Source organism: Vibrio rotiferianus CAIM 577 = LMG 21460 (assembly GCF_002741985.1).
GTDB classification, from domain to species: domain Bacteria; phylum Pseudomonadota; class Gammaproteobacteria; order Enterobacterales; family Vibrionaceae; genus Vibrio; species Vibrio rotiferianus.
The window spans coordinates 115,343-173,013 of the sequence record NZ_APHW01000010.1; the positions used below are offsets into that span (position 1 = coordinate 115,343).

Sequence of the window (57,671 nt, forward strand, 5' to 3'; positions counted from 1 at the left end):
GGATCACGCCAATCAGGGCAGGGACAGTTGCCCCTGCGGCTTCTGCAATAATTTTGGTTTTCAGCTTGTCATCAACCAGTGGATATTTGGAACGATCATTGTAGCGACCAATGTAACTATGGTTGCGTTTGTTCATCCCCATAATACCTTTATGGCGAAGCTTGGCTGGCGAAGTAAAACGTTCAAACATCGTTTAGTCCTCCGCTAGTGGTTTAAAGCGACGTAACTCAGTTAGACGGTAACCTGTGTATGTACCTAGTAGTAGAATGCCAGCCAGAACAATAAGCTGTAGGCCGATAAAGTTAAACGTTAGGTGCTGGATGTAGGTGTTAGTCATTGCCAAGTAAACCAGTACCGCAGTTAGGAGTGAACCGCCACCTTGAAGGGCAACTTCTTTCGCGCCTTCCTCTTCCCATAGAATCGACATACGTTCGATAGTCCATGACAAAATGATCATTGGGAAGAAGGTAATGGTTAAGCCTTCTGTCAGACCAATCTTAAAGGCCACAACCGTGAACACAGAGATAATCATGATTACGGTGATGATTACTGCGGATATCCGGGCTACCAGAAGTAAGTTTAGCCTCGAGAGGTAGCTTCGGATTATGAGACCTGTACCAACAATCAATAGGAAGCCAACAATACCAGTCACAAGCTGCGTTTGTACAAACGCTACTGCGATAAGGACGGGCATGAAGGTACCGGATGTTTTAAGGCCGATAATCACACGTAGGAACACAACGATAAGCGCACCAATTGGAATCAGCATGATGGTCTTAAACATCGCTTGTTCTTCAAGAGGTAAGCTATGAATCGATAGGTTGAGTAGACCGTCCGCTTCGACTTTGTTGTTAGTTGCTTGTTGTGCAGTCACTTCTTGTTTGATCATCGAGAAGTGGACTTGGCTATTTTGACCACCAATGAGATCAAGCAGCGAGACGTTAGATTCATCCCAAACTAGAAGGTTAGGCTGTGCTGCCGCTTGCTCGGAGTTTGGTGAGAACAGAACCCACTCCTCTCCAGACCACACTTGAACCATTTGTTGAATAGCTTGGCGACGGCGCCCATCTTCTAGCTCAATAACGCCAACAATTTTACTCTGCACTCCAGCGCTGAGTAACATTTTGTGTAGAGCATCAGTTCGGTCAAAATCATTGAGGATTAACGCAGCGTTTTGACTGTCAGGATCGTTTAATGTTTTGATCAGTTCACGAGCGAACGTAACATTGTCTGCGGAACGGCTCATTGCTCTTTCGATCAGTGCGTTGGCCGCTGCCTGCTGTGGTGCCGATAACGTAGGAGGGACAATATCACCTGTTGGTGGAATAGGAGTCACTTTCGCTTGTGGGTCAACAAGAAACTGTGCTTTATAGTAGATAGTTTGTGGCCCCGTCGCTTGACGAATCGACCACTCAGCTCGACGACCAGAATCTGTATTAACGTATGATACGCCGTAGCCTGGAGATGAGGCGGATTCACCAATAAGTGTATAGCCGTTTTGAGTATGAGGTGCAGCTAACGAAGCTTTAACTTCATTACCATTGGCATTGAACTCGATTCGAGCCTCGACATCCCAAATTTGGCGTGTTTCTCCTGGAGTCCAAGGAACGCCGTAATTTTGGTGTCTGAAAACACTCAAAGCGATACCCGCTGCCACCAATAAGATGACAGACAGATAAAACGGTATTTTTGACGTCATAATCTACCTTATTATTTTTTATCTTCTTGTGTTTGGATGTATTTACGGCTCACATCAACAAGTGCGATGTCACGCATAAACTCTCTACCTAGTAACACAGGATGGTTCATTTGAGAGCGATCTGCCAACGTAAATTGCGCTTTTTCATGAATTTTTCCAACGCGCACCCAAAGTTCTACAACTGCGCGTCGTTCTAATTCTTCAGTGGTCGCTTGACGGATTTTTACGTAACGGATGATAGGTGCTTCAATCCAAGCTTGCTGCTCGTCTTTTGACTTAGTGCTGTCTTCTAGGTGGAAACGAACCCAGTTTTTTCCGTTTCTTTCGAACTCTTCGATATCAACGGCATTTAGTGAAGACGTGGCTGCACCAGTGTCAACACGCGCATCGAAGGTTTGTTTAATGGAATCAATCGTAACGCGTTCAATAGAACCAAGGACGATGTCATGAGTTGGTGTAGCTTGAATTGGAGCTGGTGCTTGGACGATGATCGGATCTTTTGGCTTTCTTACTTCATCCATCGCTTCTTTGCGAAAGTTGGAAAGTTCACCTTCTAACTTGTCAACTTGACCCTCTAGGCTTTCTATATAGTCAGACTGGTTACTAAGTTGAAGCTCTAAATTACTAATTTTGTTGTTAAAGTTGGTCTCTGAGGCTTGGATGGCCGCTAATGTTTCTTGGTGGTACTGTTCACCTTTGGTAAGCGTACATCCGGATAGTAGCGCGACTACAACAATCGGAGTCAATCGTATAAACATTGAAAACCTTGGGGCTGGATTAAGTTGTTTGTTTTTTAAGAGTTTAGCGTATATCGCTAAAGGCTCACAAGTAAGAATCTTTTCGATTGTCTTATATAGTGAGGAATAGCGACAAATAGCAAAAAATTAAGGATGCGATATGCATCCTTAACTGGAATTGAAAAGAGGTTAATGTCTTAACGGAGGGAGTGAGTTAAGACAATGTCAGAAATCTCAGTTAATTATGGCTTAGTTGCCACAAGTACCGCACGGCGAGGGGCAGGGTAACCTTCAACTGTTTTGCTAGGGTCGTTTGGATCAAGGTAATCCGGTAGAGAGTTATGCGTCATCCAGTCTGTTGTGCGCTGCTCGCCAACAGAAGTCACGTTTTCATCTACGATACGAACATCTTTAAAGCCAACCAACTCTAACCACACTTTCAGTGCTTTCGCTGACGGGAAGAAGTACACGTTACGCATTTGCGCGTAGCGAGACGTCGGAACCAATACCGCGTTCTCATCGCCTTCGATAACGAGTGTTTCCAGAACAAGCTCACCACCTGATACCAACTGGTCTTTTAGCTGTACCAAGTGATCCAGTGGCGAACGACGGTGGTAAAGCACGCCCATGCTAAATACGGTGTCGAACGCTTCTAGCTTAGGCAGCTGCTCAATACCCAGTGGCAATAGGTGCGCACGTTGATCATCACCCATTAGCTTGCGAATGGCTTCGAATTGAATAAGGAACAGATGAGAAGGGTCGATACCGACCGTTAAGCGTGCACCTTCACCCAGCATGCGCCACATGTGGTAACCGTTACCACAACCCACATCGAGTACGCTGCGGTTTTTCAGTGGCGAGATGTGCGGAAGAACGCGATCCCATTTCCAGTCACTGCGCCACTCGGTATCAATATGAATACCGTGCACTGTGTACGGACCTTTGCGCCAAGGGTGGAACGTACGCAGTAGGCTCTCAAGCTTTTTAAGCTCACCTTCATGGAAAGGCGTATCGTTGCTGATGGTCACTGAATTTTTGATGTCCACTTGGTTTGGTGCACCTTGTGGGATCTTGTTCAGTGCTTTCAGCCAGCGACCAAAGTCACCATGCTCAGCATTTTGCCAATCTGTTAACTGTTGAGGTAATACGTTTAGCCACGGCTGAAGACGAGTGTCTTGAGCGATTAACTGATAAAAATTAGCAAAATTAAACATAGTTTTTCACTGAGTTTATGGAGTCAGCAGACCCTGGGTAAAAGTTAAATGTGTCATTCCCTACAGTGAGGGACGAAAGTGATAGGGAATCTCGGTTTTTATCGTTTTTGATAAGGGAACCCAACTCACTCGTTCCTCGCTCTTGAGGATGACGTCCTAATGAGAGCGAACTGTGTTGCGAAGCTTATTTAATCGCAAACATCGAACCGAAGTTAAAGCATTGGAACCAAACGTCGTAGCTTGAGAAACCAATTTCTGCGAAACGCTCTTTGTGGTCTTTCTTTGAATCAGGACGCATCACGTTTTCAATCGCGCTGCGTTTTTGGCTGATTTCTAGTTCGCTGTAGCCATTCGCACGTTTAAAGTCGTGGTGAAGGTCAATCAACAGCTCGTTGGATACTTCATCTTCAAATACGAACTTTTCCGACAGAATCAAAATACCGCCTGGGCGCAGGCCCGCGTAGATTTTTTCTAGTAGCGCATAGCGATCTTCTGGAGAAAGGAACTGCAGCGTGAAGTTCAGCACCACAACGGACGCATTTTCGATTTCGATATTACGAATGTCTGCCTCTACCACGTCAACTGGCGTATCACTGCGGTACGCGTTGACGTGAAGCTTACAGCGCTCAACCATCGCAGGAGAGTTGTCCACTGCAATGATTTGGCAACCTTCTTGTTTGATATGACGGCGCATCGAAAGCGTAGCAGCACCCAAAGAACAACCGAGGTCATAGATGTTTGAGTGAGGCTTAACAAAACGCTCTGCCAACATACCAATTGCAGAAATGATGTTGCTGTAACCCGGCACCGATCGTTGAATCATGTCAGGGAAAACTTCCGCTACGCGTTCATCGAACGTGAAATCCCCAATTTTATCGATTGGAGCCGAAAAAATAGTATCTGGATTGCTCTTAGGGTTCATAACCAAATCTCTGCATACAAGCTGCCTGAAACGTCAGGCATCAAAAAAGGCGCGTATTTTATGGGAAATTCGCGCCTCTGTCATTTTCTTAATTATACGGATACCTAAAACATCTGTATTTGCGAGTTGCCATCGTTGGCAGGAAACGAAGACAAATCTGGCAGGGAGAGCTTAAGTTGTAGCTGTTTATAGAGCTTTTCAGCCAGTTCTGGCGCTAAGACGTTATCTGGCGTGTGAATCATCAAGTACGGTTGAATACCTTGTTCAATCCACATCGGCAGCTTCTTCAACCAAGGTTCGAAAAAGCGTAAGTTGTCGTCCATGTCTGGATGACCGATAAAACGAATCATTGGGTGCTTGGCCGTTGCTATAGCATGCACCGGGACGCGCGGCTTTTTCTGATGGGCGTCAATCACCGCTTCGGTCGTCGGCTGCGCGGCAAACACTGGGCGACTATCCATAATAATGCGGTCAATGCCACTTTCTAATAGCCACTGGTTTAGCGCACGCTCTTCTTCACCTTTGGAGAAAAACGCCATATGGCGAACTTCCACCCCAAGTGGGAAATTCGGTGGAAAGCAGGCACAGAACTTCTTTAGGCGATCAAGGTGCTCGGGACCAAAAGCGGCGGGGAGCTGAATCGTCCATTGCCCGACACGCTCATGAAGCGGTTCCATGACTTTCATAAAGTCACGCAACTGTTCGTCACAACCTCGGAGCATCTGCTCATGAGTAATGGCTTTTGGCAACTTAAAGGTGAATTTGAATTTGTCGTGAGTCGCGGCTTTCCAGTTTTGCACCGTGTTGAGCGTTGGTGTGGCATAAAAAGTGGTGTTGCCTTCTACGGTATGGAACACCTGCGCGTATTTTTCGAGTCGCTCTGCAGGCTTGGTTCCACTGCCATAAAAGCTCTGTTGCCATTGGTTGTGCGACCACATGGTTAATCCAAGTCGAAGGGGTAAATTATCCATATCTTTGCTTTACGTTTTTTCCTGAGCCCACTTTACGAGAGTTTTGCTGAAATAGGTAATTTCACGCTATAATCCCCATCAATTTTTTCGCTTTGGTGCGCTTTTGAACATTTGTTGTACTAAAAACCACCAATGAATGATAAAACACACTTAATTGTATGTTGAGTAGTCGATTTTCATAGGCTTTCAGCGTATAAATGGATCTTTACTCTGCTCGGCAATGAGGCTGACAGAGCGTAGTTAACAATATTTGAGAGATTGGGAATTTCATTATGCGTACCCATTACTGTGGTCACCTGAACAAGTCCCTTGCAGGACAAACTGTAGAACTTTGCGGCTGGGTTAACCGTCGTCGTGATTTAGGCGGTCTTATTTTTATCGATATGCGAGATCGTGAAGGTATCGTTCAGGTAGTTGTTGATCCAGATATGGCAGATGCGTATGAAGTGGCGAACACACTTCGTAATGAATTCTGTATCAAGCTAACTGGTGAAGTTCGCGTTCGTCCAGAAAGCCAAGTAAACAAAGACATGGCAACAGGTGAAGTTGAGATCCTTGCGAAAGGTCTTGAAATCATCAACCGCAGCGACGTTCTGCCTCTAGACTTCAACCAAAAGAACTCTGAAGAGCAACGTCTAAAATACCGTTACCTAGACCTACGTCGTCCAGAAATGAGCGACCGTATCAAGCTACGTGCTAAAGCGTCTAGCTTTGTTCGTCGTTTCCTAGATGACAACGGCTTCCTAGACATCGAAACTCCTGTACTGACTAAAGCGACACCAGAAGGCGCTCGTGACTACCTAGTACCTAGCCGTGTTCACAAAGGCAGCTTCTACGCGCTTCCTCAGTCTCCACAGCTATTTAAACAGCTTCTGATGATGTCTGGTTTTGACCGTTACTACCAAATCGTTAAGTGTTTCCGTGATGAAGACTTGCGTGCTGACCGTCAACCAGAATTCACTCAGATCGATATCGAAACGTCATTCATGACGGCTGACCAAGTTCGTGCAACGACTGAGAAAATGGTTCGTGAAATGTGGCAAGAGCTGCTGAACGTTGACCTAGGTGAATTCCCAGTAATGCCATTCAGCGAAGCGATTCGTCGTTTCGGTTCTGACAAGCCTGATCTACGTAACCCACTAGAGCTAGTAGACGTTGCTGACCTAGTGAAAGACGTTGAGTTCAAAGTATTCTCTGGCCCAGCAAACGACGAGAAAGGTCGCGTTGCAGTTATCCGTGTTCCTGGTGGTGCAGAGCTTACTCGTAAGCAAATCGATGGCTACGCAGAATTCGTAGGTATCTACGGTGCGAAAGGTCTTGCATGGATGAAGGTTAACGACCGTGCAGCTGGCATGGAAGGTATCCAATCTCCAGTAGCTAAATTCCTAAGCGAAGACGTGATCAACGGTATTCTAGATCGCACTCAAGCGGAATCTGGCGACATCATCCTATTCGGCGCAGATAAAGCAAACATCGTTGCTGAAGCACTAGGCGCACTTCGTCTTAAACTTGGTAAAGACCTAGAGCTAACGAAAGAAGGCACTTGGGCTCCTCTATGGGTTGTTGACTTCCCAATGTTCGAAGAAGACGACGAAGGCAACCTGCACGCTATGCACCACCCATTTACATCGCCTCTAGGTGTGACAGCGGAAGAGCTAAAAGCGAACCCAGCAGCTGCGAACTCAAACGCATACGACATGGTTCTAAACGGCTACGAAGTAGGCGGTGGTTCTGTACGTATTCACAACGCAGAAATGCAAGCTGCAGTATTTGATATCCTAGGTATCAATGCTGAAGAGCAACAACTGAAATTCGGCTTCCTACTGGACGCTTTGAAATTCGGTACGCCTCCGCATGCTGGTCTTGCATTCGGTCTAGACCGTCTAGTAATGCTGCTATGTGGTACAGAGAACATCCGTGATGTTATCGCGTTCCCTAAAACAACTGCAGCGGCGTGTCTACTAACAGACGCACCAAGCCTTGCAAACCCAGCGGCTCTAGAAGAGCTAGCGATTGCAGTGACAGTTGCGAAAGAAAAAGACGCAGAATAAGCGCACAACAATTAAAGAAAAAACTCCCGCACCTGCGGGAGTTTTTGTTTTAATGGCATATATACCCAAGTAACCTCGAGATGCTAGGTTCAGCGAGAATGACTTGGTTTGTAGACGCGGCGGCGATTTAAAGGTTTGGTGGGTCCAAATCAAGAATCGACAACAAAGTATACAAGCCAAGTCCCTTACTATTTGTAAAGAGTGCCCTTCGGGAGCGTGTCATTGACTCGATTTTTATTAAACCAATGGTTGCGTCAAACAACTTGGAAAGAGCTGGCTATTCCGCTGCGTTGTTTTCCTTGACCTCGAATCAATGACAATGCTCTGAATCCTGCATCTTGAAGTCACTTGGGTATAATTCTCATAAATTTAGTGAGTTATTGATTAGGACTCTTCATGTCAATTATTTTGGGCATTGACCCAGGCTCTCGCATTACTGGTTATGGCGTGATTCGCCAACAAGGTCGTCATCTGCAATATCTAGGCAGTGGCTGTATCCGTACTTCTGAAAAAGAGTTGCCAGGTCGACTCAAGCAAATCTACGCAGGTGTAACGGAAATCATTACCCAGTTTCAACCAGATGTGTTTGCGATTGAGCAAGTCTTTATGTCAAAGAACGCAGATTCTGCACTAAAGCTAGGTCAGGCTCGTGGCAGTGCAATTGTAGCGGCGGTAAATGCCGATCTTCCGGTGTATGAATATGCTGCGCGTCTGATCAAGCAGGCGGTAGTAGGTACGGGTGGTGCGGACAAAGTGCAGGTACAGCATATGGTTCAACACATGCTTAAGTTGCCAGCCAAGCCTCAAGCCGATGCTGCCGATGCGCTAGGCGTCGCCATTTGTCATGCCAATACCAATAAGACGCTGGTGGCGCTCGCTGGTAAAGCGACCAGTGCAAGAAAAGGTCGTTACCGTTAATTGTATTATTAAAAATGAGACATCTCAGACAGATTTAAGGATTAGATTTGTTGATAAAATGTTACAAAACTATAGTGGTCAGAGGTCTAATAAGAAATCAATCAAGGAAGATTGAACATGAATCCAGCCACGCTGTGGCGCAGTGCATTTATGCCGCGCCAAACTCAATGGACAAGAACACAACAACGTCAAGCTGACATCCTTTCTCTATTCACTTTCATCGCTTTTCTCGTCGGGATCTACAGCCTGATCAAATGGTCCAAACATGGACATGAAAGCTTAATCTTCACCTCAGTACTCTTAATTGCACTCGAACTGGTATCCGCTTTCAGCCTGAAGTGGTTCAAGCAACCGGCATTGTCGCTCAATCTTGGCTTTGTCGGCATGTCGGTACACGCGCTCAATATCATTTACCAAAGTGGTGGTGTGGTTGATTCTACGCAAACCTATTGGGTTCCTCTGTTAGTTGTCGCTTTCTTCTTATCTGGCACTCGCATCATAGCGATCTCTTGGAGCGCGTTAGTGATAGCGGTTTCTGCGTTCATGACATTCCAGCATGTGTCTGGTGTTAGTTTCCCTCAACTCGTGTTGTCTGAATCTGCGCAGCGTGTAGAGATATGGTCGGGTACTGTGCTACCACTGGTGGTGATTTGTATTGCACAAGCCTTTACTGCCAAGCAGCGAGATATTGCGATTGAAAGTGCTGAGAAAGCCAAAGCAGAGAGTGAGTTGGTGGCGCAAAAGGCAACAGAAGGGGAGTTGCGTTTGGCCGAGGTACTAGAGCAAGCAAACCAGAATTCGACTGAGCTCAAGCAAGTTTCCCAAGTGCTCGATAAACAATCTTCTCAGTTAGATGTTCAAGTGAATGCACTTAATGTAAACAGTGAATCCCAAGCCAGCGCGGCAGAGCAGATGAGCCAGCAAGTGCATCATATGGCGACAGGGATTGAAGAGTCGGGCAAGTTCGTTGAAGAGTTGCGTGAGAAAAGTGAAGAGGTTCACCAACAAGCGGAGAAAAGTTCTGAGTTGCTCGAAGACTCCACCCAAGCTATCAGCCAAATAATCAGCAGCCATGAAGACATCATGAAAGTGGCAGACTTAATTACGTCGGTCGCGGAACAAACCAATCTATTGGCACTCAATGCGGCAATTGAAGCGGCAAGAGCGGGCGAGCAAGGTAGGGGCTTTGCTGTAGTTGCCGACCAAGTACGCGATCTTTCTGCCAAGAGCAGTGAGTCCGCGGTGGAAATTCGCAACTTACTTGATCGCAGTGAGCAAGAAGTAAAGCATGGTCAAAGTGTTGTGACGTCAAGTACCGAGCGGATGAACACCATTATTCAGCAAGTGACCACTATTTCTCATGATGTACAGAGCCTGTCCAGTATCATGGCAACACAAATGACGGCACTCAAAGAGTTGGATGAAGCGAGCAGTGAGGTCGCCAATGGCGTAGTTAACACCAAAACCATCGCTGAGACGGTAGCGCAATACGGCGCTGAGCTGAACGGCCAAGTAGTCGCAGTGCGTAACCTCACTCAACAGCTTGATCAAGTTGTCTCAAAAATCTAAACCCACTGCATAAAGAACTGGATGTCTATCCAGTTCTTTATTATCCTGTCGCAAATTCATTTCCAAAGAGTATTTATAGTGATTGGACGTCTTCGCGGCACTCTGCTTGAAAAGCAACCACCTGAAGTTTTAATTGAAGTTAATGGCATTGGTTATGAAGTTCAGATGCCAATGAGCTGCTTCTACGAACTGCCAAATGTCGGCGAAGAAGCCATTATTTATACTCACTTTGTTGTGCGTGAAGACGCGCAATTGCTTTACGGTTTCAACACAGTAAAAGAGCGTGCACTTTTCCGTGAAGTGATTAAAGCGAACGGTGTTGGTCCTAAGCTAGGTCTGGGTATCCTTTCTGGCATGACGGCAAGCCAATTCGTTTCTTGCGTAGAGCGTGAAGACATTTCAACGCTTGTAAAACTTCCGGGTGTTGGTAAGAAGACGGCTGAACGCCTCGTCGTTGAAATGAAAGACCGCCTGAAAGGTTGGGGCGCTGGTGATTTGTTCACTCCGTTTACCGATGCTGCACCTGCGGACGCTGGTTCTGCGGCTTCTAACAACGCAGAAGAAGAAGCAATCAGTGCGCTTCTTGCTCTAGGCTACAAGCCGACTCAAGCGTCGAAAGTGGTTTCTCAGATCGCTAAACCGGATATGACCAGTGAGCAACTGATCCGTGAAGCACTAAAATCGATGGTGTAACGGAAAGTCCAAGGGAACAATATGATTGAAGCCGATCGTTTAATCGCGCCAGAAAATCCTTCGTTTCGTGAAGAAGACGTCATCGACCGCGCGATTCGTCCTAAGAAGCTGGCGGATTACCAAGGTCAGGATCACGTGCGTGATCAGATGGAGATTTTCATCAAAGCCGCTCAACTGCGAAATGAAGCGCTTGACCACCTTTTGATTTTTGGTCCTCCAGGTTTGGGTAAAACCACGCTTGCGAACATCGTTGCCAATGAGATGGAAGTGAACATTCGCACCACTTCTGGCCCTGTGCTTGAGAAAGCTGGGGACTTAGCAGCGCTGTTGACCAACTTAGAAGAAAACGACGTGCTGTTCATTGACGAGATCCACCGCTTAAGCCCAATGGTTGAAGAGGTGTTGTATCCAGCAATGGAAGACTACCAGTTAGACATCATGATTGGTGAAGGTCCAGCTGCTCGTTCTATCAAAATTGATCTGCCTCCTTTTACTCTGATCGGTGCAACGACGCGCGCAGGATCTTTAACTTCGCCACTTCGTGATCGTTTCGGTATTACGCAACGCCTTGAGTATTATAAAGTGAAAGACTTGCAAGATATCGTTCAGCGTAGTGCGGATTGTTTAGGGCTGTCGATGGAATCGGAAGGGGCGTTGGAAGTTGCTCGCCGTGCTCGTGGTACACCTCGTATCGCTAACCGCCTGTTACGCCGCGTTCGTGACTATGCCGAAGTTAAAGGCAATGGGCATATTTGTGTAGAAACGGCAGACAAAGCCTTGAACATGCTCGATGTGGATGCTGAAGGTTTCGATTATATGGACCGTAAGCTGCTATTAGCGATCATGGAGAAATTTGGCGGTGGTCCTGTCGGTTTGGACAACATGGCGGCGGCGATCGGTGAAGAGAAAGACACTATCGAAGACGTTCTTGAACCATATCTAATCCAACAAGGCTATTTACAACGCACCCCGCGTGGGAGAATTGCCACCGATCGTGCTTATCTGCATTTTGGAATTGAAAAGTAAGATTCCATATTTGACAAATGCGTGCTTGATATTTCACCAAGAGTGATGAGAGTCTCATTTATCAAATCCCAACTAATACTTTTTAGGTAAGAGCATTTTATAGATTGTTAATACTATGTTCTTACCTAACTCTGACAAAACTCTCCTGATTACCTCCCATTAACATACTCATCGAATATCGGTTGATCTGGATCAATGTGATGGATTTTTGTGCAAATTCACAGATGAAATATTGATATACATCAAAGCGGAATCCCGCCATAAACCTTTTGAAACAATCTGTTTTTAGAAGTAATATTAGCCCTAGCTATATTAGCTGATGCTTAACAATTAACTAACCAATGAAGCACATTTTTGCAACAAGATGCTGTGATAATTCAACATCTTTCAAGTGTAAATAACACTTGTGTATGGAATGCAATATGTAGAGAGTGTCATTCAGCCGACACATAGGAGTTACCATGATTGACGTAGTTGATCTGTCGCGGTTGCAGTTTGCACTGACAGCGATGTATCACTTCCTATTCGTACCATTGACTCTTGGTATGGCCTTCCTTTTGGCCATTATGGAATCAATGTACGTAATGACGAACAAGCAAATCTATAAGGACATGACCAAGTTCTGGGGTAAGCTATTCGGTATTAACTTTGCACTTGGTGTGGCTACCGGCCTAACCATGGAGTTCCAGTTTGGTACGAACTGGTCTTACTACTCGCACTACGTGGGTGACATTTTCGGTGCGCCACTGGCGATCGAAGCACTGGTTGCGTTCTTCCTGGAGTCAACTTTTGTTGGTCTATTCTTCTTCGGGTGGGATCGTCTATCAAAACGTCAACACTTAGCGGTAACCTGGCTGGTTGCGCTTGGTTCTAACTTCTCTGCACTTTGGATTCTTATCGCAAACGGCTGGATGCAAAACCCAGTTGGTGCAGAATTCAACTTCGAAACCATGCGTATGGAAATGGTGAGCTTTGCAGAAGTTGTACTAAACCCTGTAGCGCAAGTTAAGTTTGTACACACAGTAGCATCTGGCTACACGTGTGGTGCAATGTTCGTGTTGGGTATCAGCTCATACTACCTAATCAAAGGTCGTGACATCGCATTTGCTCGTCGTTCATTCGCGATTGCAGCTTCATTCGGTATGGCAGCAATCCTGTCTACTATCGTGCTAGGTGATGAATCTGGTTACGAGCTTGGTGAAGTACAAAAAGTGAAACTGGCAGCAGTTGAAGCAGAATGGCACACAGAGCCAGCGCCTGCGGCATTTACGCTGTTTGGTCTTCCAAACCAAGAAACGATGAACACTGATTACGCAATCAAGATCCCTTACGTTATGGGTATCATCGCGACTCGTTCATTTGACGAGCAAGTAACAGGCCTACATGATCTGCGTGAGGAGCACGTTGACCGCATCCGCACGGGTATGTATGCGTACGAATTGCTTGAAAAACTGCGTGCAGGTGACAAATCTGAAGCAAACATGACTGCGTTTGACGAAGTGAAAGGTGACCTAGGTTACGGCCTACTTCTGAAGCGCTATACCGACAACGTCGTTGATGCGACAGAAGACCAAATCCAAGCTGCTGCGGATGACTCTATCCCAACAGTGTGGCCGCTATTCTGGTCGTTCCGTATCATGGTTGCGTGTGGCTTCATTATGCTATTCGTCTTTGGTGCTGCATTCGTTCAGACATGTCGTCAGAAAATTGAGCAGAAACAATGGATTCTTAAAGCTGCGCTATTCAGCATCCCTCTACCTTGGATTGCGATTGAAGCTGGTTGGTTTGTTGCAGAATACGGTCGTCAACCGTGGGCTGTTGGTGAAATCCTACCAGTACACGTAGCAGCGTCAGCATTAACCGCTGGTGAAATCTGGACTTCACTATTTGCAATCCTAGCGCTATACACTGCGTTCTTAATTGCAGAAGTATACCTAATGGTGAAATTCGCTCGTAAAGGTCCAAGCAGCCTGAAAACTGGTCGCTACCACTTCGAGCAGAATGCTGACTCTGTTGAAGACAAAGTTAGCCGCCAAGTAGAAGCGTAAGGCAAGGAGACAACAAGATGTTTGATTACGAAATCTTGCGATTCATCTGGTGGGTACTGATCGGTGTTCTACTAGTTGGTTTTGCAATTACTGATGGTTTCGATATGGGTGTAGGCGCGCTTGTACCTATTATCGGTAAAAACGACACTCAACGTCGTGTAATGATTAACTCAATCGCTCCGCACTGGGATGGTAACCAAGTTTGGCTTATCACCGCTGGTGGTGCATTGTTCGCAGCTTGGCCTTTGGTTTACGCAACATCGTTCTCTGGTTTCTACCTAGCGATGATCGTTACCCTAGCGGCACTTTGGCTACGTCCAATCGGTCTCGATTACCGTTCAAAGATTGAAGATAAAAAGTGGCGCAACACTTGGGATATCTGTATCTCAATCAGTGGCTTCGTTCCACCAATCATCTTCGGTGTTGCGTTTGGTAACCTTCTACAAGGTGTACCATTCCAATTGAACGATTTCCTAATGCCAACGTACCATGGTTCATTCTTTGGTCTACTAAACCCATTTGCTCTGCTTTGTGGTCTAGTGAGCTTGTTTATGATCCTAATGCAAGGTGCAACTTGGCTTCAAATGAAGACAACTGGTGAAGTACATACTCGTGCTCGTAACGTAGCTCAGCTAACTGGTCTACTAACAGTGGTTGCATTTGTAGTAGCAGGTTTCTGGATCCAAAGCATCGAAGGTTACGTAATCGTAGGTGGTATCGACACAGCAGCCGCTTCTAACCCTTTAAACAAAGAGGTTATCCGTGAAGCTGGTGCTTGGATGAACAACTTCGAAGCTTACCCACTGCTATGGGCTGCACCTGTACTGGGTGTTGCAATGCCACTTCTAGCGGTATTGGCATCTCGCCTAGAGAAGTGTGGTATTGCATTCCTAACGTCAAGCCTTGGTAATGCTGGTGTTATCTTCACTGCTGGTTTTGCAATGTTCCCATTCGTAATGCCTTCAGACCTAATGCCAAACCAAAGTCTGACAATGTGGGATGCAACTTCATCTGAGCTGACGTTGAACCTAATGACAGGCGTTGCGTTTGTTATGGTTCCAATCATCCTGGCTTACACGTCTTGGACTTACTACAAGATGTTCGGTCGCTTGGATGACAAGTTTATTGAAGAAAACAAAAACTCACTTTACTAAGGAGCGATCACTATGTGGTATTTCGCATGGATTCTAGGTGTACTACTTGCTTGTGCATTCGGTATCATCAATGCTCTTTGGTTAGAGCATACTGAAATGATGGATAAAGACAGTGAGTAATCTCGCTGACAAGGTAGCAAAACTTCACGAACCAATGGACAAGACTCTGTTGAGAGTCTTGGCCTTAATCCTCGGCTTTATGCATGTTGGATTGGTGATGTGGGACCCAAATGCGTATCATCGAGAGATTGGTGGCTTTAACGCATTTATTGCACCAGCGCTGATTTGGGCATTATGCTCCAGCATGGTATATGGGGTAGGTTTCAAACCAAGAAACTGGTACTGGCAAGTGTTGTTCAGTCCTTATTTCTCACTTGCTATCTTAAGTTATCTAACTGCACTGTATTTCATGTAAGCGTTACGTTCTGAAATAAAGTCGGTTATTAAATCATCGAAATAAAAGCCAGACTTATTGTCTGGCTTTTATTTTTTCTACAAAATTCAAAAATATTCCCTTCGCTCAGTACCAATTACTGCCGCTTCAGTTATAGTAATTGCTTTAAAGAATTGAAATTACTGGTACTCCCTTGCAAGGCACATCAAATCCCTTCCGCTGGCCGATCACCGTGTATTACGAAGATACCGATGCGGGTGGCGTTGTATATCACTCTAATTATTTAAAATTCTTTGAACGTGCACGCACTGAGATGTTGCGTGCAAAAGGCATTTCTCAGCATGTGTTATTGGAACAAAACATTGGCTTTGTTGTCCGACACATGGATATCGATTTCAACCAAGGGGCGAGACTGGACGAGCATTTGACCGTTCTTACCCGAGTGTCAGAAATAAAACGTGCATCTCTGCAATTCTGTCAAGAATTAGTCAATGATGAAGGCAAAACATTGTGCAAGACAATTGTTAAGGTAGCATGTATCGATAATAAGAAAATGAAACCAATAGCTATCCCATCTTTTATCAATTCGGAGCTAACAAATAGTGACTGCTGATATTTCCATTTTAGATCTCTTTCTTCAGGCCAGTCTGTTGGTAAAGCTTGTGATGTTGACCCTGTTAGGCATGTCAATTGCGTCATGGGCGATGATCATTAAGCGCAGCAAAGTATTATCTCAAGCATCAAAAGACGCTGAGTCGTTTGAAGACAAATTTTGGTCTGGTACCGATCTTTCACAGCTATACCAGAAAGTAAAAGCTCGTAAAGACGAGATTGGCGGTACAGAAGAAATCTTCTACGCAGGTTTCACTGAGTTTGCTCGACTACGTAAGAGCAACGCTAACTCTCCTGCTTACATAATGGAAGGCACTGGCCGAGCGATGCGTGTTTCTGTAGCTCGTGAAGTCGATGAGCTAGAAACAAGCCTGCCTTTCCTTGCGACAGTCGGTTCTATTAGCCCATACATCGGCCTATTTGGTACGGTTTGGGGCATCATGCATGCCTTTATTGCTTTGGGCGAAGTAAAACAAGCGACGCTTTCTATGGTAGCACCTGGTATTGCTGAAGCTTTGATTGCAACCGCAATGGGTCTGTTTGCGGCGATTCCAGCGGTAATGGCGTACAACCGTCTAAGCAATAAAGTGAGTAAGCTTGAGCACACATACGCGACTTTCTCTGAAGAATTCCACAGTATCCTGCATCGTCAAGCAATGGCAGGCAGAGATGGCTCGGATAAGGAATAGTCGATGGCTGGCTATCAACCTAAAAAGCGTAAAATGACAGCAGAGATCAACGTCGTTCCTTATATAGACGTAATGCTCGTGTTGTTGATTATTTTCATGGCAACGGCTCCATTTGTTACTCAAGGAGTTGACGTTGATCTTCCAAAAACGTCGACTGCAGAATCGATGCAAGAGCTGGCGGGTGATACTGATAGCAGTTTCATCATCATCGAAATCGATCGTGACGGTAATTTAGGACTAAGCGTGAATGATGAAGAAGTCCAGCGCGGTCTATCTCTGCAAGATGTCATTGTTCGAGTAAAAGCGGAGCGCGAAATCAAACCGGATTCGCCAGTTGCAGTTGGTGGTGACGCGGCAACGCCTTACGCAGACGTAGTAATTCTGCTTGATGAGTTAAGTCGTGCTGGTATTCCAAAAGTTGGTCTGATGACTGATATCAGGGAATAGACATCGAAGATCTATGAAAGACAACAAGAAAAAAGCCAAAGAATATACCAAACCGATAGCGATATCGGTGGGTTTGCATGCGCTGTTAGTCGTGGCGTTGCTTTGGGGGACGGATTTCACCATGTCTAAACCCGAGCCAACAGGGCAAATGGTTCAGGCGGTGGTGATTGATCCAAAACTTGTTCAGCAGCAGGCGAAAGAGATTCGTCAGCAGCGCGAAAAAGCCGCGAAGAAAGAGCAAGATCGTCTTGATAAGTTGCGACGAGAAGCTGAGCAGCTTGAAAAAAACCGCAAAGCTGAAGAAGAACAGATTCGCAAGCTGAAAGAACAGCAGGCAAAAGACGCCAAAGCAGCTCGTGAAGCCGAAGCGGCTCGTAAGAAGAAAGAACAAGAACGCAAGGCAGAAGAAGAGCGCACTCGCAAAGAGAAAGAGCGAGCTGCAAAAGCGGAGAAAGAACGTAAGGCCAAAGAAGAGGCCGTTCGCAAAGCTGAGCAGGAGCGTATCGCCAAAGAAGCAGCAATCGCTAAGGCAGAGCAAGAGCGTGTAGCACGTGAGAAGGCAGCGAAAGAAGCTGAGGAAAAGGCTCGACGCGAACGTGAAGCGGCAGCGAAAGCCGAACAAGAACGTATTGCGAAAGAAAAAGCCGCCAAAGAAGCAGCTGAAAAAGCACGCAAAGAAAAAGAGCGTCTTGAGCGATTAGAGCGTGAACGTAAAGAGCAAGAAGCTGCGCTTGACGATATCTTCTCTGGGTTAGAAAGTGAAGCGAGTCAGAATACCGCAGCTCGAAACCAGTTCGTTGATGATGAGTTGGCGCGTATGTCTTCAATCTATACTCAAAACATTCAGCAAAGGCTGATTAAGGATGATTACCTGTTGGGAAAGGAGTGTAGGGTAAACATCAAACTCATTCCGACAGGGACAGATATGATGGTTTCAGGAGTTACGGTCCTTGGTGGAGATTCAAGGGTGTGCGCCGCTGCAAAAAGTGCGATCGCTCAAGTGGGTACTTTCCCAAAATCTACCGAAGCTTCTGTGAACGAAAGACTTAAAGATATCAACTTAACCGTTGCTTTAGACTAGAAGGAATAAGACGTGATTAAACGCCTTTTACTAGGAATGTTTGTACTGCTTGGCAGTATAACGAACGTGGCTCACGCTGCATTAGAGCTGGTCATTACTGATGGTATTGATTCAGCACGACCAATTGCTGTTGTTCCCTTTAAATGGGAAGGAAGCCAACCACTGCCGACAGATGTTTCTGCTGTGATCGCATCAGACCTTCAGCGTAGTGGTAAATTTAGCCCGATCCCTACCAACAAGATGCCTCAAACGCCTTTTAACGAATCTGAGGTTAACTTTGATGCTTGGACCAGTCTTGGCGTTGATGCTCTGTTAACAGGTAGCATTACTCAAAATGCGCAAGGCAATTTTGTTATCAACTACCAGCTAGTTGACGTAGTTCGTGGTCAGTTGACCGGTGGGCAGAGTCGAGCGCTTGGTGAAGATGGTGAACTTGTTCTGTCTAAGGATCATGTACTGTTCAACAAGGTTGCAACGGTTGAAGCCCCACGAATGCGTGAATACGCTCACCGTATCTCCGATTTGGTATACGAGCAATTGACGGGTGAACGCGGTGCGTTTATGACTCGCATTGCGTACGTGGTGGTGAATGATAAAGATCGCTTCCCTTACCAGCTTCGAGTCGCTGATTATGATGGTTTTAACGAGCGATTAGTCCTTCGTTCAAAGCAGCCATTGATGTCACCAGCTTGGTCGCCTGATGGTCAAAAACTAGCATACGTAAGCTTCCAGAACGGCCAAGCTGAAATCTTCATTATGAATATTTATACGGGTGAGCGTGAGAAGGTTACGTCATACCCTCGTCATAATGGTGCGCCAAGATTCTCACCGGATGGTAGTAAGCTGGCGTTAGTGTTGTCTAAGACGGGATCGTTACAGGTCTACACTTTAGACCTAAAAACTCGCAAGCTGACACAAATTACGCGTGGCAGATCAAATAATACAGAACCATTCTGGCATCCGGATGGAAAATCGTTGATTTTTACATCGGATAGGGGTGGTAAACCACAGATTTATCAAGTAAATTTGGGCGATAGTTCAATTAATCGTCTGACGTGGCAAGGTAGTCAAAACTTGGGTGGTCAAATTACTCCTGATGGCCGATTCCTTATTATGGTGAATCGAAGCAATTCAGGCTTTAATCTGGCAAAGCAAGATTTGGAAACTGGTTCATTGCAAGTACTTACTAAAACCCTACTTGATGAGTCACCGAGCATTGCCCCAAATGGTGGCATGGTGATTTACAGCTCGATTTACAACAAGAAAAATGTACTGTCGATGGTGTCTATTGATGGTCGATTTAAAGCTAGATTACCGGCAACAAATGGGCGTGTCAGAGCTCCCGCATGGTCTCCGTTTTTGTAGCAATAAGTTTGATTAATGAAGGAAAATAAGATGCAACTTAACAAGGTTCTAAAAGGACTACTAATCGCACTTCCTGTAATGGCTGTTACAGCGTGTAGTTCTAGTGACGACGCTGCTTCTAACACTGGCGCAGAAACTAACAACTCTGCGGAGACTACAGTAGTAACTCCAATTGACCCAAATGGTCAGCTAACAGAGCAAGAGCTAAAAGAGCAAGCACTACGTGAAACTCAAACAATCTACTTCGCGTTTGATAACTCAACAATCGCTGGTGATTACGAAGAGATGCTAGCTGCTCACGCTGCTTACCTAAGCAAGAACCCTGCGCTTAAAGTAACGGTTGAAGGCCACGCAGACGAGCGCGGCACTCCTGAGTACAACATCGCTCTAGGCGAGCGTCGTGCTCAAGCAGTTGCTAACTACCTACAAGCACTAGGTGTACAAGCAGATCAAATCTCTATCGTTTCTTACGGTGAAGAAAAACCACTTCTTCTAGGTCAATCTGAAGAAGTTTACGCTAAGAACCGTCGTGCGGTTCTAGTGTACTAATCTGAGGTAAACCTCATGTTCAGTAACACTAAGCGCGCTGTTACGCTTACGTTACTGGCAAGTGCAGCGAACTTCGCGTTCGCTGCACCAGCTCCAGTATCAGACCTCAACAGCACCTCATCGACCGCATCACAGACTCGCTCGGGTCCAGAAACTGATATCGAACGTCTAGAGCGTTTGCTACAAAATCGCAATCGCGTTCAAGTACAAATGCAGGGACAGATTGATCAGATGTCTCAGGAAATCAGTGATCTTCGTGGTGAGTTAGAGCGCAACAGCTATGAAATGCAGCAAATGCTTAAGAGACAGCGAGAGTTGTTTGTAGAGCTTGATCGTATTCGTGGTGAAATGAAAGCGGCTCCAGCTGCGGCAGAGAAGAAGCCAGCTGAAACAGGTGGTAAGTACAGTTCTAATGTAGATGAGCAAACCGCGTATCAAAATGCGGTTGACCTTATCCTTAAAAAACGTGACTACACCGGCGCGATTGCAGCTTTCCAGCAGTTCCAGAAAGATTACCCTGATTCTACCTATTCAGCGAACTCACACTACTGGCTAGGTCAGCTGTACTTTGCTAAGAAGCAGGACAAAGAAGCTGTGAAGAGTTTTGCGGCGGTTGTTTCTTACAAAGAATCTAACAAGCGTGCAGACGCATTGGTTAAGCTAGGTGATATCGCTGAGCGTAACAACAATGCTGAGCAAGCGAAGAAGTACTATCAGCAAGTTGTGGATGAATATCCAGGCAGTGCTTCGGCGAAAGTCGCTAGCTCTAAGCTGAAGTAAACAAAGTCAAAAGGGAGCCTAGCTCCCTTTTTCTTTGCTCGCTCTTTTCAAGGTATAACAAAGATATACGGCTAGACTGCTACAAATTCCGGTTACGGGTTGGTTTTTGAAAATCAACAAGGTTACAATACTCGGATTAAAGGAAGTTGCGTAGAGCAAGAGCAATGAGCCACATATTAGATAAAATCGATACAGTTTACCCATTCCCACCAAAACCAATCCCATTAAGCCAAGAAGAAAAAGCCGATTACATCGCGCGAATCAAAAAGCTGCTTAAGGAAAAGGACGCGGTATTAATCGCGCACTACTACACCGACCCTGAAATTCAAGCTTTAGCTGAAGAAACCGGCGGTTTTGTTGGTGATTCGCTAGAAATGGCAAAATTTGGTAACCGCCACCCTGCAAGCACACTGATCATCGGTGGTGTTCGCTTTATGGGTGAATCAGCAAAGATCCTAACGCCTGAAAAACGCATTCTAATGCCAACGCTAGAAGCGGAATGTTCGCTTGACCTTGGTTGCCCGGCGGACAAGTTCAGCGCGTTCTGTGACGCTCACCCTGACCACACGGTAGTGGTATACGCAAACACCTCAGCTGCAGTAAAAGCACGCGCAGATTGGGTGGTGACTTCTAGTATCGCTCTTGAAATCGTTGAGCACCTAGACGCGGAAGATAAACCAATCATCTGGGGCCCTGACCGTCACTTAGGTTCTTACATTGCGAACAAAACTGGCGCCGACATGTTGCTATGGCAAGGTGAGTGTGTGGTTCACGACGAGTTCTCTGCAGATGCACTACGCAAGATGAAGAGCGTATACCCAGATGCGGCAATCCTAGTTCACCCAGAGTCACCAGCAAGTGTGGTTGAGCTTGCAGATGCAGTTGGTTCGACTAGCCAGCTAATTAAAGCGGCGAAAGAGCTACCTCATCAGCAAATGATCGTCGCTACTGACAAAGGTATCTTCTTTAAGATGCAGCAGCTAGTGCCGGAAAAAGAACTGATAGAAGCGCCAACAGCAGGTGCAGGTGCGACGTGTCGTAGCTGTGCACATTGCCCTTGGATGGCAATGAACGGTCTTAAAGCGATTGAAAAGGCACTGAGTGAAGGTGGTGCAGAGCACGAAATCTTCGTTGATGAAGCACTGCGTGTGAAATCACTCATCCCGCTGAACCGCATGTTGGACTTCGCAGAGCAACTAAACATGCAAGTAAAAGGCAACGCTTAGTTGCTCAGTCTTGTTTAGGCAAAGCTTGCTAAGACAAATCGCAAAAACCAGCCGAATGTGGCTGGTTTTTTTATTTCTTACAATCAATAGGTTAGTATTTAGTTATAGCAATCAGAAAGGAATCGGAAACTTATGGCTGTATGGCTAGTACTGAAAAAGTGGCTAAGTACCCATCTTTTTAAGTTGAGCAACCGAAATCTTCTCGTCATTAGTGGCGCCTACATTGCCATCTCGTGGTTGTTGCTGGCTCTTGCAGGAGAGCATGCACTGACCGATAACTTCTCAAACTTCATTTACTACCTCATGGTGACCGCTTCAACGGTTGGCTATGGCGACTTATCACCCTCAAGTGATATGGGTAAGTGGGTAGTGGTGTTATTTATTATCCCTGGCGGTTTGAGCTTATTTGCTGCCATTTTGGGACGAGTTGCAGGCGGGGCGATTGACTATTGGCGAGCAGGCATACTGGGTAAACGGAGAGTAAGAGTGGAAAACCATATCGTATTACTGGGTTGGAATGGCGCACGCACTATGCACCTTATCCGCATGTTACAGCATGAAGAAGAGGGCAAACGCCCAATCGTGTTATGCAGTCGTTCAGATATTGAAAACCCATTACCGGGTGAAATTGGTTTTATTAAGGTGAACAGTTACACCGATGCGCAAGAGATGAAGAATGCCAACATTACCGGAGCTAACTGTATTATTGTTGATAATCTTAGCGATGATATTACTCTCTCGGCCGCCTTGTATTGTGCTTCGGTCAACCCTGATGCACACTTGCTCGCCTACTTTAAAGATGAAGCATTGGGACGATTGCTCAGTCAGCATTGCCCTAAGGCAGAGTGCATTCCAGCGGTAGGCGCAGAGATGCTTGCCAAAGCTGCAGTGGATCCAGGTTCAAGCGCGTTACACCAAGAATTACTTGCCTCTACACGAGGTATGACGCAGTACTCAGTGATTTACCCACAAGATCAACCGACGACCAGCGTGGAAAAGATCTTCGGATTTATCAAGAAGCATCACCAAGCAACGTTGATCGCATTCGATCTCGGCGACGGGATTGAACTCAACCCAGACTTAAATGCCCAAGTGCCGCCAAGCACTAAGCTGTTTTATATTGCCGACGAGCGAATTGATGACTTCGCTTGGACTGACATGAACAAGGATAAATAATGCATATGATTGCCGGCCTGTTAGCGGGTTTCCCTAACTTTCTTCTCTACTTCTCCGTTTCGATCGTTTTCGTACTGGCGTTCAAATTCGTCTATGTAAAACTGACACCGTACGATGAATGGCATCTGATCAAAGAAGAGAAAAATACCGCGGCGGCAGTCGCATTAAGTGGGGCGTTCCTTGGCTACTGCCTCGCTATAGCGGGTGCTGCAACCAACTCAGTCAATATTATAGATTTTATGGTATGGGGTCTCGTTGCGATGCTGGCACAAATAATTGCGTTCGGTATTGTGCGTTTTATTCTGCTGCCGAAAGTATCGGAGCGTATTGAGAATGATGAAGTACCAGCAGGCATTGTTTTAGCTGCCGTCTCTGTGTCTGTCGGTGTGCTTAACGCAGCCTGCATGACCTACTAGGAGGTTCGATGAAACGCAGTTCCAATGTGAAACGCTCCTCAATGGACAAGAGTTTTAAGGTCGGGCGAATCATTCCATTCGTTGCTTTCGGTGGGATTTTTTTCCTCGCAACTCAAGAATCAAAAACGGAAGGCTACATCTACGTCGATGCTGATGAGTGTAAATCTGCTGCGCCTGAGTTCAGTGAGCAGTGTGAAATCGCCTACCAAGAGGCAATGGCACGTGCAGAAGAAAACGCACCGCGCTATAACAATGAGTACGAGTGTGAAGACGACTTCTATGAAGACGATTGTTATTACAGCTCGCGCCATCGTTCTTATGTGCCGTTTGTGGGAGGATACTTCTTCAGCCGTGCAGTAAGTGGTTTAAGCGGTTACAACAAAAGCTACTACTCAGAGCCGATGTATCGTTATAAATCGAAGTATTACAACGGTGCAGGGCAGTTTTACGGTTCTTACCGCAATCAATCCACTAAGGTCGCTACCAGTAACCTAAATAAGCGCGGTGGCGGTACGATTGGTCGTGTGATGTCTCGCGGTGGCTTTGGTAAAGCGGTGTCAGTAAGCCGCGGCGGTTAACTGAAATGTTTCGACGAGAAATACTAGAAAGAGAAAACTGGCGTGAATTAGCACGCCAGTTTGGTTTTGGCTTCCATTCTATGTACGACCAACCGTATTGGGATGAGAGTGCTTACTATCAATTTACCCTTGAGCAGATTGAGAAAGACATTGAAGACCCAACGGAAGAGCTTCATCAAATGTGTCTTGAAATCGTCGATCAGGTTGTTCGAAGTGAGCAGTTACTGACGCAGTGTGCGATTCCCGAAGCCATGTGGTCGCAAGTCGCTTCTTCTTGGCAGCGAAGAGAGCCATCCCTCTATTCAAGAATGGACTTTGCTTACAACGGCTCATCGCCAGCAAAGTTGCTAGAGAACAACGCAGATACACCAACGTCATTGTTTGAAACTGGCTTTTGGCAGTGGGTATGGTTAGAAGACGTTGTCAATAAAGGGCGTATTCACCAAAGCGCGGATCAGTTTAATATTCTGCAGGACTTTCTGATTGAACGCTTTGCTGACATTGCCAAATTGCAGCCGGGTCAAACGCTGCATTTTAGTTGTTGCAAATACACCGAAGAAGACAAAGGTACGGTGCAATACCTAGAAGACTGCGCAAGGGAGGCTGGGTTAGCAACCGCTTTTGTTTTTGTTGAAGATATTGGTGTGACACAAGATGGGCAATTTGTGGATGCTGATGGCAGAGCGATTCGCTGGATGTTCAAACTCTACCCGTGGGAGTTTATGTTCGAAGAGGAATACAGCCAGTATCTCGCAACATCGAGTGTGAACTGGTTAGAGCCAATGTGGAAATCGATTCTGTCTAACAAAGCGTTGTTGCCCTTGCTTTGGGAGAGATTTCCAAATCATCCGAATCTTTTACCCGCGTATTTTGCCAATGATCCAAAAGCGGCTAGCTTAAAAGACTACGTTATTAAGCCTTTGTTTTCTCGCGAAGGTGCCAACATTGAGATTGTCAAAAATGGTCAGCGATTGGTGAAAATACCGGGTCCGTACGAATCGAACCAAAACATCGTTCAACAATATCATCCGCTACCGAAATTTGGCTCAAGCCATACTTTGATTGGAAGTTGGCTCGTGAATGACAAAGCAGCAGGGATCTCGATTCGAGAAGACAGCAGTTTAGTGACTCAAGATATGGCGCGCTATATTCCTCATATTATCCTTTGAGTGGTAGCGTTGGCTTGGTTTGCTCAAAATATTTGTTTCGTAAAAACTAAGCCTCTCGAGTTTGAGAGGCTTAGGACAGTGATTAACTACGATTCATCAGTGGCTATGTATGTGGCCATTTGCTTCTACTGCTAACTCAACCTCGATCGTTCCTGCATGTTTAAATTGCAGCGTCATCGGAAATCGTTCCCCCTTTTGGTAGGACTGCTTAGGATTGAAAATCATCAGGTGATAGCCGCCTGGTTGGAACATCACGGTTTTCATTGAGCCAATTCGAACGCTGTCGATTTTTTTCATCATCATCATTCCGTCGCTCATCTCGTGAGTGTGTATTTCCACACGTTCTGCAATCGGGGTAGAAGCACTGATCAAGAAGTCATCTTTGCTTGAACCATTTTTTAGTTGGAAGAAACCAGCAATCACGGTCGCATTCGGTGGGGCTTCTCGACTCCAAGGATGATCTATTTGAATACTATCCTTTGCATATTCATGAGCACTCACGGGTGCGATGAGACAAACAGATAAAAATAGGGAGATGATTTTTAGCGCTTTTTTCATAATTATTTCCGTTAATTGTTGTTGGTTTACCAAGTGAGGTTGCCTTGGTAGACGAGCCAAAATGCAGTTTGCTGGGTTTGAAGAATGGATTCGTAGTTGGTTTGAAATCTCAAAAGTTGATGCATGGCAAAGTGCCAGTTAGCAATAGCGCTGATACGCTGTGGAGCATGACCTTTAGCATCTAAAACCTGTTCGAATTCAGCGTTGGTTTTGGTTACCTCATTGTCTGTTATTAACCAGTCATAACGTGCGCCCATCTCAAGATTTTGGTACTGCCAACTTAACTGTGTAGACACACCGTGTTGAAATGCATCTAGCTCAGTTCGAATTTGCTGTGAATCCGTTAGAGTGGCATTTAGCCTTTGGCCCATCCATTCCACTTGCCAGTTAAAGTTGTTCCACTTTAGATCGGCGCCGAAGGTCAACAGGGTAGTATCACCGTCATAGGTTAAGTTGCTAGAGGCGGTGTGAGCATGACTGTGACCATCATTTTCCGCTTGCTTTCGCGAAGTCGCGTTAAAATAAGCCGCACTTGCTATCACTTGCAGTTGGTAATCCGCTCTCAGTTGATACCAATTGGCAGTCAAGCCAAAGGCGGCAGGCGAAGCGGAGCTACTATCGTACTGGGCAGGGTACTCGCTGCCACGACCAAGCCAAATAGTGGTGTCGTAACGGTTTTGAGCAAAGGTCAACTGAACACTATCATCGCTGTATTGACTACCAAGAAACGCTTGCTGGGTTAGTGAAGCATCAAGAAAACGCCAGTCGTGTTCGTGAACACCGTTATATAGCCCTATTGGGCTGAGTTGACGACCTATGCGTAGTGTCCAATCTTGATGCAGGTGGGGTTGCAGCCATAGTTCTTCAAGTTCTATAGACTCGCCATGGTGACTACCAATGATAAGTTTTGCCGCTAGAACGTTATCTACACTTGCCAAGAACCCAAGCTCGCCATGCATCAGCTGCAATCCTTCTTCGTAGTGAAAGGCTTTTGCATCCGTCACAACACCAGGAATTGAGTATGCCGTCTCTCTGTCGGTCTGATAGTAGCCAACTTGAGCAAAAAGGTTTGACTGTATATCGACCTCATCGAGCCAATCAGTTTGAGCTTGCTTAGCATGTAAAGGGAGCGTCACCAGCAAGCTACCCATAATTATTAGCACTTGCTTCATGACTTATCCTCTTGAGTAAACGGGTTCGCATAGCGAGGGTTAGAGATAAATGTCTCATCACTCAGAGCATGTAAAAACATCAGCATGTCTTGTTTCTCTTGTGCACTGAGGGTGAACCCTTTGACAAATTCACTCTTATTTGGGTTCTTTCTACCATCTCCTTGATGCTCACCAGAAGTGATGTTGCGACCACCATTGGCGTAGAAATCCAACACTTCGCCGAGTGTGGCGATACTACCGTCATGCATATAAGGCGCGGTGTAGGCGATATTTCTCAGCGTGGGTGGGCGAAATTTCCCTTTGTCTTTTGGATCTTGAGTGACGGTGAACAAGCCATTGTCTGCAATGGGATAGCTGCCTTTGCCATCAATGTTGTAAAGCCCCGTGTTAAAGAAAGGGCGCGAGACAAATACAGAGTCATCATGCAAGGTTGAATCGCTAAAATTGAAGCCATTATGGCAATGGAAACATTCCATTTTCTCGCTGTTAAACAGATCCTGACCACGCATCGCTGAGCTGCTCATGGTGCCGCGATCAAAATCTGAGTCTTTAGAGATCAAGGCTCGGTTGAAGACGGCAAGCGCTTTGATCACATTAGGAAACGTGACAGCGTCTTGCTCGTTGGGAAAAGCCGCATTGAACATATTTTGATAAGCCGTTTCACGACGGAATCGGTTCAATATCTCTTCTCGGTTCGCATCATTGATGCCCATCTCGACAGGGAACTCACCAAATAAAGGGATCACCAATTGCTGTTCGATCTCTTTCAAGATGGGGTTTGCCCAAGTGTAAGAAGCGTTATAAGCGATGTTAGTGAGCGTTTGTGAGTTGCGGTGCAACACTTCTCCTGTCGAGCCCGTTGGCACTTTTACACCGTCTGAGAATGCTAACGCTTGCTGGTGGCAAGATTCGCACGACATGGTTTGGTTGCCAGAAAGGTTCTTGTCATAAAAAAGATGACGTCCAAGTTGAAACTTTTCCTCTGTCGCAGGGTTATCTGCTGGCTCTTTAGGTGGTGGAAGTGAGCCCGTTTGAAAGTCAAAGCCAAATTCATTTTCGGCGTTGGGTGGTATCACGGTGTAATCCGATTCGCTGTCACAGCCTACGATGGCAAAAATCGTGAGCGATGCCAGCAAACCGCACTTCTGGTTTACTGACATAACAATTACTCCACTGAAACCCAAGCTTGAGAGCTACTACAGTTACCAGCAGTGCATTCGCCGGTCTCCAAATCTAGACCTAAGTTGTCATAGATGCCTTGGCAATCAGGGTCTGTGCTAGACGACATACAACCAGGAGGCGTATTTGGGGTATTAAAGGTAATGTCGTTGTTAGTGACTAGGCGCTGATAATCGAACACAATCACATTGGTTGCGGCGTCGAAGTCATCAAATTGGTAGGTTGGTCGATTTGGACGAGACGAGGCACAATCGATGGTTTCCTGTGTCGCATCCACGACTTCACAGCCTGTGGTTCCCAAATGAATATTCCAACCATTCACATCCATACGCAGATGCTTATGCCCGTTTTGCCAGCTCCAGTTCATGCCCATTACATCCAATGGTGAGATAGCGTCGTCACCGTCAATCCCGTAGTGGTTGAGCGCGGCAGGAACGCCTAAGGTAAAGCGAACCCCAGTATAGTTACCTTGGGGTATTTGACCTTTGATTTGATGGTTAAGTGCTGCATTACCATTTGCACAGCTGTCCGAGCCAGTTTCAAAGTCTAACAGTGCAACGTTTTTGTATTGCCATTTGCCATCCTGAATCAGCTCAAGAGGGGTTGCTACGCCATTGTTGTCAAGCAACTCGACTTCAGAAAGGTACATACGGACATCTTTAAACTCTGGGTTTGTATTGGCAGTGCCTGCAATTGCATTTTCCATCAGTTGACACTGAATGTCTTGTTGACCAACACGAGCTTTAAATTCAAGCGTGACATTTTGTAGTGAGGTTTCTGGGGTTGTTGTTGAGTTAGAGTCAGAACCGCCACCACATGCGGCGAGTAGCCCGCAACTGATTGTGGTAAAAAGAGATTTTGCAGTTGAAATACGGTTGAACATAGACTTTCCTTTCTAATTATTTTCGCAAGTCAGATTTGAATTCCAAAAAAAGTACGTGCGAATTTGTGCCGCTGTTTTGGTTAAACGCGGTCATTGATACCCAAGCATCTCGAGGCTACTTAGGTGTATTGTTATTTGAATTATTGATATCGACGTAGAAGCGCCGAATTAAGCAAGGAAAGTCTGAGGTGGGGATTGTTTTGGCGCGAGAGCAAGGTAAAGCTTTTGCTGGCACTGAATAGGTAAATCGGTATTAAAGCGTGGAGTGACGCGACTAAGCCAAAGAATGATAACCGCTAGAACCATCGCCATGATAGCGATAACGAACTGGCACACATCCAGTAAAGGGCAACTGAACTTTAATGGATCGTGAATCTCACTATCCGGTGAAATAGACATGGCGTTGTCGGCGATAAGCTCTTTAATGTCGACCCACTTGAAGCTTCTGCAGTACAGAGTAGGACTTTTTCATCCTGAGCTTCAGATAACCAGTTGTTGTTATGAACTTGTGATGGGTTAAGTGCTACGGTTGCCAATAGGTAAATCTGAAACAGCAAAGCAGCAATGACATAAACTGCCATTACTTTTTGTTTTATATGCTGATTTCTTACTGTGTGCATTGCAACATTCAATTAACCAAATTCGGCTCGGATACTAACAAAGAAATTAAGGAATTGTAATGTTGTTTTTATAAAATGGTGACGTCTATGGTTTGTTCGAATGTTTTTGCTGTGGGTTTGAGAAAGGAAATGAGGAGAGATGAATTGATAGAATAAGCCACTGAGAGTCAGTGGCTTAAATAAATTATGATTACTCTTGTTCTGCCAATGTGACACCACGTTGCGTTAGGCCTGAAAGCATTACTGGCATCGCATTGAAGATCTCTTCAAATTGCTCTAAGCCTTCCATGCCTTGTTCTGCAAGAGTTGTGATAGTTGTTTCTGGATCATAAAGCATGGTCAGAGATAGCAGCACACCGCCAAGTAATGCGCTGTCTTCACTATCTTCTGGCATTAAGGTTTCCCAATCATCACGAGCCAATTGCCATCCCTGAAGAACACCTTCACAGAAATCACGAGTTGCTTCCGTCACGATTTCACCTTCGTCCAGAGCGCAGCCTTCAGGCCATTGCCAACTGCCTTCCAATAAAGCAGGACGAGTTTGGTTCCACATTTGAACAATCTCATCGATGTACTGTTCTAGCTGCTCTCCATCAGAGAAAGGTGCGGTCTCTTCACCACCCCACAGGAATGGTAGCCATTCTTGAGGGTTCAGAACATTCGGCGCAGATGCCATTGCTGTTACGAAGCCTTGAGTTTTCGCTAGGTTTAGTAGTTTTCCATCAAGTTCTGGAAGAGAAAGGATGTCTTGTAGTTTCAAAATAGAATACCATTTGTTAATGGACTGGTTGGTTGCGAACATCTTACCAATCAATTTTAGATAAATCGATATTAGGGACGGATTCGTTAACTGCTATGGAAATACGCTCCTCGTTAAGAAAGAAAAGTATCCTCGCATTAACCGTGTATTTGGGGTTCTTTATCGCAACTATTGGTAGTGTGGCCTATTTAGTTGTGGAGCCTCCTGTCCGTGCCAAGCTCGAAAAAAACCTCGATTTAAGAACTCAATTACTCGCCTCACAAATTGAGCAGCCACTAACGAGCTCTATTGGATTAGTTCAAAGCTTAGTCGGTCTCGGCCAAACAGACTCACTTCAATTGAGCTTAGTTCATACCATTCCCCAACTGCTTGCCGTTAGCGATGACATTATTGTGAGTGGAGGGCTGTGGCCTAAACCATTTTTAGAAAACGAGGAATGGCGTTACACCAGTCTATTTTTCAATAAAAATGATGCTGGTGGCCTCGACCAGATCCAATCTTACAATAACCCTCAAACCGGAGGGTATGACAATGAGCCGTGGTATCAATCTGTGGCAGGAGCACCAGCAGGGGCTGTGAGCTGGTCAAGCGTATATATCGATACGTTTACACAAGTACAGATGATTACGGCTTCTTCGCCTTATTATCGCAATGGTGAGTTTGCAGGCGTAGCGACTGTCGACCTCTCTTTGGAAGCGTTATTCCAATTTATCCGTGAACACACCAATCAGTACTCTTTGGGAGTCGTGATCCGTGATGCGGATGAGCAGGTGATCGTTGAGCACAACTTCAATCTATCCAAAAATATCTATATCAGTGAGCTCGATTTTGGTGAGTTCAACTGGCAGCTTGATGTTGTTAACGCCAAAGTGAAAGTGGCGGATCAGGTGTTTGAACAAGTAATGAGTGTGGAACGCGGGATTATTCCATTTCTACTTCTTTGCGTATTAGTTGGCTATTACTTGCTTAATCGGTATATCGTGGAACCAATTGTGCGAATTGCCCAAAAGGTCGATGATTCTAAAACAGGCGGCATTATTGATATCAATTATGAAAGTGATGACGAGATTGGTCACCTGATCAGTAAGTTTAATGAAAAAACGGTTTACCTAGAGCGAGAGCGTGTGAAAGCACAAGCGTCAACCAACGCTAAAACCGCTTTTTTGGCCACCTTATCCCACGAGATTCGTACACCAATGAACGGTGTTTTGGGTACCGCTCAAATCCTGCTTAAAACGCCGTTAAATGATGAGCAGCGTAAGCACCTCAATACGCTTTACGATTCTGGTGATCATATGATGACACTGCTCAACGAGATTTTGGATTACTCGAAAATAGAGCAAGGTCATATTGAGCTTGACCACACTCCATTCCCGATAGAATCCATTCTGGGCAGTATCAATAGTGTTTACCATACACTTTGTGCCGAAAAAGGCTTACAGTTCAAAATTACCTCAAACCTGCCTCATGGTCGTTGGTACAACAATGACAAAGCGCGATTAAGGCAAGTTCTGTTTAACTTGTTGAATAATGCAGTGAAATTCACTGACTCCGGATATGTGGAAGTTGAACTTGACGAAAAGCAGGATGATGGCGCCAACAAGTTGATCATCAGCGTAAAAGATACAGGTATTGGTATTTCATCCGATGCACAAGCGAGGATCTTCCGTCCATTCGAGCAAGCAGAATCTTCCACAACTCGTCGCTATGGTGGTACTGGCCTCGGTTTAGCGATAGTGAAACAGATTGCGGAACATATGGGCGGTGGGGTTTATGTACAGAGCAGGGAAGGCGTCGGTACCAAATTCACGGTTGAGTTGAAGCTTGATTCCTGTGAGCCCGGTAAACTTGAAACGACAAATCGACACAAGATCAACTGTGAGGGGCTCAGAGCCCTTATTGTTGAAGACAATCGAACGAACACCATTATCATGGAAAGCTTCTTAAAAGATAAAGGCTTCGAATGTACCGCCGTAGAAAATGGTCAGCAGGCAGTCGACATTACGCTGAAGCAACAATTCGACTTGATTTTAATGGACAACCATATGCCAGTTCTTGATGGTATTGGCGCAATATCTGTCATTAGGAACTCTCAATCTGCTTCTAAGTCGGTGCTGATTTTTGGATGTACCGCAGACGTGTTCAAAGAAACTCAAGAAAGAATGATGGGGGTAGGCGCCGATCATATTATCGCGAAACCCATTGTTGAATCAGAACTGGATGACGCGCTATATCGTCACTCTCAACGGCTTTATCAATATCACCCTGAAGGCATTCAATCTTCAGATAAACCACTAAACACGGAGTCTTTGTTGCTTGAGTTCTACGTCGCGCTAGAAGACAGTGATTTAGAGGGCGCTAGCCAAACGCTAGCAAGGATTCATGCCTCAGTTCCTCAGAGCTTACAGCTACAGCTCGCAGAATTAGCGGAAAGTATCGAGTCCTACTTGTCGCAAGCGCAGCCACCAAAGCAAGAAGATATAGACAGCTTAACTGTACTGTTAGCAGACTTGTAAGACACAAGGATGCCCGCTTTATAGTGATTATCCTGATTTCCTCATGCTAAGCAGCATGAGGCGATCTTTTTTCTGCTCACCTGCCATATTTACAACTACTTTTCTTGTATTTCTCCTCATCTAAGTTCTTATTAAGTAATTAAATTACGTTATTTAACTCCATTTTGGTGCGGCTTTTTGGCCGGAGTTCCTGTTTTTAGTGATTTTGACTACTTTGGGTTTTGAAAGTAGTCATTAATTTACCTCTTTATTTTAAAAACAAGATCATAAACTACAATTGTTGTGCTCTAATGGCGATATGAACTGCCATGTCTCTCTTGGTGTAGTGAAAGATTTTATAGATGTCACTTAAATTGGTGTTTGATTTTAGAGGTTGTAATGAAGGCTCGTGGACCATTCTGTATTCGTAATGCAGCAGCAGATACTTTCGCTATGGTGGTTTTTTGTTTTATCACCGGGATGATCATCGAGATTTTGATCTCGGGTATGACGTTCGAGCAGTCTCTGGCATCACGTACATTGTCTATTCCAGTCAATATCGCGATTGCTTGGCCTTATGGCATGTTTCGTGATTGGGTATTGCGCCAAGGTAACAAGCTTTCACCTTCATCATTTATGAAGAATGTCTCTGACTTGGTAGCCTACGTATTATTCCAATCACCAGTCTATGCTGGCATCTTATTCGCGGTAGGCGCTTCTACTGATCAAATCATTACAGCAGTGGCGAGTAATGCGGTTGTGTCTTGTGGTATGGGCGTACTTTACGGTTACTTCTTAGACCAGTGCCGTCGTTGGTTCCGCGTTCCTGGCTACTATCAAGAGGCCTAATTGTCCCTGTTTTGCACAATTTAGCTAGATAGTGAGCAAACAAACGCAAAAGGGCGCTTTTTTTCATGTTTAGCCTTGACCATCAGGCACATAATCATTAAATTAGCGCCTCGTTAGCCAATGATGCTAACCACAATTTGATTCGGTGAGTTGTCCGAGTGGCTGAAGGAGCACGCCTGGAAAGTGTGTATACGGCAACGTATCGAGAGTTCGAATCTCTCACTCACCGCCACATTCTAAAAGGTCTGATTTATCAGGCCTTTTTTCATATCTGCACTAAAGCAATGCATCTCTGGAAGTACACAAAAGAGTACACACGATGCAAGCACCACTCTATCGAAGAGCTAATTATTTAGTTCTTTCTAATGCAGGGGTCTATATCCCCTACTGATCGAGCACTTCATTACGTTTTTATGGAGAGTATGGGTACGACACTAGCCTTCATATCTTTAGCTCAAATTAATGCTGGCTGCGGAACTCAACGAGCTGCAATTGTTCAAGAAAATGATCGAACAGGGTGGAGACTGGAAGAAAACGTATACAGTACCGGTTGGTAGCCCTTTCCCCAAAAGAGCCATTGATTGCTTGGATATCGCGGAATACTTCGAGGCAGATGAGGTGAAGCAATATATTGAGGATAACTTTGTTTGATACTTTAAACTGAACAAATGGGGGCGCGTTCGAATGGTGAGTCTTCAGTAGCCAGAAGGGCGGCTTTGCTGACGTCGATATCTACATAGCCGCTGAACCCTAAAAATTATGCCGCTGTTTTAAGCTTGGCTTGCTTCGCTTTCTTGGCTTGGAGTTTTGCTTTTTTATCTGGGTGCACTTCGATATGCGCCAGAGCGACTTCATAGCCTAGCAGCTGCAGCCTGTTGAATGCATTCTTTAAGTTGACCTTGGAAAAGAAAGGCAGCTTAGTTGGCAATGCGTCAATATCATAGATGGCATAGACGATTCGATAGTCACTGGCGTTTGGTGCGATAGCAGGATCTGTCAAAGGCATAACATCCTTGTGATTCGAATACAGCTTTTGACGAGCCTCTTCACTTCGACGGAAAATCTCCGCAGACACTACACCTTGGCTAAAAAGGTGGCTCAAAGTGGCGGAAGAGGTATAGTGTTTCACATGGATTAGGTCCGTCAGTTTATCGTGACCGTTATCTTTATTTACAAGGTCGCAGAATTCAAAACGGCTTTGCCCGCCACCAAGATAGATATTTTTGGTATCTAAGCACTCAATATTAGTGTCGTTATCAGCCACATCCTCATTGTAAGCGCCTTCAGAATCATGGTTGTAAGCTGGAAGTGTTACATCATAAGTGGCGATTTTTTCCATTACAGCATTGATCTCCTTAACGAAGTCAACGTTGATTTCATACCAAACTCCAGCACGCAGTTCATAGTGATTGCCATCTTTCTCAAGCTCACAGTACAGGCAATCGTAACCAGACCAAGTATGTTGTGTGATATGATCTTCATCTTTGGCAAACACCTTATAGCCAGTCTTGAGATCCTTCAGTTCGAGCGTTCCTTTTTTACCCACGATTTTGTTCAGGTATCGCTGCAGACTCAAAATATCTGAGCGTTGCTTGCTTTTGGCACCGTAGCTAAAGCCTACTACTTTGTCAGTGTCATATACATTTGGCGCGATCATATAGACGTTATCGTTTTGCGATGGTCCATTCGTCTGGTAGTTTTGGAGAAGCGTCACAAGCTCACAATCCAAGCTTGAGATAATTGTCGAGTCAGAGACTTCTCGAATGTTTTCCACCCACTTGAACTCGTTAGGCAGTGGTGTGGTGTATTTCTGGTAGGCTTTATTTAGCAGTCTCGGGAGCTCATCAAGCTTACCCTTGAAGTTCACTTTCAAGGCTTTTCGACGCCCGCTAACTCTTGAACCGAAGCCAGCATCGTTGCTCAGTCCTTCAATGGCAGAAAGCAAATCTTCATCAATGTCGATTGGAAAGTCTGACACTTCCGCGCTTAACCCGCTCTGAATACGAGCGTTTTGAGGAGTGGTTTTGTTTGATGCGGTATCGACCCCGCGGATATCTTTGGTGTCCACCAGATTTAAGGCCGTTCTCAATCCAAAGTCATGAACCATATAGTCCATTTCAATCATGTGATAGCCTTTTCCGAAGGCAACGAAAAAGGTTTGTCCGGCGTGATGTAGTTCCAACACCGCACCAGTAGATTGGTTAGTCCCGAAGTCTACTTCAGTTAATTGATTGCTTTCAGTAAATAATTTAGCAAAAGCTGGTGGGTTTGAGGTCGGTGTTTGAACGTGCATCGTACTTGTTGTTCCATCGATTTCAACGTTATGGCTGTTGGCATCGTTGATCTTGAGAACTGAAGTGTTGGCATTGATCCCTTTCTTTAATAGGTAAATCGATAGTGGTGTTGTAGTCGGCATTAAGAGTGCTCCTTAAAATTAGTAAATCATTCGCTTTGAACTCGCATTGTTTATTTGTTGGTTGCATAATGAACACTGATTCTTGGTTTGTCAATGGCGTGATTAAATTATTTTCACTCCATCGCTTTTGACTCGCAAAATGATTTTTGTTGATTTTAAGTGTGTGGCGGACTAAAGTATGAAGAATGAAAAAGGGCAGCGGGGGCAAAATGCAGGCTGTAACTATCAAAAAGATAACGAGAGAAGAGTTTGAAGAGGCGACGGACTGGCGGGCTGATTATCACCTGTCAACGGCGGCTATTCTTCCTGTGTTTGCAAAACAAAAACAATGGCCTCAGCTGAAAGATTATAAAGTTAAGTTTGTTGATGGCTGGCGATTTAGCGAAAGCCCAGAATCAGAGTGGTATATGGCAAATGTGTCTTTGCTGGATACTAGTAAAAGAGATCCTATAACTCTCAAATATCAGCCAAAATTGGTTGATGAGGAAACAAGGAAACTAGCGACAGATATTGAAACTACTTTGTTGGGAGAGCGCTATTACCGAATGAGGCATGTCGCCGACATGAGGTTGAATCCTGAGAGTAGTCAGTACCAAACACCGGTACTTTCATTCGAGTCTTGTGTTAAGCCTTCCGATGTTGTCGTGCGCAGGGTCGGCAGTGCATCTGCAGCTTATGTTTCCGAGTTTGATCGACAACATCCGATTGATGCCAACATGGCAATCGTGCGTGGCTTAAACCGCCACGATGCGCTTTGGTTGACCTATTGCTTGCAGCAACCTCTATACGTTGACTACCTAGAAAACAGAATTCGAAAAGAGGAGTTGGTTCGTGTGGGCCTGTCACAGTTAAAGAATATGCCTTTAGCGCCAACCCCTGATGAGTTTACTACTCTTTCTGAGCACTACCTTTCGTGTTTAGAGCGACTTTACTTTACCCAAATGTCGCTGCGAGACCTGCGCGAACAGGTTTCAACCTGGTTAACTGATTTCTTAGATAACTTATCCATCTCGTGGAATGAAAATAGGGTAAAGACGGCGTGGTTCAAATCTGAAGACTTAAGTGAGCGTTTAGATTTTGGTTACTCAGAGCACAGTAAAGTAACCCATCAACTATCCGCTAACGGCGGCCAATATCTATCAGAACTTGCTGTTATTGAACCGAAACAAGAGCAAGCACTGCCAGAACGGTATCAGTTACTTAAAATTAAAGATTTAAAGCCGAACTTTCGAGTGTCTGATGACCTTACCCTAGTCGACTCAAACCATGACGAAACGATTAAGATCAGCCGAGTGAAAAAGCGCTTGGTACAAAAAAATGATGTGCTGCTCTCAACATTCGCGAGAGAAAGTAAGGTATTGTGGATAAACGAAAATTTGCCTCAAGATACGCTGGCGAGTGAGCATTTAGCAACGCTGTTTTTCCACCAGTATGCAGGAGCGTACACCTTGCTGTTAGAAACGCCGTTAATCAAATGGCAAATGGCTCAATTAGTCAGTGGCAGTGTACAAGCTTTTATAAATTTATCCGATCTTGCCAAGGTGACGTTTCCACCGTTAACCTGTGAGCTGGCGACGCGTTGGCACAATGAATTAGACAACATCTTGAAAAAGCAAAGCCAAGCACTGGCAGAGATGAAGCAGATAAAGACACAGATGGCACAAGTGTATAGCAGTGTTCATCCAAATCTAGACGAGGTGAACCATGTTAACTGACATCGAGTTACGGCAAGCGCTGCAACAGACCCTTGATGGCCTGACGAGTCAGCCACAAGCTCTTGACGATATCTGGTCAAAACAAAGCCATATTTGGCAAGAGTTAGGCTGGCAGAAGAGCCAGTTATCGTTATGGTTAAACTGCCAGTCAGCAGTGGAGAGAGAGGCGAATACTGGTCTATTTTCTCTTCGAACCCAAGACGGAGCTACGGCGGATAACAGTAGCCAAAACTTAGGTGACATTTTGCTAGATTTGGTCGTCGAGCTGAAGCGGCCGTTACCAGTAAAGCTAGCGCTCAATAAGCTGCCCAGCCATATCGTCGCCACAGAGGGCATGCTGAAAAGCGCGGTGCAAGAACACCCCAAATTAACCATGATGGGGCCCTTAATTAAGCTTGCTTAGTTATCCCTATCTTGAAGTAAACCAATTTGACCTTTGAGCCTAGCTCAACAGAAAAGCCTCAACAAAAGAGGCACGTATTAGGAAAAGAATTATGAGTAATGCTACAGAACTCGCTCCAATTTATACGCCAGTTCGCAATCAGTTTCGCCAATTTAGCGAATCGCTACCGTTAGAAGCAACACAAGACTTTTATCAAGCAGAGCTTGTTTGGGGCATTGTTGAAGGTAACCAAACGCCAAAGATCTTGTTACTGGTGCTTGGTGATAATAACTGGCATTACTCAGAGCCAGAATCGTTAGATGCACTCGTATTTGAGCTGCTGGGTGAAAATGACATGCTGGGTGACGAGAGCCAATGGCCAGCGTTTATCTGCTTGGCAGATACGAACAACCAGCGTAGCTACGAGTTTAAAGGTTTTAGCCAAGCGGTACCTGAAATTCCAGGCATTGAGCTTATTCGCGATTACGAACGCTTAAGCGGAGAGCAAAACCTAGCTTGGTCAGCTATGGTATACCGTAACCTAATGCAAGATCTTGACGCGTTTCATGAACAGGTTTACCAAACCGTTAAAGATAAGGTGTCTGATAAAAACGACATTATTGAAGAAGTAGCGAAGATTCTGTTCTTAGAATCATTCCGAGTGCACCATAAATCAGGTAGTGACCTTGGTTTTGAGCACAATGGCAAGGCGTATCAGCTACCAGAAATCTTTACTTACCAATATGTACAAGCACATGGTGATGCTGCTGTTGAGCTGATCCAAGCTGCATTTGACCATTTCAAATCACATCCGGACTATGTTGTGGTTAACGACGCGGGTGAAGCGAACCCGATCTTTGATGCGAAAACTCACCTTCGCCTAGAAAAGCCGCGCAACTACGAAACTCTGTTAAAAGCGATTCAAGACCTAGGACCATTCACCGATGAGAAAAACGGTGAAACTCGCCAAGGCACATTGGCCGATGTATCGGCTGACTTCTTGGGGCGTGTGTTCGATGTCTTCCTGCGTGCGAACTTTGAATCTAAAGGCGGTTTGGGTATTTACCTAACGCCGAAGCCAGTAAAAGATGCAATGCTGGATATGGTTTTCCATGACATCGAAAACGATACTAATGCCGTCGCGCAAATCACCTCCGGTCAGTTCCGCTTCTGTGACCCTACATGTGGTTCTTACGGCTTTGGTTCTGTGGCGTTAAGCCGCGTCAAAAACTTCCTGCATACGGTCGCAGGTCTATCAGATCAAGAGCGCGAACAGCAATTTAACCACTTACTGGAAAATGGCTTTGTGGGCGCCGATGCTGCGCCGCGCATGGTGATGCTGGCACGTGTGAATATGGCACTGCAAGGTGCACCCAAAGCAAAAATCTTCTACACAGGTAATTCATTAACCACACCGTCGTTAAAGCCAAATAGCTTTGACTTGATCTGTACCAACCCACCATTTGGTACCCCGAAGTTTAAATCTGATAAACGTGGTAAAGAGTCGAAAAAAGCGTATGAAGCGGATATGGAACAGGTATTAGGTGGATTCCGCCCTGCTGAAGAGGTCGTCGATTCCTACAACGCCTACTACGACTACACCAAAATGACGTGGGAAGACACTGGTCCACTAGAACTAAACGAAGATGGCTCACCAGTTTGGGCGGGATTCCGAACAGACTTACGTAATGTATCTACAGGCAAGAAGCCTAAATACGAGCTGTTCCCAACGGTATCTGGCTTAGCTCTGGGAAGCAAACCAAGTAAAAATGGCGAATGGAAGCCAGTTAAAGGAGGCTCGATTGACCCTGCCGTGCTGTTTATCGATCGCTGCTTGCAGCTCCTTAAACCCGGTGGCCGTTTAATGATTGTTTTGCCAGACGGTATCTTGTGTAACTCGGGCGACCGCTATGTACGTGAATACATTATGGGCAAAAAAGATGAAAAAACTGGTGAGTTTAGCGGTGGTAAAGCCATTGTAAAAGCCGTGGTATCACTGCCATCCGATACCTTTAAGCTTTCTGGCACTGGCGCTAAAACATCCATCCTTTACTTGCAAAAACGCCCAGCAAGCGACAAGCATCCAGAGCAGTTTTTGCCAGAGCCACAAACCGATGTGTTTATGGCAGTTGCAGAAACTTTAGGTTACTTGGTGAAGAACAACATTGAAGATTATGCCGCAGGTGTAAGTAATGACTTAGACCCAATCGTCGCTGCTTATAAGCGAGGTGAGTGATGGACTCTAAATTCTATAACAGAGTGAGTCCTGCTGACCTATTTGAGAGACTAGATTCTGAATACTATTCATCAGAGTTGATGCATAACGAACAAAAAATCTCTGTATTTAAGCAAGTTACACTTGAAAGCATCGTTGATAGTTCTGTTCCAAATAATATCTCAGATCTTACGTCTAATGGTAGCTTTGAATTCTTGAGAGGGATCGAGTTTAACTCTACAGGTGGGATTCCTTTTATTCGTACGCAGAACTTGATGGATAACTATTTGTCAGATGATGGTTACCTCTATGTCAGTTCAACTAGTTCTGAAAAAGTTAGGAAGTCTTTATGTAATAGCGGTGATCTGATTGTCTGCCGAAAAGGTAAAGTTGGGTCTGCGAGTTCAGTACCAGACAGACTGCAAGGCGCAGCTATTAGTGAAAATGTCACTAGATTTTCATTAGATGATACTAAAGATGCAGACTTCATTTCTGTATTTCTTAATTCTTCCCATGGGCGAAAACGATTTCTTAGAGAAGCTACTGGTGTAATTCAAAAATGGATTAATAACGAAAAGCTTCGTGAAATAAAGGTTATAGAAATTGACCATTTAGCCCAAAAATACATCGGTGAGAAAGTCCGGCAAGCAGAGCGTTTGAGGGCTTGGGCGAAAAGTATTAAGCAAACTCTACAAGAATTTGAAAATGATATTCCAGTTAAGAAGTTCCCAAGGACAAATAAGAAGTACGCCATATCGAGAACTTTTGATTTAACGGAAAATCGGTTAGATGCGGAGTTCTATGAAGATAAGCATATTGATTTGAGTCGGCAGTTTAATGGTGAGTTTTCCAGCTTAGGTGCACTTACTACTGGATTTAAATATGGCTCGTCAGTTAAAGCTGATTATGTAGCAAAAGGTAAAGGTATTCCTTTTGTTAGAGGTAATGCTCTGACTGATAATGAGATTTCCAAGTCGGATATTGTTTATTTAGATCGCTCGCTAACAGATGAGTTGAAGAACAACTTTCTAAACATCGGTGACGTGATGATTACGCGAAGTGGTACCGTTGGTGTTGCTTGTGATGTGTATGAGGGGTTTGATAAATATGCCTATGGTTCATTTATCATCAACTCTAAGCCAAAATCTGAAGTTATCAATCCGCTATATTTATCTTGGTATTTGAATAGTTGGGTTGGTCAGCAACAATTTCGACGTTGGGAGAATGGAGCTGTTCAATTAAATATCAATACTGAAGAGTTAGCATCCATTGAAGTATGGACTGCTCCTAATGAGTTTCAGCTAAAAGTTGCAGAGCAAATCAAGTTACTTCGTGCCGTAAATAGGTTGGCGCAATGTTTAATCGCGTCTGCCAAATTATTAGTTGAAGATCTCATTGAAGGACAGCTTACCGAGTCGCAGTTGGTCTCCGCTCAGCAAGCACTAGAGACTGGCGATGACTCGCTCGATCGTTCTTTACTTGAACGTATGACCGCTGAGGGCATTGATGGTGAAGGTGATCCACTGTTTGATGATATTGATCAGCTATACGAGCTGCTTGAGCAAGCTAAACAAGCGCTTGACGCTGATGATGCGATGACGGAGGCCTAATGAAACAGCCATCATCACACGTCTTGAGTGACGAATTGCTGCAAAGCGAAAACTTCTTATTGGCAAGTGTGGTCAAGCCGTTAGAGCGTTTGTTGGAAAGTGGTTGCGCTATAATTCAAGACAAAGCCGTTCGTGAGCTGTTATCGGGCTTGGCTTACCCCTGTGATGATGGCAAACATTGGGTAGCCAGTCAGCGGCTACTTGATGGTGTGACCGAGCTTGGTTCAACGTCACAGTTGGTAGCAGCTGTGCTCGCGTGTGACAGCCGATTCCGCCAACCATGGTTAAACCTTATGGCGGCACGCTGCCAAGAGGCGTCTGAGCTGAGTGATCCACTGCAGTTGGTAGAGCGTATCCACCAGCTTGGCGTCGCCAGCGAGTGGGTAGAGGCTTCACTTGCTGAGGCCTCTTTGAGCGCGACACCGTATAGCGTGATTGAACGTGAGCTATTGGGTACCCAAGCAGACAGCATCAGTGCAGTGCCTATTCTCACGCGCGTATTAACCACCGCTTATCAGCTGAGCTTATGTCGCGGACAAGCCTTGCCCGTGATTGCATCAACCGCATTACAAGGTCAGCGCCCAGATATTGATTGGGTAAAAGGACGCTTGTTACCGGTGCCTAAAGCCGATGTTAAATACAACTCGTATTTGTTGGTTTCGCTCTCTTCATCTTACTCATCTTCGCGTTCAACCGAGACCAGTCAATCAGATGGCAGTGATCATCATGAACTTGGGCAGCAAAAGATAGGGCAACATAATTTTGACCAACAGGCGTTTGATAATCTCCCCCTAGATGCCACTAAGACCCGCAGTGATTTAGCGCTCGATTGGGTGCTCAGTTCGCCTTGGGCATTGCTGCTCGCGGCGATCACCTATGAGCAGGATATATGGTCAAGCGAAGGGCTAGGAGGTTTAATGCTTGAGTTGCCAGCTGGGCAAAGTGGCTATAAACCTAGTTTGGTGCAGGTGTTGGTGCTAAACCGCGATGGCGATGAGGTGCTGTGCGGTAGCTTGGCTCAGTTTGTTTCTCGAATCTTGGCTGAATTATCAATGGCGTTATTTCCGGCCGCTATCAGCACTCAAGAGCTTGACCAACAGCTTGGCGATGTTATTGAGCTATTGATTAAACGCCAAGTTTGGCAACATCGAGACGGCATCAGTGGCGAGCTGGATTACTACCAAATTAACCCGCAGTTTGCTGATGCCTGTTATCGAATGAAAGGCCAACGTGCTTTTGCCCTGTATGGAAAAAGATTGCGAGAGGCGATTCGTACCCAGGCTTTGCGTTGGCGCCAAGAGCAAGAGTCACTTATCAGCCAGGCCCATTCAACCAATACGAGTAATACCTCAGCGCAGTTTTAAAGGATGTATTCTAATGACAATAAGTAGTGCTAATAATTCGTCTCAGGCTGTATGGGATGAGCTGACGGAACAACATAACTGGGCGGCGACTGGTGTTTCGGATTATCCGTCAAAAGATCCCCTGGTTGGACAAAGTAAATTCTTCAATCGTTATCGCACCTTTATCAAAACCATTGACCATGAAGACGATAAATTCGCTCACGTATTTGCCGTTGAAGGCGAGTGGGGACGAGGTAAGTCCCGTTTGGGCTATGAGTTGATTGCACAGATCAATGACTGCTCTAAAGGTTGGTACGTGCGTAACGGTAGTGGTGAGCTAGAAAACGCTGAACTCTTTGATGATGAAAGTAAGCGAGACGAGTACTTAGGCTTATATATCCGCTACTCGCAAATTGTGTCTAAGTTCCAAAACACCGATAACTGGTTTGCCTATGGTTTATATCAAGCGCTGATCCCGTTGGCGACTAAACAGTTTGATGGCTCTATTCAATCGAGTATCGCCAAACAAGCACTGCAACGTATTGAGCCGTTTGGTTTTGAAGCTTCAGAGCTAGCGAATCGGTTGATGCTTGATCATGCTTTTTCTGATGAGGTACTGTATTACGACCAAGCTCAAGATGAGAATGGCAATACCATTACAGTCACCCAATTGGTTGATTCGGCTTACCAATACCTTCAAAAGTTTGGTATTCAATACATCTTGATTGTGCTTGATGAGCTAGAGACAGTGGCAGAAGCCGCTACCTACGGCATCGATAGGGATGATGCTTGCCAACTGGATGGAGAAGCCATTCGTCTGATTGGTAAAGCGATTAAAGAGGAAGATCCACGCCGTAAATTGCCATGGCTACGCTATGTAGCGCTTTGTTCCCCGCTTTTGGGACAACAGCTGCGTGAAATTCAATCGACGGCACGTCGTTTTGAGCTAGTCGAACTCGAAAATAATGCCTTTGCGGATGTATCAGATTATGTCGCTAAGCTACAAGAGGGTAACAAGCTACGTCATCAATATCCGTTAGGGTTAGTTGAAGCGGCTTATGCCATGAGCGGCGCTAACTTTGGTTGGTTCAATGTGGTGATGGCTAATATTGATGTTGAGCTAGATAAATACGCGGGCAATGGTACAGCGTTTAGCAATGTGGGTGAGCTGTTTGATCAAGTGCTGCAGAACTCAGGGCGGATCTCCGATCATGTTTTAGACCACAATGCGATTCATGGTATTCAGACTGAGGACAAAGCACTTCTTAAGCAAGCGCGTAATTTGTTGTTTGCTCAATTACCAAAGGCGTTAGATGCGGAGCATCAACATTTGTTGGCGTTATTGCCACTGAAAAATGAATATGATGAGCCGATCGTCAGCTTGTATCGTAAAGTTGATTGGTCGATGCTCGATTGCCGCCAAGCCTTGCAAGATGGAAAATTCCGCCGTGATCGTGATGAGTGGTTCTACCCAAGCGTAGATCAAGGTTTGAATCTTCAAGCGCTGCGTCAGAACTTACGTACGTTTGCCATTAACGAAATAGGTGATGAAAATACCTTTCTTCTACCGCTAGACGTTCAAGAATTCCGTCACTTGATCAGTCTGTTATATAGTCATCCCGCAGCAGAATTTGCTGCTGACGCACTATGGAAACGTTTCTTTGGTGATGTACAGCAGTTAGAGGATGAGGACAAAACCCATATCGGCCCAAGCGTGGCGATGCTGCTTCGTTTAGACATGCGTTATCGCTCCCAACAACAAAACTCCATGATTTTCCGTGAAGTAGGCTATGCCGACGGTCATGAAAAAGCGATGTCAGTGCTTAAGGCAGAGTGGGAGCGTTCACCACTTGTAAGACGTCGTACTCGATTGTTGGGGCTATTTCGCTTATTGGATCGAGATTGGAACTACAACCAAGAAGCCTTTGTAACTAAGCAAGACTTGGCTATCCAATTTACTAAAGCGGGCGGAGGGCGAGGCGCAAGCTCTGGATTGCAGTATTGTGAGGGCTTAAAGCTTCATCCTCAGGGCAAAGCTGCGTTTGCTTGGGTAGACAGTAAAGATGAGCTCACACGTCTAAACGAAGAAATAACAGGGCAATATGCAGCGATTGGGCGTGTACCTGTTGTTGCATTCACTGGCTCGATTGGGGTGATGGACGATTACGCCAAGGGCAGTGTTAAAGACGATTTGAAAGAGAACGTTTTACTTTATTATCTCAACACTAGTGAAATTGATGTGATTGAGCGAATTGGTGTCGATCAGCGTCTGCAAGAGGGCTTTGAGCTTAATGAGCAGGTGTTTACCTCTAAGTTCAAGAACCGTCTGAATAACATTCGTGATTACACTTACAACCGAATTCATGAATGGCGACAATGGCTCAATGAGCGTGGTTTGATAGCCTGGCCTCTTAAGCCTTCGGGGCGTATTAACGATGATGATCGCAATAAGCTTTTTAAGGCTTGGCAGTTACTCCTAGTTCAAGATAACAACGTCAATAGCTTGAATGATATTTTGCCTGAGCATGGCGTTGATGCGGCAGATATTCGAGCGGTGTTCAGCCGTTTATCACTAAACGGTAAAGTTTTACAAAGTGGCTATCAGTCAAACGAACATGCTGGTCTTTTTAGCGACATCGAGCATCCGGCACAGGCACAGGCCCGTGTACCTGCATTTTTGGCAGAGATAGCCAACCCGAAAAAAGCCAAATCATGGACATTGGACAACGCTCAAGAGAAGTGGTACTGGGGGTATTTGTGGTCTCCAGCGAGTCAAGGCTTATCTTCTAAAGCGGTATTCAGTGATTGGATGTGGCTCTGCAGCCAACTGAACTTAGCGAAGATAGAAGATCGCCAAGCTAAGAAAGAAAAATGGCTACCTATTACACGCTTTGAGATAGAAGAAGGTGAGTTAGATTACGCGACGACATGGTTTAATGGCAAAGGCGTGGATAGTTACCAAGGGCGCGTGGAAGCCTTAAGAGAAGTATTCGGCGAGGATAGGATCCCGGGCTTGTTTGCTGGAACGGAGGGCAAGCATGGAACTGAAACCACCAAAGCTCTGAATCATTTGGAAGAGGCGACGAAACTCGTTGTTCTTATGACCAACAAGGAAACTAACCTCGAATCAGAGCTATCCGCTGTTGTTGATGCATTTCCTGAGTTGCTGCGTTTACGTTATCAAGTACTTAACCATATTCGTGCAGTGCGAGATATCCATGAAACGAGCGCGGACCTACGTTTGGAACAACGGATTCGATTAGAAGACGACTCTCGTTCGCTTTATTCTCGTATTGAACAGGCATATCAGTTTGCTCAGTTTGTACAAACAGCAGCGCAACGAATCGAAGTTGCGTGTGACAATGTAATATCGAACATCAGTGATGAGCCTGCAGCTCAAGCCCCTTTCCCAAGCAAGCTATTTACGCTCTCTTTGGGAACCATTAGCAACATACTTCAGGGGGCAATTAAGCAGTCACAAGTCACTGAAACACAGCGAATAGAGTATCAGGGCTCAACTGAGACGCTTAACTTCTACTTGCGCACATTGCAATTGGATAAAGTTTCTAGTCGCTTGGATGATTTGGCCAAAGAGGTGGGTGTTGATATCCGAAGTGGTAGCCATAGAAGCTTTGACGATATTAGCGGTTACATCGTACAGGCGTATCGTAGCTTGCTTAAGATGTTCGCAGACACAAAGGCTGATTTTGGCAAATTGGATAATAAGCTTTCTGATCTTAAGTTTCAGCTTGGTGACATGTTACCTGTTGATTATCCAGAGGCTGATCACCCGAAAAAAATTCTAATGTATCAAGAATCTTTACGTGATATCGAAGATGCATTAGAGGACCTTGATGAAGAAGTTGATCTATTCAGAGAGAAGTTTGCAACCGACGCTCGAACAGGGCAATTCTCAGCGATTAAAGATGTACCTGTAAAACTCATGAAGCCTATTACTGCACAGCTTGGTGTATTAATGGGTAAAGTGAACAGTGTCGAGTCTGCCATAAAAGGTTATCGAAATGGGCTGATTGAGAAGGCTAATCGAACCCTCAGACCGGAAGTGACACCGCTTTTAATCGCGTTAGGTAACCCTGCGCTTGCGACGATTAAAGATGAAGAGGTCGCTAACCTATCGCTGCCTGAATTGGCTATTGAGTTGGAATGCCGCCATCGCGCTTGGCGCGAGCTCGCGGAGCAAGCGCTGCAGGGGACCTCAATCTCAGTCGAACGTTGGGTAGAAATTTCTTCGCTCATGCTCAGTAATTCAGAGCCGAATCTTACTTCTCAGGAGCAAAGTGAATTAGTGGACAAAGGAATCATTAAACTTCAAATCACCTTTGGAGGGGCTTAATGATTTTCTATTTAGCACTTTCACTTACTAATCATCGCAGAGGGCGGTTTTTAAGTTCGCTTATTGGAGCGGAGCCAGTTACTGAAACATTGCCACATCAAGGTTGCGTATTGATGTTAGGTAAAGACTTTCAACAGCTTGATGCTGCCAATAAGAGAGAGTGGCGCGACTGGGCGTTGTTGTCTGGGCGAACCTTGATGTTGCTTCCCCCTTACTCCTCCGGAGTGATTGATGAGGATATAGACTGGCAGATTGGTTTCAGTGAGGCAGTGCCTTCTGTTGATTCGCCATTGGTACGACTATTAGAGCCCGAGGTAACTCAGCAGGTTGCAGGTAGACAAGGTGTTTGTGAGCGTTCACAGGGGCATCTTTGGGGTGCTTCTGCGGCGAATACTCGCTACGTGAAACATCATGCTGCCTCGGGAGTGTTTGCAGTTACTTGTTTGCCATTATGGTCAATCTCATTAATTGATGAAACTGAGTCAGTGCGGGAATGGTTTGCGTTCTTTGACCGGTTAGCGGGAACACCAGATGCTATCGAGACTGACGCCGACAGTGAACCAACCCAGTTAGTAGCGACTGATTACTCGATCATGGTCTGTATATACGCATGGCAGGCGATCTCTGCGAGTGAACTGAATGCCTATCTATCTAATCAAGCATTTCCCGTTTTTCAGTTTACAGGGAATGAAATGGATGAGGGCTTTTCTCGATTGTTAGCAATTGGATATGTAAACGAGAGTGGGCTAACCACTGAGGGGTTAGAAATACTCAAAGAGAGTGCTTACTGGCTTTACGCAGAACAGCTAAAGGATGCAACACGATGAGAAAACAAAACTTAGCGCAATCTTTGGCGGTTGAATCACAAATCCGTCTGCCGGGAAGTGCAGGGCGATTGTTACAACAAATCAGAGATGTGCTTGCCGTCGCACCATTGTTCAAAAGTGCTGGTCTCGTGAAGCGTGTTGAACGGCCAAAGGTTATTGACTTGACGGTCTCCGGGATTGCCACCCATTCCTGTATTAAAAACGCCTTAGGCGGCTATATATACGCGTCTGGTGCAGTTCGCATCGATATGTGTATCGAACAAAACCAGGTGGGGACCGGTAGTAACGATTCTGTATCAGAGTTGGATGATATCGATTTTGAAGCGCAACGAAAGCGTCTAGATTTGGTGGAAATTCGCCAAGCTTATCAATTGGTCGAGAAGCAGCTACAGCAAGGGAGCCCTAGTCAATTAATTCTATTGGATACGCCACTATTTTTGGATAGGGCAATGACTCCATTAGATCGAAATGTAAAACACGTTGAGGAGTACCAGCGTACAAAAAATGTGATAGCTCAATTCTGGTCCAGCTATCGAGAACAATTGTTCCCGTGGAACCCTCAAGGGCCCGTATTAGCGAGTATTGTATCCGAAAGATTTAGTGCCATCGTTAACATTGCTAAGCAAGATTTACGTACAGAAGAAGGTCGCAAGCACTTGTTAACGACAGATGAGCTCGTGCAGCAAAATTTGGATAAGCTTGCTGACTTAGAGTCTCGCTTAGCCGGTATTGGTGATAAGCGTTTCATTCATGGCATTTTGGGATCCTTTACGCGCACGATGGCATTTCGGATGACAGAGAACCGCTCAAGAATGGAGCCAGCTGAAGCAGTTGATGCTGGTGTTATTGGCTTTCACTATCGAGGCGGACACACCAGTCAAATTCAAATGGTACAGCTTGCGGGTGAAGCTCAAGACTGGGACACCAAAAAGCTTGATGCAGTCGCTTGGAAACTGATGGCTTTAGATATCCAAGGTCAAAGCAAGCTAAAGCCATTACCACAACTTTTAGCGATGCAGCAATTGAAAATGCTTGACCAGTTTGCAGCGTATTACCGTCAGGGGTTAAGCGATGCAATCAAGAATAACGATGTAGAAGATACCTGGTTATCTGGGTTGGACGAGGAATAAAAATGAAACACAGTGTACTAGGTAAATTGGTTGGTAATACCGGTGACGCAAACAAACTCACTATGGTAGTAGAAAACTCTTTCTCTGTGCGAAGAGGAGAGTTTGTCCGGATTATGCACCAAGAGCGAAAAGATGAGCTCGATGTCGCTGTATTGGGCAGGGTAAATAAAATTCATCGCTCAAATATGCTCTTTAATTCGGGCTTCGGGGATAGTGTTACCGAGCTAGAACTGCTCCCTGGTGCCAATATGACTGGTGAGAACATGCATGCCACTATAGAGTTAGTGGGATATCGAGACCCAGCAACGAACCAGATCAAAATTCCTCGTCGTCCTCTTGATCCTGGCGCTAAAGTTGAAACAGTTGATTTTAAGTTCTTAAGTAAGTTCTATGAATTTAAAGAAGATAGTAGCCTTCATCTAGGTAACCTTGTTGGTTATGAAAGAGGTGAAAATACGGTACCGGTATACCTTGATGTCAACAAGCTAGTCACAGAACACATGGCCATTTTGGCGATGACCGGTTCTGGTAAGTCTTATACCGTAGGTAGGATTATCGAGCGGCTGGTTGCCTTTAATAATGGTACCGTTGTGGTGTTCGACCCCCATGGAGAATATGGGCGTGCGTTGTCCAAAGGTGAGCTGCAGTTCAGTGATGGCCTTGATTCTGTAGAAGATAGTCGAGACCAAACGGCCTTACCTGAAATAAAGGCAATGATCGAGAAGCTTCAAGCTGCCGATGCTGGTATTCAGGTTTATACACCTCAGGATGATGCCTTCAATCATAAATATGCTGGTAAGAACCATCCATTGGCGTTGCAGTTTGATAACTTTGAAATGGATGATATTTCAGAGATTTTACCTGGGCTAACAGAACCACAGCAACGTGTACTAGATGTCGCGATTCGCTATTGGCGAAGTGTTGATAAGAGTACCCCACGCGATATTAACCGTTTGCGCTATTTCTTGGGTGATGGCATCGAAGAACTACGTGATTGGGATGATTTGTCTGAGGCTGAAGCTAAGGCTCTCAACGGACGAAGTGCTGCTGTAGCATCAATGAAGCTTAGCCGTGTTTTGAATGAAGCGAAAAGCTTTTACTCAGCAGCAATGAAAGAGCCGACTGATATTTATCAGATGGTTGGTCGAGCTTCGAACCGCAAAGGGCGATTGGTTGTTGTTGATTTACAGGGTTTAAGCGATACCGCTAAACAGGTGGTTTGTGGCTTACTATCCAGTGAGATTCTAAGCGCTGCATCCAGTAAGACAGACAAGACACGCCCGTGCTTTTTGGTTTACGAAGAAGGGCATAACTTTGCGCCAGCTGGTGGTAATGCTGTCAGTCACCGCATTATTAAAAAGATTGCCGGTGAGGGTCGTAAATTTGGCGTGGGCTTTGGGATCGTTAGTCAACGCCCATCAAAGCTTGATGCCGATGTGACTTCTCAATGTAATACGCTAATAACCATGCGCTTAAAGAACCCTGATGACCAACGATTCATTGCCAAGGCATCCGACATGGTGAGTAAAGCAGACCTTGATGAGCTATCCAGCCTTTCAACGGGTGAAGCCTTGGTTTGTGGTCGTTCGATACCAGCTCCTCTATTAGTTAAAGTCGGAACCAAAGCACTTATCCATGGTGGTGAGTCGCCAGATGTACTAAGTGTCTGGGAGCGTTTTGATGGCTGATACGGTATCCAAGATCAAAGCGGAGCTAAATCAAAACGCCTTTATCGATAAAACTTTCCCTATGCTAACGGGCTGGGGAGTGAAAGATGAGGATGTATTGGTTCATAGCTTAGGGTGTAGTGTTTGGAACACATTGGGGCACCAGCTTGGTTTTATGGCCGTTGTCGAGGCACCTGCGCCACCTGGTGCAGGTAATGATATTCGTTCAGATTCTGTTTGGTTCTCATACGCGACTCAATCACCAGAAGTAGTTATTGAGTTTGAGCGTTATGATGGTTCAACACCAGATAAGACAAAGCTAATGGCAAAGTTAATGAACCTGTTAGAGGCTTACCATCGCTGGGATAGAAAGCCTTCATTACTTGTGCTTTCTTTTTGGAGTAAAGAAGTGGTTTCTGCGCCAGATATTAGAGAGTTAAACCATTTAGCGAAATATGGCGCGACAAACAGCAAAGGTGTGTTTATTCCAGGTATTGAGGACGCTCAGCTTTTGATTAATCGTTTCTTTTTTGAAGACACTGTAAGCCAAAAATTGTTTCTACAATCTGTTAGCTTTTGGGAGGCGCAATGAATCAAGTAGCAGGGCTGTTTTTACCTAAAGCGAATAAACAGCTTGGGGATAAATACTATTTGTTAGAGTGTTTAGGTGATGGGACCCACGGGTGGGTTTATCGAGCTGAACGACTAGCAGATGGGCAAACCGTCGCGATTAAGATACCAAAACAAAATTCGCAACCGGATCGTGTACTAGCAGAAGGCAAAGAGTTAATTGGATTAGACCCTCACCCAAACGTGATCCAAGTATTTGAGATGGGGAGAATCCCTTCCGAGAAGCACTTGTACGTGATAGAGATGGAGTACTTTCCAAGCGAAACGTTAGCTCAGAAACTAGAGAATCGTGAGTTTCATTTAAACCGTTCCGAGAAAGCTTTTCCTGGTAACGAGTATGAGTGTGTCGCGGTTAACTCACCGAAATACTATTTCAATGTTTTTGAGCAAGTTCTAGATGCTGTTGAATACCTTTCTGAACTGGTACCACCAATCTCACATGGCGATATCAAGCCACACAACATACTTATTGGGCAAAATGATCTGGTTAAATTAACAGATTTTGGTAGCTCAGCGTTGCCTTTAGAGTTCTATGTTAGAACGCGTGAAAATGGCGGTACGGTGCTTTATTCAGCGCCGGAGTTTTGTGATTGTGGTTCGCGTAAGGGAACAACGGAAGAGTTGCTTTTTGGGGATGTATATAGCCTAGGCGTGCTGTTGTATCAGCTAATGACGGGGCGCTTGCCTCACGATACACAGATCGAGGTGAGGAGCCACGCTCCTTTTGCAAAACCGAGTGAAATTAACTCTGGTGTATGCCCTGAATTAGAAGCTGTGATCTTGAAATGTTTGAACAAGCATCCACAAGATCGTTATGGTTCTATTCAAGCATTGAACGCGGATTTTCAAGCTTCTAAGCAAAGACAGCTTGTCTTCACTGCACCAAAGAATACCATTAAGACGACTACTACAACTCGAAAAGATTGGTCTAGTGAGGTTACTCAGGCTCTAGAAGACACAGATTACAAAGCTGCAGCTAAGACAGCTCAGCTAGAGTATCAGCGTAGCAAAAATAACTATGCACTGTTCCTTCAATGCCACGCCCTTTACCGTGATGAACGTTGGAATGACTTAGAGCAATTGATAGAAGATAACCACTCTGTCTTTATGAATAGCGGTGATAGTGACATTGAATCTGCACGAGTTATTGCTATAAAAGCCATGTTGAAGTGGCGAAACATTGATCTAGCAAAGGACCTTATTGAGATTGCTCGAATCAATGACGCGGACAACTTCGATGTGTCTTTGTGCTACGCATCATTGCTTGGTCTAAATGCACGGTACGAGGAAGCCAAAACTGAGCTGGAAAAGCTGAATAAGCTGTTCCCTATGCAAAAGAAAATACTAACTCGTTTACTGCAAGTGTGTGAACAGCTAAGAGACTACAACACGTCTGCAGGCTACTTGCGTGCGTTACTTAGATTAGTTAAGTCTGATGAAAAGCTGAACCAGAAACGCCAGCAGTATGAACGGCTAGGCGTTTGGTAACTATTTCAAAATCTGAGGTACACAAGACTAGTAGGAATGCTGACTTTAGCAGTGACGACAACATCTAATTATGCAATTATTCCAATATTCTAAGGCTTCTATTTGAAGCCTTTTTAATGTCTAGAGGTTAGTGATACACGATGGATAACTCTTGGATCCCTGAAAGTAGCGAAGAATGGTTTAAATGGTTGAAGAATGAAGAGTCAAAAACACGAAATTCATACTTTGCTAAGCCAGTTAACTTAATTCATGACTATGGTTCAGAACGAGCCACCAAAATTGATTATGAAGGTCGAGAGGTCCTAGAGCTATTACAGAACGCAGCTGATCAAGCAAAAGACAACAATGAAAGTGGTCGCGTGGTTATTGAACTGACTCATAGTGGGATGGTGATTGCCAATACGGGGAATGCTTTTTCTGTAGGTGGCATTCAATCGTTGCAAAATGCCCACTTAAGTCCAAAACGTCTTGGTGAGCGCAAGTTTATCGGCTGCAAAGGTCTGGGATTTAGATCGATTTTGAATTGGACTAGTAGTCCTATTATTTTTAGTGGACCTCTTGCGTTAGCATACAGTCGAAAAGTTACAGAGGAGAAGCTTAATGCTCTTATATCTGACAATGAAGAGCTTGCTGAGCTAGTTGCAAAAGAGACGAAGAAAAGCGATCTGCCTGTCCTTCCCGTCTTACCTTTTCCTGGTTATTCAATAGACAATGATATTCATGAATTTATCGATGAACGCAACTATGAGTTGGCTGATAAATGTTTAGATTGGAAAAGGAAGGGTTATACAACAGCTATTGCTATCCCTTTTAACAATTCCGATATTTATGATAGAGCATTACAGCAGCTAAGTTCACTGAGACCTGAAACCTTATTGTTTGTTGACTCGTTAGATGAGTTGCTATTCATATTACCAAATGAGCAAGAACGAGTATGGTCCAAAGATGGTGACGATACTGCCAAAATGGTCCTAGATAATGGTTCTCCGATTGGCATTTGGCAGGTGTTTAAAACAGGTGGTGATGTCCCAGAAGAGTACTTAAATAGTGATCAAAATGATAAATATAGCTATGAGTTAATTGTTGCTGTACCTGAAGTTGAAAAAGCATCAGAGATTAAATCATCTCCGTTATTTTCATACTTCCCTACTGAAATAATAATCCCTTTACCAATAGTGTGTAGCGCTACCTTGGAGCTAACTCAAGACCGAAATAATATAACTAAGCATGAAAGTAATCGTTTTGTTTTAGAGTGTCTTGCTGAATTTATCGCTGAAGTCGCCGAACAAAGGGCAAGGCAGCATTCAACGGGAGTAAAAGCTGGATTTAGAAATGTCATGCCAATCGGAGAATTCCCATTAAGTTTAATTAACCATGGCTTCCCAGATGTTTTATTGGATACAGTAAAACATCGACAGATAATCCCAACTCTTAGTGGAACAGTAATCAAACCTAATGAAGCTTATACAATTAATGGAGCATCAAATGGTTGGTTCCCAACTAGCGGTTTTGAAGATTTAACTCCTGCGAATACTGATGAACACCTATGGTTTAAGAAAGTTGGTGTTAAGGAAATGAGCGCAGAATTATTAAAGGAGCGAATATGCTCACTAGCTGATTTAACTCTGGATGATCGAGTCAAATTCATTGTCGGGTTAAAAGATAACAGTATCAGTGCTAAGGCATTCACCTCATCCTTATTTTTGGGAAGCAATGGTAAGCCTATACCAGATTCGTCATCAGTATATATATCTCCCAAAGATGCTTTACCTGAAGAGCTACCGTCTTGGCTAACACTTAGGTTTCTTGATATTGAAATGCAAAAGCTTCTAACTAGAGGCTTAAAGGTTAAGGATGCTAGGGAGCTACAAGTTGCATTAAAGGACTTTGGCTTACATGAGTATTCCTTTGCAGGGTTGCTGCAACACTTGATTGCTCAATCAAATCGTCGTAAGAAAAAGGATCCGGACAACGCGACGAAAATTGAAAGAGAATTATTCAACTTAATTTACTTACTCTACAAAAAGGAAAGAGTGGCAGGGCAATTACCTGCTTTCCCAGTTAAAGCAAACTTTGAACTTCCAAATCAAAATGGCTCTTCTACAAGAGCAACTGAAATGTATATGGGTAACGGATACTTGGATCATGGTTATGTGATGCAGAGCCTTTATGGCGATATATGTCCAGAACAGCTATTACTTCCTCCAGAACAATTTAGCATTTGTGATGATATAAGTGAGTTTTGCAGCTTTTTAGCTTGGATTGGTGTCTGTAAATGGCCTAGAGAAGTAACGGCAAAAGAATCGAATAAGAATTTTCTTGAATCTATTATTGCTGCATTTGACTATCCTGTTAAGTTTGAAGATTACATCTTTTCTGATGATCACGAGCTAAAGAACGCAAGAGTAAGTGTTAAATCGTATGTTTCAGTTGATAGACTAGCTGAGATACTTGTTCCAGATAAGTACCCGGCGATTATTGCTTGGCTTTCTAAAGATGAACGTTTCTATAACTGGATCAGACCGAGTTCTGAACATTTGACAATAAGCTCAATAAGATCTGGCGATAGAAATTATAGAACTTACTACGGGACCCTACCCTGCTATATTATTTGGAAAATCGCTAATACTGCATGGTTAAAAGATAAAGATAACAAGCCACTGATGCCAAGAGAGTGTGTCATAGGTGAAAGAGCGATTGAGTCAATATTTCCTAGGCCAGCTAAGTTTACGACACAACTTTATAAAGCTTATTCTCTATCGGAAAGAGAGCTAACTGATGCATGGCGAACTGCAGGAGTGATTACTAGTTTAGTTGATTTAAACATTAACGATATTTATGAAAGGCTAATTGAATTTCCTACTAACCGCCCTAGTGGCCAACATTCTCAAAGTCTATACCGTTGGGTACTTGACGCTGTTGAGGTCGCCTCAGGTGACCCCGGTATTTCTAAAGAGCGATTTTTAAGTTCAGGGAGAATGTGGGGAACAAAGGGTGAAGTATCGGGATACTATACAGTTGAAGATTTACACCATGCAGACTCCGATGGCTTGCCTAAAGAGTTGCTGGATCGGCTAGCGATTGTGTCTCTTCCACATAGAGTTGGTACCGACAAGGTTAAACGAATTTTCGGCGTAACTTCAATTGATAGGCTAGAAATAAAACAGAGTTTGAAAAGTCATTTATTAGCTGACACAGCTGATGATATTGATGCCTACTTTCAGCTTGTTAAGCCTCATTTCAAGTTATTGAGAGCAACTCAATCAAGTCAAAAACAACACCTGGGCTTGCTTGAAAAGCTACGAATTGTCATATGTTCAGAGATTAGTGCAGAAATGATTTATGAAGGTACGCAGTTTTCATACGATTTACCCATGTGGGGTTGGCTGATAGAGAATGAGACTTTGTACATTAGAACTGGTTCACAAATGTTGGAGTGTGATTCAGACTTATTAGCGGATACCATCGGTTCAGTTATGGCTTCAGTATTCCGCGTTGCGGACGGAGGAGAATTTGCAAGATTGTTCCGTTGTAAACCCAAAGACCGTAATATTCTCTTAAGAAGAATGCGAGGAGATAAGGCAGAAGAAGTTGATATGGATATTCTTGAGGCTTTAGCAGAAGATACTTTTGGGGTACTACCTGACATTGGCATTATTCAAGAGCCAACTGCAGCGACCGTGCCATCAAGTAGAGACTATGTACCACAGAAGCCAACAGAACCGGCATCAAAACAAGTATCCCCTGCAGACGGTCCACTCAAAGATAAACCATTGGAGATAACGCAAGTAGCGTCCCCACAGCCTAAAAGTACTAAAAAACAGAAACTAAGAGTCCAGGTTAAGACGAGTGGATCAACTAGCTCAACAAGCTACGTAAATGGATATCAAATTA

General features: G+C 44.8%; 49 protein-coding genes and 1 tRNA gene (2 of these 50 running past the window's edge). 37 read left to right on the forward strand and 13 right to left on the reverse strand.

Annotated elements, in window-relative coordinates; all coding sequences use genetic code 11:
- The 6 genes from B853_RS05060 to B853_RS05090 form a co-directional block, all read right to left on the reverse strand.
- A protein-coding gene (locus B853_RS05060) for an alpha-L-glutamate ligase-like protein (protein WP_010447257.1) crosses the window boundary here: on the reverse strand, nt 1-190 show its 5' end (the start). Its footprint begins 779 nt before the window's first position; only the first 190 of its 969 coding nucleotides appear in the window; it begins with the start codon at nt 188-190; the stop codon falls past the left edge of the window.
- A gap of 3 nt (nt 191-193) precedes the next feature.
- Complete coding sequence (locus B853_RS05065; protein WP_010447259.1) at nt 194-1,699, reverse strand: inactive transglutaminase family protein; 1,506 nt, start codon at nt 1,697-1,699, stop codon at nt 194-196.
- An 11-nt stretch (nt 1,700-1,710) separates the two neighbouring features.
- Nucleotides 1,711-2,457 carry an ATP-dependent zinc protease family protein gene (locus B853_RS05070; RefSeq protein ID WP_038885839.1) on the reverse strand — a complete coding sequence of 249 codons (747 nt, stop codon included), beginning with the start codon at nt 2,455-2,457 and terminating at the stop codon, nt 1,711-1,713.
- A gap of 221 nt (nt 2,458-2,678) precedes the next feature.
- Nucleotides 2,679-3,650: a tRNA 5-methoxyuridine(34)/uridine 5-oxyacetic acid(34) synthase CmoB gene (gene cmoB / locus B853_RS05080; RefSeq protein ID WP_010447263.1), complete on the reverse strand. Its 972-nt coding sequence runs from the start codon at nt 3,648-3,650 to the stop codon at nt 2,679-2,681.
- 184 nt (nt 3,651-3,834) lie between these two features.
- Nucleotides 3,835-4,572, reverse strand: coding sequence for a carboxy-S-adenosyl-L-methionine synthase CmoA (gene cmoA / locus B853_RS05085; protein ID WP_005426299.1), 738 nt, complete (start codon nt 4,570-4,572; stop codon nt 3,835-3,837).
- A gap of 104 nt (nt 4,573-4,676) precedes the next feature.
- Nucleotides 4,677-5,543 (reverse strand): DUF72 domain-containing protein, encoded by an 867-nt coding sequence (locus B853_RS05090; RefSeq protein WP_038885840.1) that lies wholly within the window; start codon nt 5,541-5,543, stop codon nt 4,677-4,679.
- 272 nt (nt 5,544-5,815) lie between these two features.
- Here B853_RS05090 and aspS point away from each other — a divergent pair, with 272 nt between their 5' ends.
- The 21 genes from aspS (at nt 5,816) to B853_RS05195 (ending at nt 25,484) form a co-directional block, all read left to right on the forward strand.
- On the forward strand, nt 5,816-7,594 hold the full coding sequence (aspS, locus tag B853_RS05095) for an aspartate--tRNA ligase (protein ID WP_038885842.1): 1,779 nt from the start codon (nt 5,816-5,818) through the stop codon (nt 7,592-7,594).
- A 396-nt stretch (nt 7,595-7,990) separates the two neighbouring features.
- Nucleotides 7,991-8,512: a crossover junction endodeoxyribonuclease RuvC gene (gene ruvC, locus B853_RS05100; RefSeq protein WP_010447272.1), complete on the forward strand. Its 522-nt coding sequence runs from the start codon at nt 7,991-7,993 to the stop codon at nt 8,510-8,512.
- Between the two features lie 117 nt (nt 8,513-8,629).
- Complete coding sequence (locus B853_RS05105) at nt 8,630-10,081, forward strand: methyl-accepting chemotaxis protein (RefSeq protein WP_038885843.1); 1,452 nt, start codon at nt 8,630-8,632, stop codon at nt 10,079-10,081.
- A 78-nt stretch (nt 10,082-10,159) separates the two neighbouring features.
- Complete coding sequence (gene ruvA, locus B853_RS05110; protein WP_010447275.1) at nt 10,160-10,774, forward strand: Holliday junction branch migration protein RuvA; 615 nt, start codon at nt 10,160-10,162, stop codon at nt 10,772-10,774.
- 21 nt (nt 10,775-10,795) lie between these two features.
- Nucleotides 10,796-11,800, forward strand: coding sequence for a Holliday junction branch migration DNA helicase RuvB (gene ruvB, locus B853_RS05115; RefSeq protein WP_038885844.1), 1,005 nt, complete (start codon nt 10,796-10,798; stop codon nt 11,798-11,800).
- A gap of 461 nt (nt 11,801-12,261) precedes the next feature.
- The gene (cydA, locus tag B853_RS05120; RefSeq protein WP_010447279.1) at nt 12,262-13,848 is read left to right on the forward strand and encodes a cytochrome ubiquinol oxidase subunit I; all 1,587 of its coding nucleotides are present in this window, start codon (nt 12,262-12,264) and stop codon (nt 13,846-13,848) included.
- A 17-nt stretch (nt 13,849-13,865) separates the two neighbouring features.
- Nucleotides 13,866-15,002 carry a cytochrome d ubiquinol oxidase subunit II gene (cydB, locus tag B853_RS05125; RefSeq protein WP_010447280.1) on the forward strand — a complete coding sequence of 379 codons (1,137 nt, stop codon included), beginning with the start codon at nt 13,866-13,868 and terminating at the stop codon, nt 15,000-15,002.
- Nucleotides 15,003-15,014: 12 nt separating this feature from the next.
- Nucleotides 15,015-15,122, forward strand: a complete 108-nt coding sequence (gene cydX / locus B853_RS05130) for a cytochrome bd-I oxidase subunit CydX (RefSeq protein ID WP_000270285.1) — start codon at nt 15,015-15,017, stop codon at nt 15,120-15,122.
- On the forward strand, nt 15,115-15,417 hold the full coding sequence (gene ybgE / locus B853_RS05135) for a cyd operon protein YbgE (RefSeq protein ID WP_010447290.1): 303 nt from the start codon (nt 15,115-15,117) through the stop codon (nt 15,415-15,417). Before cydX ends, ybgE begins: the two co-directional genes overlap by 8 nt.
- Before the next feature lie 172 nt (nt 15,418-15,589).
- Nucleotides 15,590-16,009: a tol-pal system-associated acyl-CoA thioesterase gene (ybgC, locus tag B853_RS05140; protein ID WP_010447291.1), complete on the forward strand. Its 420-nt coding sequence runs from the start codon at nt 15,590-15,592 to the stop codon at nt 16,007-16,009.
- Nucleotides 15,999-16,697, forward strand: a complete 699-nt coding sequence (tolQ, locus tag B853_RS05145; RefSeq protein ID WP_010447293.1) for a protein TolQ — start codon at nt 15,999-16,001, stop codon at nt 16,695-16,697. Before ybgC ends, tolQ begins: the two co-directional genes overlap by 11 nt.
- A gap of 3 nt (nt 16,698-16,700) precedes the next feature.
- On the forward strand, nt 16,701-17,144 hold the full coding sequence (gene tolR / locus B853_RS05150; RefSeq protein ID WP_038885846.1) for a protein TolR: 444 nt from the start codon (nt 16,701-16,703) through the stop codon (nt 17,142-17,144).
- Between the two features lie 13 nt (nt 17,145-17,157).
- Nucleotides 17,158-18,225, forward strand: a complete 1,068-nt coding sequence (gene tolA, locus B853_RS05155; protein WP_010447297.1) for a cell envelope integrity protein TolA — start codon at nt 17,158-17,160, stop codon at nt 18,223-18,225.
- A gap of 12 nt (nt 18,226-18,237) precedes the next feature.
- A complete protein-coding gene (tolB, locus tag B853_RS05160) occupies nt 18,238-19,590 on the forward strand; it encodes a Tol-Pal system beta propeller repeat protein TolB (RefSeq protein WP_081641217.1) in 1,353 nt (450 codons plus the stop codon).
- A 30-nt stretch (nt 19,591-19,620) separates the two neighbouring features.
- Complete coding sequence (gene pal / locus B853_RS05165; protein WP_010447301.1) at nt 19,621-20,139, forward strand: peptidoglycan-associated lipoprotein Pal; 519 nt, start codon at nt 19,621-19,623, stop codon at nt 20,137-20,139.
- 15 nt (nt 20,140-20,154) lie between these two features.
- A complete protein-coding gene (gene ybgF / locus B853_RS05170) occupies nt 20,155-20,919 on the forward strand; it encodes a tol-pal system protein YbgF (RefSeq protein ID WP_038885849.1) in 765 nt (254 codons plus the stop codon).
- 164 nt (nt 20,920-21,083) lie between these two features.
- Complete coding sequence (gene nadA, locus B853_RS05175) at nt 21,084-22,145, forward strand: quinolinate synthase NadA (protein ID WP_128826814.1); 1,062 nt, start codon at nt 21,084-21,086, stop codon at nt 22,143-22,145.
- A 132-nt stretch (nt 22,146-22,277) separates the two neighbouring features.
- Complete coding sequence (locus B853_RS05180; protein WP_038887177.1) at nt 22,278-23,321, forward strand: potassium channel family protein; 1,044 nt, start codon at nt 22,278-22,280, stop codon at nt 23,319-23,321.
- A complete protein-coding gene (locus B853_RS05185; protein ID WP_038887178.1) occupies nt 23,321-23,737 on the forward strand; it encodes a DUF350 domain-containing protein in 417 nt (138 codons plus the stop codon). The genes B853_RS05180 and B853_RS05185 overlap by 1 nt, the downstream gene beginning before the upstream one ends.
- 8 nt (nt 23,738-23,745) lie before the next feature.
- Complete coding sequence (locus tag B853_RS05190; protein ID WP_038887180.1) at nt 23,746-24,315, forward strand: DUF1190 domain-containing protein; 570 nt, start codon at nt 23,746-23,748, stop codon at nt 24,313-24,315.
- A 5-nt stretch (nt 24,316-24,320) separates the two neighbouring features.
- Entirely contained in the window at nt 24,321-25,484 is a 1,164-nt protein-coding gene (locus B853_RS05195) for a glutathionylspermidine synthase family protein (RefSeq protein WP_038887182.1), read from the forward strand.
- Between the two features lie 96 nt (nt 25,485-25,580).
- On the opposite strand, the gene B853_RS05200 is transcribed toward B853_RS05195, so the two are convergent.
- From B853_RS05200 to B853_RS05225, 6 genes are all read right to left on the reverse strand, one after another.
- The gene (locus B853_RS05200) at nt 25,581-26,042 is read right to left on the reverse strand and encodes a copper chaperone PCu(A)C (protein ID WP_038887184.1); all 462 of its coding nucleotides are present in this window, start codon (nt 26,040-26,042) and stop codon (nt 25,581-25,583) included.
- A 26-nt stretch (nt 26,043-26,068) separates the two neighbouring features.
- Entirely contained in the window at nt 26,069-27,214 is a 1,146-nt protein-coding gene (locus B853_RS05205) for a hypothetical protein (RefSeq protein WP_038887185.1), read from the reverse strand.
- On the reverse strand, nt 27,211-28,374 hold the full coding sequence (locus B853_RS05210) for a methanobactin export MATE transporter MbnM (protein ID WP_038887186.1): 1,164 nt from the start codon (nt 28,372-28,374) through the stop codon (nt 27,211-27,213). Before B853_RS05210 ends, B853_RS05205 begins: the two co-directional genes overlap by 4 nt.
- Before the next feature lie 5 nt (nt 28,375-28,379).
- Nucleotides 28,380-29,276 (reverse strand): MbnP family copper-binding protein, encoded by an 897-nt coding sequence (locus B853_RS05215; RefSeq protein WP_038887187.1) that lies wholly within the window; start codon nt 29,274-29,276, stop codon nt 28,380-28,382.
- A gap of 168 nt (nt 29,277-29,444) precedes the next feature.
- Nucleotides 29,445-29,675, reverse strand: coding sequence for a hypothetical protein (locus B853_RS26875; protein WP_428843296.1), 231 nt, complete (start codon nt 29,673-29,675; stop codon nt 29,445-29,447).
- Between the two features lie 411 nt (nt 29,676-30,086).
- A complete protein-coding gene (locus B853_RS05225) occupies nt 30,087-30,698 on the reverse strand; it encodes a YecA/YgfB family protein (protein WP_128826815.1) in 612 nt (203 codons plus the stop codon).
- Nucleotides 30,699-30,751: 53 nt separating this feature from the next.
- On the opposite strand from B853_RS05225, the gene B853_RS05230 reads away from it, so the two are divergent.
- From B853_RS05230 to B853_RS05245, 4 genes are all read left to right on the forward strand, one after another.
- Entirely contained in the window at nt 30,752-33,172 is a 2,421-nt protein-coding gene (locus tag B853_RS05230; RefSeq protein WP_038887189.1) for a hybrid sensor histidine kinase/response regulator, read from the forward strand.
- A gap of 378 nt (nt 33,173-33,550) precedes the next feature.
- Nucleotides 33,551-34,000, forward strand: coding sequence for an L-alanine exporter AlaE (locus tag B853_RS05235; RefSeq protein ID WP_038887190.1), 450 nt, complete (start codon nt 33,551-33,553; stop codon nt 33,998-34,000).
- Between the two features lie 144 nt (nt 34,001-34,144).
- Nucleotides 34,145-34,232: transfer RNA gene (locus tag B853_RS05240), tRNA-Ser, on the forward strand.
- A 230-nt stretch (nt 34,233-34,462) separates the two neighbouring features.
- The gene (locus B853_RS05245) at nt 34,463-34,651 is read left to right on the forward strand and encodes a hypothetical protein (protein ID WP_038887191.1); all 189 of its coding nucleotides are present in this window, start codon (nt 34,463-34,465) and stop codon (nt 34,649-34,651) included.
- 106 nt (nt 34,652-34,757) lie between these two features.
- On the opposite strand, the gene B853_RS05250 is transcribed toward B853_RS05245, so the two are convergent.
- A complete protein-coding gene (locus B853_RS05250; RefSeq protein ID WP_038887192.1) occupies nt 34,758-36,416 on the reverse strand; it encodes a TIGR04141 family sporadically distributed protein in 1,659 nt (552 codons plus the stop codon).
- A gap of 185 nt (nt 36,417-36,601) precedes the next feature.
- Here B853_RS05250 and B853_RS05255 point away from each other — a divergent pair, with 185 nt between their 5' ends.
- The 12 genes from B853_RS05255 to B853_RS05310 form a co-directional block, all read left to right on the forward strand.
- On the forward strand, nt 36,602-38,131 hold the full coding sequence (locus tag B853_RS05255) for a restriction endonuclease subunit S domain-containing protein (protein ID WP_038887193.1): 1,530 nt from the start codon (nt 36,602-36,604) through the stop codon (nt 38,129-38,131).
- Nucleotides 38,121-38,534: a hypothetical protein gene (locus tag B853_RS05260; RefSeq protein ID WP_038887194.1), complete on the forward strand. Its 414-nt coding sequence runs from the start codon at nt 38,121-38,123 to the stop codon at nt 38,532-38,534. Before B853_RS05255 ends, B853_RS05260 begins: the two co-directional genes overlap by 11 nt.
- 91 nt (nt 38,535-38,625) lie before the next feature.
- Complete coding sequence (locus tag B853_RS05265) at nt 38,626-40,749, forward strand: HsdM family class I SAM-dependent methyltransferase (RefSeq protein ID WP_038887195.1); 2,124 nt, start codon at nt 38,626-38,628, stop codon at nt 40,747-40,749.
- Complete coding sequence (locus B853_RS05270) at nt 40,749-42,338, forward strand: restriction endonuclease subunit S domain-containing protein (protein WP_038887196.1); 1,590 nt, start codon at nt 40,749-40,751, stop codon at nt 42,336-42,338. Before B853_RS05265 ends, B853_RS05270 begins: the two co-directional genes overlap by 1 nt.
- The gene (locus tag B853_RS05275; protein ID WP_128826817.1) at nt 42,338-43,702 is read left to right on the forward strand and encodes a hypothetical protein; all 1,365 of its coding nucleotides are present in this window, start codon (nt 42,338-42,340) and stop codon (nt 43,700-43,702) included. The genes B853_RS05270 and B853_RS05275 overlap by 1 nt, the downstream gene beginning before the upstream one ends.
- Nucleotides 43,703-43,715: 13 nt before the next feature.
- On the forward strand, nt 43,716-48,035 hold the full coding sequence (locus B853_RS05280) for a hypothetical protein (protein WP_038887197.1): 4,320 nt from the start codon (nt 43,716-43,718) through the stop codon (nt 48,033-48,035).
- Nucleotides 48,035-48,862: a hypothetical protein gene (locus tag B853_RS05285; protein ID WP_038887198.1), complete on the forward strand. Its 828-nt coding sequence runs from the start codon at nt 48,035-48,037 to the stop codon at nt 48,860-48,862. Before B853_RS05280 ends, B853_RS05285 begins: the two co-directional genes overlap by 1 nt.
- The gene (locus B853_RS05290) at nt 48,859-49,992 is read left to right on the forward strand and encodes a hypothetical protein (protein WP_038887199.1); all 1,134 of its coding nucleotides are present in this window, start codon (nt 48,859-48,861) and stop codon (nt 49,990-49,992) included. Before B853_RS05285 ends, B853_RS05290 begins: the two co-directional genes overlap by 4 nt.
- A gap of 2 nt (nt 49,993-49,994) precedes the next feature.
- Entirely contained in the window at nt 49,995-51,680 is a 1,686-nt protein-coding gene (locus B853_RS05295; RefSeq protein WP_038887201.1) for a helicase HerA domain-containing protein, read from the forward strand.
- Nucleotides 51,673-52,251: a hypothetical protein gene (locus B853_RS05300; RefSeq protein ID WP_050569011.1), complete on the forward strand. Its 579-nt coding sequence runs from the start codon at nt 51,673-51,675 to the stop codon at nt 52,249-52,251. The genes B853_RS05295 and B853_RS05300 overlap by 8 nt, the downstream gene beginning before the upstream one ends.
- On the forward strand, nt 52,248-53,777 hold the full coding sequence (locus B853_RS05305; RefSeq protein ID WP_038887203.1) for a serine/threonine-protein kinase: 1,530 nt from the start codon (nt 52,248-52,250) through the stop codon (nt 53,775-53,777). Before B853_RS05300 ends, B853_RS05305 begins: the two co-directional genes overlap by 4 nt.
- 140 nt (nt 53,778-53,917) lie before the next feature.
- Nucleotides 53,918-57,671: the 5' portion of a protein NO VEIN domain-containing protein gene (locus B853_RS05310; RefSeq protein WP_038887205.1), read on the forward strand. 440 nt of this gene lie beyond the right edge of the window; the window shows 3,754 of its 4,194 coding nt (coding positions 1-3,754); it begins with the start codon at nt 53,918-53,920; its stop codon lies beyond the right edge, outside the window.

Excerpts from the sequence above, each read along its gene's own strand:
- B853_RS05090 (WP_038885840.1), bottom strand. The coding sequence starts at position 5,543 with ATGGATAATTTACCCCTTCGACTTGGATTAACCATGTGGTCGCACAAC.
- B853_RS05225 (WP_128826815.1), bottom strand. The coding sequence starts at position 30,698 with ATGTTCGCAACCAACCAGTCCATTAACAAATGGTATTCTATTTTGAAA.
- B853_RS05245 (WP_038887191.1), top strand. The coding sequence starts at position 34,463 with ATGCTGGCTGCGGAACTCAACGAGCTGCAATTGTTCAAGAAAATGATC.
- ruvB (WP_038885844.1), top strand. The coding sequence starts at position 10,796 with ATGATTGAAGCCGATCGTTTAATCGCGCCAGAAAATCCTTCGTTTCGT.
- cmoB (WP_010447263.1), bottom strand. The coding sequence starts at position 3,650 with ATGTTTAATTTTGCTAATTTTTATCAGTTAATCGCTCAAGACACTCGT.
- cydX (WP_000270285.1), top strand. The coding sequence starts at position 15,015 with ATGTGGTATTTCGCATGGATTCTAGGTGTACTACTTGCTTGTGCATTC.
- B853_RS05305 (WP_038887203.1), top strand. The coding sequence starts at position 52,248 with ATGAATCAAGTAGCAGGGCTGTTTTTACCTAAAGCGAATAAACAGCTT.
- B853_RS05200 (WP_038887184.1), bottom strand. The coding sequence starts at position 26,042 with ATGAAAAAAGCGCTAAAAATCATCTCCCTATTTTTATCTGTTTGTCTC.
- ruvC (WP_010447272.1), top strand. The coding sequence starts at position 7,991 with ATGTCAATTATTTTGGGCATTGACCCAGGCTCTCGCATTACTGGTTAT.
- B853_RS05190 (WP_038887180.1), top strand. The coding sequence starts at position 23,746 with ATGAAACGCAGTTCCAATGTGAAACGCTCCTCAATGGACAAGAGTTTT.
- aspS (WP_038885842.1), top strand. The coding sequence starts at position 5,816 with ATGCGTACCCATTACTGTGGTCACCTGAACAAGTCCCTTGCAGGACAA.
- B853_RS05195 (WP_038887182.1), top strand. The coding sequence starts at position 24,321 with ATGTTTCGACGAGAAATACTAGAAAGAGAAAACTGGCGTGAATTAGCA.
- cydA (WP_010447279.1), top strand. The coding sequence starts at position 12,262 with ATGATTGACGTAGTTGATCTGTCGCGGTTGCAGTTTGCACTGACAGCG.
- B853_RS05180 (WP_038887177.1), top strand. The coding sequence starts at position 22,278 with ATGGCTGTATGGCTAGTACTGAAAAAGTGGCTAAGTACCCATCTTTTT.
- B853_RS05265 (WP_038887195.1), top strand. The coding sequence starts at position 38,626 with ATGAGTAATGCTACAGAACTCGCTCCAATTTATACGCCAGTTCGCAAT.
- tolA (WP_010447297.1), top strand. The coding sequence starts at position 17,158 with ATGAAAGACAACAAGAAAAAAGCCAAAGAATATACCAAACCGATAGCG.
- B853_RS26875 (WP_428843296.1), bottom strand. The coding sequence starts at position 29,675 with ATGTCTATTTCACCGGATAGTGAGATTCACGATCCATTAAAGTTCAGT.
- B853_RS05300 (WP_050569011.1), top strand. The coding sequence starts at position 51,673 with ATGGCTGATACGGTATCCAAGATCAAAGCGGAGCTAAATCAAAACGCC.
- B853_RS05270 (WP_038887196.1), top strand. The coding sequence starts at position 40,749 with ATGGACTCTAAATTCTATAACAGAGTGAGTCCTGCTGACCTATTTGAG.
- B853_RS05210 (WP_038887186.1), bottom strand. The coding sequence starts at position 28,374 with ATGTCAGTAAACCAGAAGTGCGGTTTGCTGGCATCGCTCACGATTTTT.
- B853_RS05255 (WP_038887193.1), top strand. The coding sequence starts at position 36,602 with ATGAAAAAGGGCAGCGGGGGCAAAATGCAGGCTGTAACTATCAAAAAG.
- B853_RS05275 (WP_128826817.1), top strand. The coding sequence starts at position 42,338 with ATGAAACAGCCATCATCACACGTCTTGAGTGACGAATTGCTGCAAAGC.
- B853_RS05230 (WP_038887189.1), top strand. The coding sequence starts at position 30,752 with ATGGAAATACGCTCCTCGTTAAGAAAGAAAAGTATCCTCGCATTAACC.
- ybgF (WP_038885849.1), top strand. The coding sequence starts at position 20,155 with ATGTTCAGTAACACTAAGCGCGCTGTTACGCTTACGTTACTGGCAAGT.
- B853_RS05280 (WP_038887197.1), top strand. The coding sequence starts at position 43,716 with ATGACAATAAGTAGTGCTAATAATTCGTCTCAGGCTGTATGGGATGAG.
- B853_RS05260 (WP_038887194.1), top strand. The coding sequence starts at position 38,121 with ATGTTAACTGACATCGAGTTACGGCAAGCGCTGCAACAGACCCTTGAT.
- B853_RS05065 (WP_010447259.1), bottom strand. The coding sequence starts at position 1,699 with ATGACGTCAAAAATACCGTTTTATCTGTCTGTCATCTTATTGGTGGCA.
- B853_RS05185 (WP_038887178.1), top strand. The coding sequence starts at position 23,321 with ATGCATATGATTGCCGGCCTGTTAGCGGGTTTCCCTAACTTTCTTCTC.
- cmoA (WP_005426299.1), bottom strand. The coding sequence starts at position 4,572 with ATGAACCCTAAGAGCAATCCAGATACTATTTTTTCGGCTCCAATCGAT.
- B853_RS05290 (WP_038887199.1), top strand. The coding sequence starts at position 48,859 with ATGAGAAAACAAAACTTAGCGCAATCTTTGGCGGTTGAATCACAAATC.
- B853_RS05285 (WP_038887198.1), top strand. The coding sequence starts at position 48,035 with ATGATTTTCTATTTAGCACTTTCACTTACTAATCATCGCAGAGGGCGG.
- tolR (WP_038885846.1), top strand. The coding sequence starts at position 16,701 with ATGGCTGGCTATCAACCTAAAAAGCGTAAAATGACAGCAGAGATCAAC.
- B853_RS05250 (WP_038887192.1), bottom strand. The coding sequence starts at position 36,416 with ATGCCGACTACAACACCACTATCGATTTACCTATTAAAGAAAGGGATC.
- B853_RS05235 (WP_038887190.1), top strand. The coding sequence starts at position 33,551 with ATGAAGGCTCGTGGACCATTCTGTATTCGTAATGCAGCAGCAGATACT.
- B853_RS05295 (WP_038887201.1), top strand. The coding sequence starts at position 49,995 with ATGAAACACAGTGTACTAGGTAAATTGGTTGGTAATACCGGTGACGCA.
- B853_RS05070 (WP_038885839.1), bottom strand. The coding sequence starts at position 2,457 with ATGTTTATACGATTGACTCCGATTGTTGTAGTCGCGCTACTATCCGGA.
- B853_RS05105 (WP_038885843.1), top strand. The coding sequence starts at position 8,630 with ATGAATCCAGCCACGCTGTGGCGCAGTGCATTTATGCCGCGCCAAACT.
- cydB (WP_010447280.1), top strand. The coding sequence starts at position 13,866 with ATGTTTGATTACGAAATCTTGCGATTCATCTGGTGGGTACTGATCGGT.
- nadA (WP_128826814.1), top strand. The coding sequence starts at position 21,084 with ATGAGCCACATATTAGATAAAATCGATACAGTTTACCCATTCCCACCA.
- B853_RS05205 (WP_038887185.1), bottom strand. The coding sequence starts at position 27,214 with ATGAAGCAAGTGCTAATAATTATGGGTAGCTTGCTGGTGACGCTCCCT.
- pal (WP_010447301.1), top strand. The coding sequence starts at position 19,621 with ATGCAACTTAACAAGGTTCTAAAAGGACTACTAATCGCACTTCCTGTA.
- B853_RS05215 (WP_038887187.1), bottom strand. The coding sequence starts at position 29,276 with ATGTTCAACCGTATTTCAACTGCAAAATCTCTTTTTACCACAATCAGT.